Here is a 55,434-nt window from a genome sequence, read left to right as displayed (position 1 = left end):
CGTCGGGGAAGTCCCACGTCATGGCCAACCGGCGCGGTTCGTCCGCCTCGGTGACGACGCTTCGCGACAGGCAGCCCCCGCCATGGTCGACGACAATCATGCCGCCCGTTTTAGCGTCACATACAAGGGGCCGGCCCAGCCATTGGGAGAGCAGCGCCGGGTCGCGGAACCCCGCCCACACCGTTTGGGCGGGGACAGCGAGCAACCAGGAAATCGTGAGGGAATCGTCTTCGGTCGCGAGGGATGACAGCGGCATGGCCCCGATTCTGGCACGTTCCGCCATTCGCGAGTACCCGGGCACGTAGTCGGTACTCGTGAATGAATGTTCCGCCGGGAACAGCTCTATTGGATGCCTCGGTGCATCGGTGAGGCTGCGGGGCTGGCCGGCTGGTCGGCGGAGCCCTTCTCATCTTGGCCTTGGCGGGCTGCGCACCCGCCGGCAACTCACCGACGTCCGGGGACCGAAGGTCCACGGAAGCCGCGTCAGGTGACGCCGCCGACCGGGAAGTATCGGCGGATCCGGCTGACCCCCGGTGGTTGCCGTCCCCCGGTGCCAGCTGGCAGTGGCAGCTCAGCGGTGCCTTGGACCTCACCGTTGAGGCGGGCATTTTCGATGTGGACTATGAAACACTTCTGCGCTGAGTCCAATCAACAGGGGCTGTCCTCACTGCTAAAACCCCTGGACCTCGGGGCCGTCAGGGAGGCCTGTTGAATAGCCGGTTGACCGGCGGGGTGAGTCCTGGGCGCCCGGTGCGCACCCGACTGCGACCTGCGCGGCTGTTTCATCCGGGTGACTGCCGGCCGTAATGACGGTTTCGGTCGCGAGGGATCGCATACCTGCATCGTCCAGCCATTCAGCAAGGAAATCGTGACCGGAGCTGATCCATTCGGTCCCCTTCGAAGCCAGCGACCGTTGCCTCAGTTCAACCAGCGCAGCTTCTCGGTCCTCTGACGGCAGCAGCAGAACCACCTTCGGAACGCTTTGCAGGGCGGCGTGCACCACGGCAAAACAGCCGGGGTCAGTGTAGGAGGTGTGTCCGGCGCCCAAAGCGGCGGGCCAGAAACGGCGGTCCTGGCGGCAGCACCGGGGCCAGCAGGAACTAGGCGCCGTCGTCTACCCATTGCCCCTGCTGCGGATTATCATTCGGGGCATGCGGCGGCGGAAGTGTCGTTCACTGCAGACCTGCCGGCAGTCCCCCCGGAACCAAAGGAGTAACCATGACAGGTAATCTCTCGCCTTCTGCCCCGCCTGTGCTGCAGGAGTATTACCGGGTCCTGACCGCCGGTCCGGAGGCGTTCGGCGACGGCAGGGACCTCCGCGGACTTTTGTCAGGCCGACTCGATTTCACCGGGTCCCTGGCAGGCCACCTCCCTGACGCCACGGAGCATTTCCTGCAGGGAGTCACCGGCTTCATAGGGACTGTGCGGGGCATCGATTTTATAAGCGATGTCCATGACAATGCGGGATCCGCGGTGCTGTACGACGCCGATATGCCCGGCGGGACGGTTCGCTTTGCGGAGTTCTTCACTTTCGGTGACGGTGTTATCAGCACGCTGAACCTGCACTACGACGGGCCGGACTACATTGCCAAGGGCGGCCGTTAGCTGGCCGTGACAAAGACCGTCCGGCAGAAAGAGCAATTCTCCTTCCGGGGCAGCCGAGCTCCCGGACAGCCCGATTAACGGGCCAACACATGGAAAAGGGCTCTGCTGGAGGTCATCCAACAGAGCCCTTCCGGGGAAAACCCCCTGGTTTGCAGCGGTTAGCGCTGGACGGCACCAAACCGTTCCGCGGCCAGCGCGACGGCGGCGGCCCGGGACTCTGAGGCCTCATCGGCCGTCAGGGTCCGGTCCGGAGCCCGGAAACGCAGGGCGAAGGCCAAGGACTTGTGGCCGTCTTCGATGCCCTTGCCGGAGTACACATCAAACAGCGAAATGTCTTCCAGCAGTTCCCCGGCGCCTTCGCGCAGGGTCTCCAGGACCGTTTCCGCGGGAATGCCCGCCTCCACTACCAGGGCAACGTCCTGCGTGGTGGCCGGGAACGAGGAAATCTCCCGGGCCACGATAACTTCGGGCGCGGCGTCGAACAGTGCGTCGACGTCGAGTTCCAGAGCCACGCTGCGGGCCGGCATGTCCCGGGCTGCGAGCAGCTTGGGGTGCAGTTCGCCGGCGTAGCCCACGGTTTCGCCGCTGCGCAGCGAGAGCTTGGCGGTGCGTCCGGGATGGAAGGCCTGGTGCTCGCCCTGGCTGACCACCAGTTCCACGCCGAGCACGTCGCCCATCAGGCGGGCGGTGTCGACGGCGTCGGCCCAGTCCCAGGCGCGCGGCGCATGGCCGGCGCCCGGCTGCGACTCGTGGCCGGTGAACAGCACGCCTACATGCAGCGGCTGGTCCGGAACTCCCTCGTACAGGGCATCGAGGACTTCCTCGGAGGGACGGACGCCCAGCGGCGGAATCGTTGCGGTGCCCAGCTGCTCACCGGGCAGGAAGACCGATCCGGCTTCGAACAGCGCCAGGTCGCGGAAGCCGCGCGAGAGGTTCCGCTTGGCCACCTCAAACAGGCCCGGCAGCACCGAGGTGCGCAGGTAGCCGAACTCGGCGCTGAGCGGGTTAGCCAGCTTGACCGCAGCAGGCGAGGTGCCGGCGTCGGGCGTTCCGAAGGTGTTGTTGTCGTCCTGGGTGACGAACGGATAGGACAGCACCTCGGTCAGGCCGGCGGCGGCGAGCGCCTGCTGCAGGCGGCGGCGCTGCTGCTGGATCCGGGTCAGGCCGCGGCCGGGAGGAGCCGTGGGCAGGGTGGACGGAATGTGCTCGTAGCCGACCAGGCGGATGATTTCCTCGGTGAGGTCCTCACGCGTCTCCAGGTCCGGGCGCCAGCTCGGCGGCGTCACAGAGTAGCCGGCAGCCGTCCTGGCCACTTCGGCACCCAGATCGGTGAGGGTGCCGGTGATCTGGGTCTCGCTGAAGTCGTAGCCGATCAGCTTGGACGCGAAGTCCGCGGGCAGCTCGATGGCCTTGGCTTCGGGCTTGGTGCCGACGTCGGTCACCGAGGGATCGGCGGTGCCGCCGGCCAGCTCGGTCAGCAGATCGACGGCGCGCTGGGCGGCGACGTCGGCGACGTTCCAGTCCACGCCGCGCTCGAAGCGCTTGGACGCTTCGGAGGGCAGGCGGTGCCGGCGGCGGGAGCGGCCGATGCTGACTTCCTCGAAGTGCGCGGCCTCGATCAGGATGTTGCTGGTCGTGTCCGAGACCTCGGTTGTGGCACCGCCCATGACGCCGGCAATGCCGATCACGCCGGAGTCGTCGGTGATGAGCAGGTCCTCGGGATCGAGGGTGCGGACCTTCTCGTCCAGGGTCTTCAGGGTTTCCCCTTCAGCCGCACGGCGCACCACAATGTCGCCGGACAGCTTGTCCAGGTCGTAGAAGTGCAGCGGCTGGCCCAGTTCGAGCATCACGTAGTTGGAGATGTCCACGATCAGGGAGATCGAGCGCATTCCGGCCAGGCGCAGCCGGGAGGCCATCCACGGCGGAGTCGGGCGGGTGGGGTCCACGCCGCGGACGGTGCGGGCCACAAAGCGGTCGCAGCCGGCCTTGCCGTAGATCGGCGCGCCGTCTTCTAGGCGCACGCCGTAACCGTTGCCGTCAGCAGCGGGGACGACGACGGCGGCGGCCGGGTCGGTGAACTTTGTTCCGGTGGCGTGGGCGTACTCGCGGGCAGCGCCGCGGATGGAGAACACGTAGCCGCGGTCCGGCGTGACGTTGATTTCCGCTGCTTCGTCGTACAGGCCGAGCAGGTCCAGGGCGTCGGTGCCGATCTCCGGATCCAGGCCCAGGCGGGAGAGGACCAGGATGCCGTCGTGGTCTTCTCCGATGCCCAGTTCGCGGACCGAGGCAATCATGCCGGCGGAGACGTGGCCGTAGGTCTTGCGCGGGCTGATCCGGAAGTCTCCGGGCAGCACGGCGCCGGGCAGGGTGACAACCACCTTGTCCCCGACCGTGAAGTTATGCGCACCGCAGACGATGCCCTGCACGCCGGAGGGATCGATGCCGTCGCCGGTGAGTGTCTGCTCGGCGCCCTCGGGCACCACGCGGACGGTGCACCAGTTGATGGTCTTGCCGTTCTTCTGCGGCTCGGGCTCCATGGAGAGCACCTGGCCGACAACAACGGGGCCCGAGAGCTCGTCGGTGGGACGGTGGACGTCCTCCTCCTCCAGCCCTACCCGGACCAGTTCCGCCATGACGTCTTCGGCGGTTGCTTCCGCCGGAACCTGGGCATACTCGCGCAGCCAGGAAAGTGGGATTCTCACTTAGATCTCCATCCCGAAGTGTTCGCTGAAACGTACATCGCCCTCGATCATGTCGCGCATGTCCCCCACTTCGTTGCGGAACATCAGTGCGCGCTCAATACCCATGCCGAAGGCAAAACCTGAATAGACCTCGGGGTCAATGCCGGCCGCGCGGAGCACGTTCGGATTGACCATGCCGCAGCCGCCCCACTCGATCCAGCGCGGGCCGCCCTTGGCGCCCGGATGCCAGATGTCCAGCTCGGCGCTGGGCTCGGTGAACGGGAAGTAGTTCGGGCGCAGCCGAACCTTGGCCTCGTCGCCGAACAGCACGCGGGTGAAGTGTTCCAGGGTGCCGACCAGGTCGGCCATGGTCAGACCCTTGTCGATGGCCAGGCCCTCGAACTGGTGGAACACCGGGGTGTGCGTGGCGTCCAGCTCATCGGTGCGGAAGACCTTGCCCGGGCAGAGCACGTAGATCGGCAGGTCCCGTTCAAGCATGGAGCGCACCTGGACCGGCGAGGTGTGCGTGCGCATCACCAGGTGGGCCTCGGGCGGCTCGACAAAGAACGTGTCCTGCATTTCACGGGCCGGGTGGTCCGGCTTGAAGTTCAGCGCGTCGAAGTTGAACCACTCGGATTCAACCTCGGGGCCTTCGGCGATCTCCCAGCCCATCCCCACGAAGATGTCGCTGACCCGGTCCTGCAGGGTGGAGAGCGGATGGCGTCCGCCCATGCGGCGGCGGCGCGGAGCGGCGGTGACGTCAACGGCCTCTTCGACCAGGATCCGTGCGTCGCGCTCGGCTTCCAGCTCGACGGTGCGGGCGGCGAGCGCGGCATTGATGCGTCCGCGTGCCGGCCCGACAAGCTTGCCGGCGGCAGACTTCTGGTCCTTGGGAAGGGAGCCGATGGTGCGGTTGGCCAGGCTCAGCGGCGACTTGTCGCCGGCGACGGCGATGCGGACGTCCTTGAGGGCGTCCAGATCCACTGCGGCGGCGATGGCGGCGAGCGCGGAGTCGACGGCGGCAGAGACTGCCGCTTCATCCAGCGGGTTGGGCGGCTCGGGGGCGGTGTCTGGGGAGTGCGTCCCCGGTATGGAGTTCGACATGTACAGTTCTTTACCTATTTCCGGCCCTGTTGATGGACGTTTTGATGGGCGTTGGTCGTGAAAAAACGAGGGAAAATGCCCGTAGCTTCCAGTCTAACCAACCCGGCATGCGACCCGGACATGGCAGCACCGGGATGACGGAGGCGGTGTCCGCCGGTGACGGGCTCCGGCTGGGCTCCTACACTGGCAGCGTGAACATCCGCCAACCATCCGTTTTTTCCGGTGCACGGTCGGCTGCACGGGCAACCGCATGGTCAGCTGCATGGTCAGCTGCACGGTCAGTTACACCGTCAACCGCTCGGATATCAGCCCCACCGTTGCCCGCACCGTCGGCGTTCGTTCGGCTGCGCCGGCTGCTGAACGTCGTCAACCTGACCACGCCGGCCGGGCTTGCCCTAGCCCGGGCCGGACGCTGCCGAATCTGTCGCGGCCCCGACGGGCTGGTGCTGGCCGAAGGCTGGTCCTGGACGCTGCCGAAGGCCGCTGCCTTCACCGTGGGCAACGTAGTTTTGTACCGCTCCCGGGCGGCCCCGTTGTTTCGGCCCGGCACCGGCGGCCCGGGTTCCAGTCCCCTGCTGCGGCACGAGGCCCGGCACAGCAGCCAGTACGCGGGACTGGGGCTGGCGTTTCTTCCGCTGTACTTCCTGGCAGCGGGGGTCTCCAAACTGCGGCACGGCGATCCGGCGTCGGGCAATATATTTGAGCGGCTGGCGGGACTGGACGACGGCGGCTACCGCCGCACCGTCCCTCCCGCTCCCTCCCGCACACCCAACCCCCTGCGACGCCCCCGCCCCCGCCGAAATGGCAGAAAGTGTAGGTTTTGAGGGCTGGGAAGAGCACTTTGTGCCATCTCGCGGATGGGGGAAAGGGCGACCCCGCCTACCGCCCGGATTAGAACATGTGTTCTAATGGTCGGCATGAGATGGCAAGCGCAGGAACCCAAGGCCGCCGGCGCCGAAGATGCCCTCCTGGCCCTGCAGGGCGTGGTGCGCAGCGTGAAGACACCCGAGTTTGCCGGTATCACCTTCCATGAGGTGCTCTGCAAATCCGCCCTGAACAAGGTGGGCAAGACCTCCGGCATGCCGTTCGATTGGACCATCAATCCGTACCGCGGCTGCAGCCATGCCTGCGTCTATTGTTTTGCGCGGAAGACGCACACGTATCTGGAGATGGACAGCGGCCTGGACTTCGACAGCCAGCTGGTGGTCAAAACCAACGTGGCGGAGGTGCTGCGGCGGGAGCTGGCCCGCCCGTCCTGGCGCCGCGAACACGTGGCGATGGGCACCAACACGGACCCCTACCAGCGGGCCGAAGGCCGGTACCGGCTGATGCCGGACATCATCAGGGCGCTGGCAGATTCCGGAACCCCGTTTTCCATCCTGACCAAGGGCACGCTGCTGGCCCGGGACATTCCGCTGCTCAAGAGAGCCGGGCAGGACACCGAAATCGGCATGGGCATCTCGCTGGCACTGCTGGATCCGGAGCTGGCGCAACGGGTGGAACCCGGAACGCCCGCCCCCAGGGCGCGGCTGGAGCTGATCAGCCGGCTGCGGGAGGCCGGACTGCCGTGCTCGGTGATGGCCATGCCCATCCTGCCGTGGCTCACCGACGGAGACGAGTCGCTGGACGCGCTCTTTGCCGCACTTGCCGCCGCCGGCGCCACCGGCGTGACGGCCGGAGCGCTCCATCTGCGGCCCGGTGCCCGGGAGTGGTATCTGGGCTTCATCAGCCGCGATTACCCCCATCTGGCCGGAAAGTATGCGCGGCTGTACGGCGGCGGCACGTATGCCTCCAAGGAATACCGGCAATGGCTGGCGGGACGGGTGAACTTCTTCAAAAGGAAGCACGGTTTCACCGCCAACGGGCAGTTCATGCCGCTGCGCAGACCCGCGGCCGGGACGGGCGCCGATCCGCTGGAAACCGTTCAGGACAGTACGGTGCCGGCGACTCAGGGCGGGCAGGCGGCAACCCTCTTCTAAGGGGAATCCGGAATGGACGGCGCGTGCCCGGCTGCCTGCGCCGAAGCCGGCACCGGCGTCGGGAGGTCAACGAGGTTGGCATTGATTCGCGCAAGGAACCGCGAGCCCCAACCCGGTCAAAGATATCTCTGCGGCAGGGGTTGCGCGCGCTTACCGCCGGCGGGCTGCGTCGAGCATGGCGGTGACGATGGGCAGGTCGGCGGGGATCCAGGCCAGGGCGCCGAGCTCCCGCGGATCAAGCGCAACCCAGCGAAGCTCGTCATGGTCTTCGAGCGGGGACGGAGCCCCTTCGGTGATCTCGGCGAGCCAAACCCGCATGGCGGCCTTCTCATTGAGCGGCCACCCCTGGGCACCCGGGCCGTTGATTTCCGCACCGAGCCGAACGCCGACACCGAGCTCCTCCCGGAGCTCCCGGTGCAGGCCTTCTTCGCAGCTTTCCCCGGCTTCCACTTTTCCACCGGGAAACTCCCACATCCCGGCAAACTGCTCCGGTGCCGTGCGCCGGGCCGCGAGCATCTTGGTGGGCGCGGCGAGGCTGTCCACGAGGGCGGCGCCGACTACTTGCTTCAGTTCTCCGTTAGACACGGATCGAGTCTACGGGCAGCGCTGAACTAAACTGGATTCACAGCGCTGTAGCGGGTCGACCGCAGCCCGGGCGGTTTCCCGCTTCGGACACTCCGCCGACTCTCCCGCACCAGCACCCCACCGGGATCCCATCAGGATCCGGCTGACCGCGGATTCGCCCGGCTGACCGCGGCGGCCGCCGCCAGGATCCGTTTTTTGTTCTGAGAGAGTTTTATGTCGTTAACACCCGCGCTTCAGGCCAGGCGGGCATCACTGGCCATTTTTGCCCTCGCTGCCGGCGGATTTGCCATCGGCACCACCGAGTTCGCCATCATGGGCCTGCTCCAGGAGATGGTGCTCGATCTGGGCATCTCCGTTCCGGCCGGCGGACACGTCATCTCCGCCTACGCGGTGGGCGTGGTGGTCGGCGCTCCGATCCTCGCCGCCCTGGGCGCGCGGATACCCCGCAAGACGCTCGCTCTGGGACTGATGGTGCTGTTCAGCGTCGGCAACCTGTCGTCGTTCTTTGCGCCGGACTACAACTGGCTGCTGGCCACCCGGTTCCTGTCCGGGCTGCCGCACGGCGCGTTCTTTGGGGTTGCCGCCGTGATCGCCGCATCGCTGGTCGCACCGACCCGCCGGGCACGGGCGATTTCCATGGTGATGCTGGGGCTGAGCATCGCCAATGTCGTCGGGGTTCCCTTTGCCACCTGGCTCGGACAGCAGGCCGGCTGGCGGTGGATGTTTGTCATGGTTTCCGCCATCGGGGTCCTCACGGTGGCGCTGGTGGCCCGGTACGTTCCGCATCAAGCGACGCACCCGGAGGCGAGCATCCGGCGCGAGCTAAGCGCCCTGCGCCGGATCCAGGTCTGGCTTGCCCTGCTGGTGGGCACCGTGGGGTTCGGCGGTTTCTTCGCCGTCTATGCCTACATCTCCCCCACAATGACCAATGTCGCAGGTTTCGATGCCTCGCTCCTGCCCCTCATTGTTGGCCTCTACGGCCTGGGCCAGGTGGCGGGAAACATCATCGGCGGCCGGCTGGCCGACCGCAGCGTCATGGGCAGCATCTACGGAATCCTGCTGGGGACAGCGGTCATCCTGGCGGCCTACGCCTGGCTTGTGCAGTACAAGACAGGCGCATTGGCACTGGTCTTCCTGGTCGGAGCGATCGGCTCGATGCTGGTCCCGCCGCTCCAGACCCGACTGCTCGACGCCGCCCCGGGAGCCCAGTCCCTGGCCTCATCCCTGAACCACTCGGCACTGAACATGGCCAACGCGCTGGGAGCATTGCTGGGCGGCCTGGTCATTGCCTGGGGGTGGGGCTACCGCTCGCCCGCCGTCGTCGGCGCCGTCCTGGCCCTGTTGGGACTGGGCATCGCACTGCTTAGCGGCTGGCTGGACCGGAAGAGTCCGCAGGCGCCTGCTCCGTCCGCGGCGCATACACATCCGGTTCCAAGTAAATAATCCGCATTGGGTTCGGCCGAGCGGATCCGCTTCTCGGCTTCGTTGATGGCTTGGCGATCTGCTCACCGGTCTCGCCTTCACCCACCGAGATCTTGGCCGCGACCAGCAGTTCCTCGGGGCCCAGGTGCAGGGTCTTGAGGTGAATGATGCGCGTGCCGTCGGAGCGGATGGCTTCTTCGATGGCGCGGACATCGGACGCCGTGGCCGATTCGCCCAGCAGCAGTGACCTGACGTGCTTAGCACTTTCAGGCGCGCCCGCCGGCGTCGGCCGGCTAGCGGTTCTGGGCGCGGGCTGACGCGTAGAGGCACACGGTGGCGGCAGTGCCCACGTTGAGACTTTCGGCGCGCCCGTACACCGGGACGGCCACGCGGTAGTCGGCGTCGGCCAGCTGCTCGGAGGTGAGGCCCTGGGCTTCGTTGCCGAAGAGCCAGGCGGTGGGATTTTCCAGCCGGGGCTGGGAGGACACGGCCGCGGCGGCTTCGGGGGCGCCGTCGTCGGCCGCTTCTCCGGTGGCCGGTGCGTCCGGAAGCGCCGGCGCCAGGCGGCGGACGGAGCTTTCGTCCTGGAGCTTGTCAAGGTCCACGTTCCCGTAGCCGTCGGCGGCCAGGACGGTGAGTCCGTGGGCGCGGCAGGCGGCCATCAGGAAGTCGAAACTGACGCCGGTGACGACCGGCAGATGAAACAGGGAGCCGGCGGTGGAACGCACGGCCTTGGGATTGTGGATGTCAACGCTGGACGCGGTCAGCACGACGGCGTCGGCACCGGCGGAATCTGCGGCGCGCAGAATGGTTCCGGCATTGCCGGGATCGCGGACTTCGCACAGCACCGCGATGAGCTTGGCTCCGGCGGCCAGCACATCATCCAGGGCGTAATCGGTGATCCGGCACACGGCCACGACGCCCTGGGGCGAAATGGTGGTGGCCATGGCGGCAATGACTTCGTCGGTGGCCAGGCGCAGCGGCACGTCGGCGGAAAGCTCCGCCAGCTCGGGCAGCCGGTCCAGGCAGGCCTCGGTGGCGAAAACTTCGAGGACGACGCCGGACCCGCCGGCGGAGGCGTCGGCGCGGTGGCTCAGCAGAGCCTCACGGACGGCCTGGGGCCCTTCGGCCACGAACCGTCCGGTTTTTAAACGCGCCGGGCGCCCGGCCAGCTTCGCTACATCCCTGACCCGATCTGCTCGGGGATTGGACATAAGCGGAGCCGGCGGGCGCCCAACAGTGTTCATGATCGGCTAATAACCGATTTCTAGCCCTGGAACTTCTGGCGGGATTCTCCGCCAGCAGGCTCCAGTCCGGCAGCCTTGGCGGCTTCGACGGAGTTGAACCAGTACTCGGCTACGGTCTGCTCGTACCAGGTGGAACCCGGAACGTGGTACTTGCCGGAGCCCAGGTTGCCCTTGATGACAAAGCCTTCGGGGGCGTCGCCCTCGGAAGCCTTGAAGCCACCCTGAGCGTCGGCAACAGCAGCGGCCGGCTTGGAGGCAACCGGAGCAGCCTTTGCAGCCGGAGCAGCGGCAACGGCCGGAGCGGAGGTGTCGGACGGCAGGGCGTTCTTGGCGATCTGCACCAGCGTGGCGAACGCGGCGGCGTCGTTGACGGCCAGTTCGGCCAGCATGCGGCGGTCAACCTGGATCTCGGCAGCCTTCAGGCCCTGGATCAGGCGGTTGTAGGTCAGGCCGTTGGCGCGGGATGCAGCGTTGATGCGCTGGATCCACAGGCGACGGAAGTCACCCTTGCGCTTGCGGCGGTCGCCGTAGCTGTACACAAACGAGTGCAGCAGCTGCTCTTTGGCCTTGCGGACCAGGCGTGAACGCTGTCCGCGGTAACCCTTGGCGCGCTCGAGAATAACCCGACGCTTCTTGTGGGCGTTTACCGCCCGCTTCACACGTGCCACGTGCGTACTCCTTTAGATAAATCTTCCGTGCACCTGCTGTGAGGCGCTCGGCCTGCAACTCAGGCCCGGAAAAGCTTGGTGGTGTGACGGTGGCCCGAACGGGCCGCCTGTCGAGGGGGAAAGACTAGATGCCCAGCATCTTCTTGATGACCTTGGCGTCTGCCGGGGCAACAAGCTTGTCACTGGCGAGGCGGCGCGTCAGCGTGGACGGCTTGTGCTCGAGGTAGTGGCGGCGGTTGGCCTGCTGGCGCTTGAGCTTGCCGGTTCCGGTCAGCTTGAAGCGCTTCTTGGCGCCACTGTGGGTCTTCATCTTCGGCATGACTACCGATCTCCTTTGGGTTTCCGCCGGCCGGGGCCTGCGGGGCTTTGGGCACTTTGCAGTGCCAGGGGTTTACTGGACGCCGGGACGTCCTGCGGGGAAAAGCTGAGTCTTACTCCGCAGTTCCGGGCTTGTTCTGGCTTGCTGCGCCCCGTGAAGGAGCAGCCTTGCCAGCAGGTTTGGAAGCAGCAGCAGGCTTCGGCCGGGCAGCGGGCTTCGGCGCCGGCTTCATGGCCGTGGGCTTGGGCACTGCAGCCGGCTTGGGGGCCGGAGCGGGCTTGGACTCAACGGGAGCCGCAGCGGCGGGAGCCTCTGCAACCGGCGCCGGAGCCGGAGCCTTGGCAGCCTCTTCCGCGCGTCGTGCGTCGGCTGCTGCCTTTTCGGCTGCAGCCTGCGCCCGCTTTTCGGCCATTTCCTTGTCAGCCTTTTCCTTCTCTGCACGGGCCTTGTCAGCCTCGGCAGCGGAGGAACCGAGCCGCAGGCCGTCCGGCAGAAGATCTGCCAGGCTCTGCGTCAGGGGCGCCTTGTTCTCAGCGGAGGTGTCCACCCGGGCGGGGGCCTCGCCGTTCTTGACGGCTTCGTTGGCTGCCTTGGCATCGGCACGCTGCGACGCGCGCCGTGCTTCGGCCTTGGCTTCCGCCTTGTTCTTCAGCGGTCCAATGACCATGACCATGTTGCGGCCGTCGATGCGGGGCGTGGATTCCACCATGCCCACCTCGGCGACGTCGGCTGCGAACTTGTTCAGCAGCTTCATGCCCATTTCCGGACGCTGCTGTTCGCGGCCGCGGAACTGGATCATGGCCTTGACCTTGTCACCGGCTGCAAGGAAGCGCATGGCATGGCCGCGCTTGGTTTCGTAGTCGTGAGTGTCAATCTTCAGACGGAACCGGATTTCCTTCAGGACGGTGTTCGTCTGGTTCTTGCGTGCCTCACGGGCCTTGACAGCGGCTTCGTACTTGTACTTGCCGAAGTCCATTAGTTTGCACACCGGAGGCTTCGCCTGCGGTGCCACCTCAACAAGATCCAGGTCGGATTCGGCTGCCAGACGCAGGGCGTCTTCGATACGGACAACCCCAACTTGCTCTCCAGCCGGTCCTACCAGCCGCACCTCAGGGACGCGGATTCGATCATTGATTCTTGGCTCGCTAATGTTGCAGCTCCTGTTGTATCCAAAACGGCTACCGCCTGCAACTGAAGAAGGCCCCCAATTGCACGCGCAATCGGAGGCCTCGAGGGGTCGGCGGGAGCTGCATCAGCAGCAACCTCCCGGATCGGCTGGACCAGGTAAACCTGGACCCGCCACCGGGGGCCGACCGTACCCGGCAACTCTGTCTTCTGCACAGGCGCCCTGGGGCACATGGACTGAAGATTCAGGCTGACGCGGGTGGGAGGATTCTCCGCTTGCATACTGGCTGATGTGAAACATTCAACGCTCCGTGAAGGGCACTGAAAGTAACGACAACCAGTTGGTCTGTGACAAGCTTACCAGTATGAGTACCCCACAGAGCAACCCGGCGGCCGAGCACACCCGCCATTCCTTCCCCGGCACCACGGAAGAGGTGCAGGCCCCTTCCGCTGAAGAGCAGGAAGTGGCTGCGCAGATGCGTGACATTGCCGAGGTCCCCGCCATTGAAGTCATCACCACTGCCGCCGTGCACCTGATGAGCGCCGCAGCCGTCAAGTGCGGCCTGGCCGACGGCGACGACGCCGAGGAGCTGAAGGACCTGGACGAGGCCCGCAAGCTGATCACCGCCCTGGCCGGATTCGTCACCGCAGCGGCTCCCGAGATCGGCAGCCAGCACGCCGGCCCGTTGCGCGACGGCCTGCGCTCACTGCAGCTTGCCTTCCGTGAGGCGTCCGACATCCAGGACGCGCCGGGCAAGGGCCCGGGCGAGAAGTTCACCGGCCCCGTCAACTAACGCAGCACGTCTTTTCCATTTTTAGTCAGCACCCCGGCCCGGGGAGCCTGCCGGTTGCGGCAGACTCCCCGGGCTTTTTTCTGCCCGCCCGGCTGCGTAACCTGTACGGGACGCTGAGCAAACGTTGAGCGGAAGGGACGAACTCGCATGGGCGGCAGCGGGGCCGAAGCGTACAAGAAGAGGCTGGAGAGGGCGGCCCGGCTCAAGGCGGCGGGGACACCGGAGGATGCCGGCTACAAGCTGCCCGAGGGCCTGGCCGGGGCTGAAGAAGCAGAGCTGGCGGAAAAGCGCCGGAAGATCAGCGCCGAAGCCAAGGCCGACTACCTCATCCGGGACGCGATGAACCGTGGCGACTTTGACAACCTCAGCTACGCCGGGAAGCCGATCCCCGACCTGGCCGACCCGGATCCGGACTGGTGGATCAAACGGCTGATCCGACGGGAGAACCTCTCGGGATTGGGTCCGCCCGCGCTGTTGCTCCGGGTGGAGGACAAGGAGTTCGAACCGCGGCTGGACCGGTTGCCGTCCGAGCGCCAAGTGCGCGACGCCGTCGACGACTTCAATGCCCGGGTGATTGAGGCCCGCCGCCAACTGCTGGGCGGCCCGCCGGTGGTCACCGGAATCCGGAACGTTGAGGACGAGGTGCGGGGCTGGCGGCAGCGCCGGGGCCTGCCCGCAACCGCCCCGGGGAACGCAGGCACGAAGCAACCCGGGGCCGGCACGAAGGACGCCGCAGCACAGCGGCCGGCGGTGCGCGGCGGAGCTAATCCGCCGGGCTGGCTGCACCGGCTGCGCCGCCGGCTGCCGCGCTTGCGGCCGGGATCCCCGGGATCCCCGGGGCATCCGCGCCACCGGGAGTAACCGACTGTCCGGCCGGCTGGCTGTTGGCGGCCGGCTGTCGGTTGGCTGTCGGCTGTCGGCTGTGAACCGGCCGCGGCAGGCTACTCCTGACGCAGCAGGCGCTGTCCGCGCCGGCTGAACTTCCGTACGCCGAACGTTCCCGCAACCAGCAGCGACGCGGCGCCCCCAGCAAAGATGAATCCGGCCCACGGACCGATGACGTCAATCGCCGCACCGGCCAGCGGGGCGCCGAGCGCAGTGCCTGAGGTCAGGGCGGAGCCGTACCAGCCCATCGCCTCGCCGCGGCGTTCCTCGGACACCAGGTCAGCCACCCGTTCCGAGGCGGAGGACAGCACCGGGGCGCACAGCAGGCCGGCGGGAATGGACAGCAGGGCCAGGCTGATGGTGTCCGTGGCCAGGGCCATGGGCAGGGTCAGCACTGCCATCGCCAGCAACAGCAGCATGGGCGAGGCGCGCCGGTGCATGGCTCCGTAGACCAGGCCACCCACCACCGAGGCGGCACACCAGGCGGCGAAAACGATCCCCACCTGCCCGGGTTCGCCGGTGGATTCCACCAGGGCCACCATGCCGACGTCCGAGCTGGACAGCAGCAGGCCCACCCCCACCGCGACCGCAAACACCACGGCCACGCTCAGCGTGAACCAGGAGAACCCCGCGCGCAGGCGGGCTCCGCGGCTCAGCGCCGCCAGCGGCTGCAGTTCCGCCGAGGCTTCGGACAGGTGCGCCGGTGCGGCCGCGACGACGGCGGCGTTGGCTGCCTCGCGCTCCTGGACGGCGGTCGCTGCGGTCCGCGGGTTTTCGGACCGGGTCGGCGGATTGAACCAGATCAGCAGCAGCCCGGCGAGCGACGTCGTGATGCCCACCAGGGTCAGCCCGACCACTGAGGAAACCGAGGTGGCCAGGACGGCGCCCAGCGCCGGTCCGCCCATGAAAACGACTTCGGTGGCAATGGAGTCCAGGGCGAAGGCTGTCCGCCGCTGGTCCCCCGTTGCCAGTACGCCCAGCGACTGCCGGACCACGCTAAAGACCGGAAGCGTGAACACCCCGCCGACCAGCGCCAGCACCAGCAGCCATTCATAGCTGGCGTGCGGGGCAATGGACCAGATGACGGCCTCGGAAATCACCGAGGGAATCAGGGCGCGGCGCAGGCCGACATTGTCCACCCGGCGGCCGCGCCAGGGGGCGCCAAAGGCGATGCCCACGGTGACGACGGCGGCAACGGCACCGGCCTTGGCGTAGCCCATGTCCATGGTCAGGACCACGTGCAGGGTCAGCAGCACGCCGGCGGCGGAATGCGGAAAACGGGCGATCATTCCGACCAGGAGCAGCCGGCGGATCGGGGCAACGCGGAGCAGCTCCCCGTAGGCGGAAAAATTCACGGCACTTCACTTCCGGCGGTCCACCGCCCAGCAAGGTCAGCGCGTGATTTTGAGTTCCAGGGAATCCACACGCTCAACGAATAACGGATCGGCAGCCAGCCGCTGCTGCAGCAATCCGGCGATGCCCTGCACCGCCTGCGCATCCAGTCCCGGTGCCAGGTGAAGAACCATTCTAAGCTCAGGACCGGCGCCGCCTCCGGCCACCACCGTCCCGCGTGCCGACCGTGTCACCGTTCCCGGTCCCGGCGCCAGCTGGACCCCCGTCACTGCGGGTTCGACGTCGACCGCGGCGGACACGGCCTGCGCGACTTCCTGGTCGGCGTACGACGGCGTCCAGGTCCGCTGCTGCGCCAGCGCCCACATGGCCGGGCGGCGCACCACGAAGGTGATGTCCGCACCGGGATCCACCACCAGCAGCTGCGCTTCCTCGGAGACGGCGGACAGGGCGGCGCGGGCGGCATACACCGCAACCGGCCGCGCCTGCGGATGCCACTGCGCCAGCGCCGGCACCGAGGTGAACACCGGCAGCGCCTTGCGTCCGTCCGGGGCGGTCAGCGTCACCAGGGCCATGTCGGCCTCTTTGTCAGCGGTCAGTCCATGTTCGGACTGCGCCTCGGCACCGAGGGTGGCGACGATGGGCACGAACACGCGGGCGGTGGCCAGGGCAGCCACCACCTGCGCTTCGGAGCCGGTGCCGGCTTCCAGTGCGGCCAGGGCGGCGAGGTATCCGGCGTCGGGGCTGCCGTCGTCGGCGTCGAAATTGTGCAGCGGGTTGCCCTCGCCGGAGAGGTCCCGGCCGGACCAGGACTGCCCCGCGGAATCGGCGGGTCCCCCGGCCCCTGCGAGGGCGGCCGCTATGTGGCCGGGAAGGGCGCGCTCAGCCATGGCTCTAGCGCTCCGGATGCCCGGCGATGTCGAACGCCTGCGGCAGCGTGAAGGCCCCGGCGTAGAGGGCCTTGCCCACGATCGTGCCTTCCAGACCCAGCGGCACGAGCTCCCGCAGGGCGGCCAGGTCATCCAGGGACGAGATCCCGCCGGAGGCGACAACGGGCCGTTCCGTGCGCGTGAGGACCTCGCGCAGCAGTTCCAGGTTGGGCCCGCGCAGCGTGCCGTCCTTGGTGACGTCGGTGACCACATACCGCGGGCAGCCGGCGTCCTCGAGGCGGGCCAGGACCTCCCAGAGGTCTCCGCCGTCCTTGGTCCAGCCGCGGGCGGCCAGCGTGGTGCCCCGCACGTCGAGTCCGACGGCGATGGCCTCGCCGTAGCGGGCGATCGCACTGGCGGTCCATTCCGGGTTTTCCAGGGCTGCGGTGCCCAGGTTGACGCGGCTGGCTCCCAGCTCCAAGGCCATGTCCAGGGAGGCGTCGTCGCGGATGCCGCCGGAGAGCTCCACCTTGATGTCCAGCTGTTCCACCACGCGCTTGAGCAGCGGGAGGTTGGAGCCGCGGCCGAAGGCTGCGTCCAGGTCCACGAGGTGAACCCAGGCCGCGCCGTCGTTCTGCCAGGCCATGGCGGCGTCCAGCGGGTCGCCGTAGCTGGTTTCGCTGCCGGCCTCACCCTGGACCAGGCGCACGGCCTGGCCGTCTGCGATGTCCACGGCGGGCAGCAGCTCAAGGACGGGAGTTTCAACAAGTGACATGGTTCTGCTTTCCGTGGGGAGGTTTGTCCGGATGATGCGGTGCCGGAGGGCGGATCAGGAACGGGCGGCTCAGGAGCCGCTGTCGATCAGGAGGTAGGCGCCGAGCAGGGACATGCCCGCAAGGATCCAGAAGAGAACGACGATGATTTTGGACATGCCCTGGCTGCGGAAGGAGATGGCGCCGCCGATCAGCAGCCCGGCCAGACCCATGAGAAGAAGACTCCACATCGCCCTAGCCCAGCGTCTTCAGCCAGTTTTCCAGCAATGCCGCACCGGCATCACCGGACTTTTCCGGATGGAACTGGGTGGCTGTCAGCGGACCGTTTTCCACCGCGGCGACAAAGCGGCTGCCATGTTCGGCCCAGGTGACCTGGGGTGCGCGCATGGCGGGCTGGGTGACATCGAAGTCCCATTTCTGCACACCGTAGCTGTGCACAAAGTAGAAGCGTTCATCCTCGATGCCGGCGAACAGCTGTGAGCCCTCCGGCGGCTGGACGGTGTTCCAGCCCATGTGCGGAACAACATCAGCCTTGAGGCGCTCGACGACGCCGGGCCACTCCCCCATTCCGGGGGTGCTGACACCGTGTTCCACGCCCTCGTCGAAGAGGACCTGCAGTCCGACGCAGATGCCCATGACGGGGCGTCCGCCGGCAACGCGGCGGCCGATCAGGCGCAGGGCGTCCACTTCCTTGAGCCCCTGCATGACGGCCGCGAAGGCGCCGACACCGGGGACCAGGAGCCCGTCGGCGTTGAGCACGTCATCGGATTTGGAGCTGAGGGTGACGTTGGCGCCGACGTGCTCGAGGGCCCGGACGGCGGAGCGGATGTTCCCGGACCCGTAGTCGAGGACCGTCACGTTGCGCGCCGTCACAGGGCACCCTTCGTGGAGGGGATGCCCTCAACGCGGGGATCGGGTTCGACGGCGGCGCGCAGCGCACGGGCAAAGGCCTTGAACTGGGCCTCCACGATGTGGTGCGGATCCCGGCCGCCGAGCACCGTCATGTGCAGGCAGATCTGGGCGTGGAGGGTGATGGCCTCGAAGACGTGGCGGGTCAGCGACCCGGTGAAGTGTCCGCCGATCAGGTGGTATTCCTGCCCCGCCGGTTCACCGGAATGCACCAGATAGGGCCGCCCGGAGATGTCGACGACGGCGTTGGCCAGGGCCTCGTCCAGGGGAATGGTGGCCTCGCCGAAGCGGCGGATTCCTGCCTTGTTGCCCAGGGCGATCTTGAGCGCCTCACCGATGCTGATGGCAATGTCCTCGACGGTGTGGTGCACATCGATGTGGGTGTCACCCGTGGCCTGGACCGTGAGGTCGATCAGGGAGTGCTTGGCCAGGGCCGTCAGCATGTGGTCGTAGAACGGCACCGAGGTGCTGATGTTGGACTGGCCGGTTCCGTCCAGGTCCAGCTCCACAACCACTGACGATTCACTGGTCACCCGTTCCAGGCGTGCGGTGCGTCCGGTGGTGGTCTCCACGGTCATGGTTTTCCTTTGAAAGAAGGTGGTCTCTGCTAACAGTTTAGTGTCTGTCGGTGTCTGCGGCTTGGTCTCCGCCGGCCGCGGACCGGCCGGCGCCGGTGCCGCCGCCGTGCCGCTGCCTGTGGCCTAGCGGATGCCGGCTGCCAGGAGCTCGCGCAGCCGGGCCAGGAAAACGCTGGTTTCCGCTTCGGTGCCGGCCGTGACGCGCAGATGGCCGGGGATGCCGACGTCGCGCACCAGCACGCCCGCCTCCAGCAGCCCCTCCCACAGTGCGTGCGGGTTTTCCACACCTCCGAAGAAGACAAAGTTGGCGTCGGACGGCGCAGGCTTCAGGCCCAGGCTGAGCAGCTCGGCGACAATGCGGTCCCGCTGGACCTTGATGGCTTCGACGTTGGCCAGCAGCGCTTCCGCGTGTTCCAGTGCGGCATTGGCAGTGGCCTGCGTGATGGCCGAGAGGTGGTAGGGCAGCCGCACGAGGCGCAGGGCGTCGGTGACTTCGGGTGCCGCGGCCATGTAGCCGACCCGGGCTCCGGCCAGCGCGAAGGCCTTGCTCATGGTGCGGGAGATGATCAGCCGTTCGCGGCCGGGCAGCAGCTGCAGGGCGCTGGGGGTGCCGGCGTGGAAGAACTCCCCGTAGGCCTCGTCCACAATCACTATGGCCTGTGACGCGGCGCCCGCCTCGTACACGGCTTCCACCACCTCGAGCGGCAGCGCAGTGCCGGTGGGGTTGTTCGGCGTGCAGAGGAAGACGATATTCGGGGCCTGCTCGCGGACCTGTTCCGCTGCGGCTTCCGGGGTCAGCGTGAAATCGCCGCTGCGGACGCCCGTGACATAGCGGGTGCCGGTGCCGCTGGCCAGCAGCGGATACATGGAATAGGTGGGCGGGAAGCTCATGGCGGTCCGGCCCGGGCCGCCGAAGGCCTGGAGGATCTGTTGCAGGACCTCGTTGGAGCCGTTGCCGGCCCAGATGTTCTCCGGGCTCAGTCCGTGGCCGAGATAGCCGGCAAGCCGCTCGCGAAGTTCAGTGAATTCCCGGTCCGGATAACGGTTCAGTCCGGCCACCGCCCGCTCAACGGAAGCTACGATCGCCTTCCGCACCTGGTCGGGCAGCCCGTGGGTGTTCTCGTTGACGTTGAGCAGGATGGGCACGTCCAGCTGCGGCGCACCGTAGGGTGTCAGTCCTCGGAGATCCTCGCGCAGGGGAAGTCGGTTCAGTCTTTCCAGCTGTTCAGTCACCTGTACAGCTTAAGACTCGAAGGCGGGGCGGGAAGAATCCCTCCGGCCGGGCAGGCGGGTTGTTACGCCCCGAGTTGCGCTGTTTGTAATGGCGCCGTGTGTGATTGCGCCGCTTGGGATAGCGCCGTGTGTCATTGCGCCGCGCCGCCGGCACATCAACTTGCGATTGCACCGTTTGTGTTTGTGCAGCGCCGTGGCGCCTCAGCGCTGGGTGGGAATGAACAGCTGCACGCCGACCGGAACCCGGTCATCGGAAAGGTTGTTCAGCTCCATGATCTCCGCGACCACATCGCGGGGATCGCGGTCGGGAGCAAATTCCTCGGCCAAGGCCCACAAAGAATCACCGGCACCGACGCTCACCTGCACGGTCTGCGTAACGTCGGGCGCCCCGCCCGAGGAGGCCATGGCGGGAGCCGTGAAGAATCCCAGGACCGTGAGTGCGGCAGCCGCGGTCAGCATCAGGGGAAGGCCGATAAATACCAGCCGGCCGCGGCGCGTCAGCCGCAGTTGCCGCCGCTCGGCGGGCACCGGCACAGCGGCCGGATTGGTGGACCCGGCAACGGGCCTCGGCGCTGAGGCCCGGGCGGCCGTCAGCTGAGGTCGGGCCGGGGCGGAGATGAAACGTGAGATGGGGTTTGACAGGTGTATCTGGGCGGGCATTTCAGCACCTTTCCGGTTCGATGGCCGCAGGAAATAACCGAAGCCATATTCGAACGATTGGAAGCTATCAGACATCTTTGGACTCCGGCGCGCTGCCATCATCGAAAGTATGTTCGATTCTTGTGAACTCATTTCTAGCACCTATCTACTAACAAAGTCGAGACTCGCTCGAACAAATGTTTGAAAACGTTGCTCCGCTCGCCTAGCGTTGAGCATGAGGAAGAGGTTCATCCGGTTCCGTCCGGACCGAAGCCGGAGCGCGGGCTCCGCAGCGGTTCGTACAGGACCACTGAATCAGCTGCCTCTGACATAACCGCCGGCACGGCTTGCACAGCGTTCCAACCCCGACATTCACCCGACCAGCTCCGGCACCGACCGGACCAGCTGACCCCGAAGGGAACCCCACGTGGCCCGCAGGACTGCTTCCGAAGACAGCACCAACCAGCCAGCGGCAACCGGCTCCCGTGCGCGTGCGAAAGGTCTGACTCCGCGGCAGAAGACCGTCCTGGAGATGATCCAGCGTTCCGTCAGCACCAACGGTTATCCGCCCACCATGCGGGAAATCGGAGACACCGTGGGGCTGGCAAGCCTTTCCAGCGTGACCCATCAGCTCATGCAGCTGGAGAAGCTCGGCTACATCCGCCGCGACCCCAAGCGCCCCCGCGCCATGGAAATCCTGATTCCGCTAATGCTGCGGGACGGGAAGGCCGTCGCTCCGGGCGAGGACTCAGCCGGTTCCCCGGCCGAGTCTGCGCCGGCAGCCGCCGGCTCCCGCACCGGCGAAGACGGCGCCGGCGACAAAGCAGGCTCGGCTGCCGGAATGGCCACGGTCACCGAGCTGTCGACCTCCGTTGACACGGCCATGGTGCCGCTGGTGGGCCGCATCGCCGCCGGCGGTCCGATCCTCGCTGAACAGGTTGTCGAGGACATCATGCCGCTGCCCCGCCAGCTGGTGGGTCACGGAGACCTGTTCATGCTCAGGGTCTCGGGCGACTCCATGGTCGACGCCGCGATTTGCGACGGTGACTGGGTGGTTGTCCGCCGGCAGCCCACGGCTGAGAACGGCGACATCGTTGCCGCCCTGCTGGATGACGAAGCCACGGTCAAGACCTTCCGGCAGCGCAACGGCCACACCTGGCTGCTGCCGCAGAACACGCGCTATGAGCCCATCGTGGGCGACCATGCAGTCATCATGGGCAAGGTTGTCTCGGTGATGCGCTCGCTCTAGCGGGCCCCGCACACAGCAGCGGTCCCCGGGGCGGGATTCCACGGGTGCTCTCCCGCGAGGGCTGGAGCGGATAACGGGTGGAGTAACGCGGAAAGGGCGGTCGGAGTTATCTCCGACCGCCCTTTCCGTTCAGTGGTGCCGGCGCTACTTCCGCGCAGGGGCCTTCTCCGCAGCCGCCGACTGCTCGGCGAGCCGTCCCAGGACCGAGAGCACCACAGAGCGGTCAGTCGTGGACCAGAACGGCGGCAGGGCTGCCTTCAGGAAGCTGCCGTAGCGGGCCGTGGCCAAGCGGGAGTCCAGGATGGCCACCACACCGCGGTCCCCCGCGGCACGGATCAGACGGCCGGCACCCTGCGCCAGCCGGACGGCCGCGTGGGTCGCGGCAACTGACATGAAGCCGTTGCCGCCGGCCTTGGCCACTGCGCGGGTGCGCGCGGTCATCAGCGGGTCATCCGGACGCGGGAACGGTATGCGGTCAATCAGCACCAGCCTGCAGGCGGCACCCGGCACGTCAACGCCCTGCCACAGCGACATGGTGCCAAACAGGCAGGTGTCGGGTTCCTCGGAGAACTGCTTGACGAGCGAGGACATCGAGGACTCCCCCTGGCACAGGATCGGGAAATCCACCCGGGTGCGCATCGCGTCGGCGGCCTCCTCGGCCGCCCGGCGCGAGGAGAACAGTCCCAGTGCTCCGCCGTTCGAGGCCTTCAGAAGCGCCTCGATTTCATCCAGCTGCGCCTCCGAGGTGCCGCGCTCGGGCTTGGGCAGGTCCTTCGCCACGTACAGCACGCCCTGCCGCGGATAGTCGAACGGACTGCCGACGTCGGTCCCCGTCCACGACGGCGCGCCCGGCCCCAGGAGCCCCAGAGCGCCGGCCACAGGGCCAAATTCGGATCCGATGGCAAGGGTCGCCGAGGTCAGGACCACGGTGTGGCCGTCGAACAGCCCTTCACGCAGCCGGCCGGCGACCGACAGCGGGGCCACGTTCAGGGTGGCGGGAGCGGTCTCATCCGGGGGCGAGTAGCCGCCCGACGGCGAGAAGGAGCTGGGCCGCGAAGCCCAGATCACCTCACCGGCCGAGGGAGCACCCAGCAGCCGCTCACAGAGCGACAGCACGGCCATCAGCCGCGACCGCGCGGTCTGGCGTCCGCCGTCGGCGGTTTCCCCGGGCTCGGGCTTGGAGTCGGAGAGCGCCACCCGGCAGGCTTCCCGGACCCGGCCCACTGCCTGCTCCTGCTCCTCGTTCAATCCGGCGGCGAGCAGGCCCGAGGGCACGTTCTCCATAGATTTCTCAAAGGCTCGGGACGCTTGGGCCAGTTCCTCCACGGAAGCGGAGGTGTGCTTGCGGGCGGCAGTCACCGCTGCGGAGATCACGGTTCCGGACAACTGTCCGGTGACCGCGCCGGTCACCCGGTCCTGCAGCTCGTGGGCTTCATCGATGACCACCACGTCATAGTCCGGCAGCACGGCCAGCCCTTCGAAGGCCGCGATGGCGAGCATGGCGTGGTTGGTGATGACGACGTCGGCCACAGCCGCCTGGGCGCGTGCGCGCTCGCTGAAGCATTCGGCGGCCACGGGGCATTTCTGCGCGCCCAGGCACTCCATCGAGGTCACCGAGACCTGGCGCCAGGATTTGTCGCTGACTCCCGGAATCAGGTCGTCGCGGTCGCCGGTGTCGGTTTCCTCGGCCCATTCGCGCAGCCGCACCACCTCGCGTCCCATCGCCGAGGTGGGTGCCGGTGCCGGATGTCCCACCGCGCGGTCCTCTCCCATGGTGAACAGGGCGCCGGCGGGGTCCTCCTCTTCCGGAAATCCCCCGCCGGTTTTGTGCAGGCAGACGTAGTTGCTGCGGCCCTTGAGCAGCGCGACGTCGACCTCGCGCGGCAGGTTGGGCTTGAGCGTCTTGAGCAGCCGCGGCAGGTCGCGGCCCACGATCTGGGACTGCAGCGCCAGTGTGGCAGTGGAGACCAGCGTGGGCTTGGTGCTTTCCAGCGCATGATGAATCAGCGGCACCAGGTAGGCCAGCGACTTGCCGGTGCCGGTGCCCGCCTGAACCAGCAGATGCTGTTTCTCGTCGATCGCGTGCGTGACCTGGCGGGCCATTTCATGCTGGCCCGGGCGGTTTTGTCCGCCCATGCCAGCGACGGCGGTGTCCAGCAGTTCCAGGACTTCGCCGGTGGTGTCTTTACTCATGGGTGACGAACGGCTCCAGTTCAGCGGCCAGGCCCTCGCGGACCATCACGTGCAGGCGGGTGCCTGCTTCGGAGTGCTCCACCGACAGGATTTCGGTGTCCGAGCTGTGCAGCCGGGAGACGATCTCGCCGCGCTCGTACGGAACCAGCAGCTGCAGATCCACCCCGGGGCGGGGAATGCCCTCGGAGATGGCCTGCATCAGCTCGTCGATGCCTTCGCCGGTCCGGGCGGACACCACCACGTGGCGCCGCTCCTTTTGCCGGAGCCGTTCCAGCACAAACGGATCCGCGGCATCGGCCTTGTTCAGCACGATGATCTCGGGCACCTTGCGGGCGTCCACATCCGTCAGCACCGTGCGCACTGCGGCGATCTGGCCCTCGGGATCCGGATGCGAGGCGTCCACCACATGGAGGATCAGGTCAGCATCCGCGACTTCCTCCAGGGTGGACCGGAAGGCTTCCACCAGCTGGGTCGGCAGGGACCGCACAAAGCCGACGGTGTCGGCGAGCGTGTACCCGATGCCGTCTTCGGTTTGTGCCTTGCGGATGGTCGGGTCCAGGGTGGCGAACAGGGCGTTCTCCACCAGGACTCCGGCATCGGTGAGCCGGTTGAGCAGCGAGGACTTGCCGGCGTTGGTGTAGCCGGCGATGGCCACCGAGGGAACCTGGTTGCGGTGCCGGTTGGCGCGCTTGGTTTCCCGGGCGGGCTTCATGGCCGCAATTTCGCGGCGCAGTTTGGCCATCCGGGTGCGGATCTTCCGGCGGTCCAGTTCGATCTTGGTTTCACCGGGACCGCGTGAGCCCATGCCGGCGCTGGCGCTGCCCACCTGGCCGCCGGCCTGGCGGGACATGGATTCGCCCCAGCCGCGCAGGCGCGGCAGCAGGTATTCGAGCTGTGCCAGCTCCACCTGGGCCTTGCCCTCGCGGGACTTGGCGTGCTGGGCGAAGATGTCCAGGATCAGCGCCGTGCGGTCGATGACCTTGACCTTGACGATGTCTTCAAGGCCGCGGCGCTGCGACGGTGCAAGTTCGCTGTCGACAATGACAGTGTCGGCGCCGGTGGCGGCGACGATGTCCTTGAGCTCCTGGGCCTTGCCCGAACCCAGGAACGTCCCCGGATCCGGCTTCAGCCGGCGCTGGATGATGCCGTCGAGCACCTCGGAGCCCGCCGTCTCGGCCAGTGCCGCCAGCTCCTGCAGCGAGTTTTCGGCGTCCTCCGCCGTTCCCTCGCTCCACAGGCCGGCCAGCACCACGCGCTCCAGGCGCAGCTGCCGGTATTCAACCTCGGTAACGTCCTCGAGTTCGGTCGACAGGCCGGCCACGCGCCGCAGTGCGTGGCGGTCGGCCAGGTCTTCCTGGTCGCCGTCGTGCGTGGAATGCCCGACGTCCCGGGACAGAGCCTGTGCCCTGCCGCGCCGGGCCTCGCCGGCGGGCGCTTTGGCCTCAGCGGCGCTCTCCTTGGCGAGGATCCTGTCAATGACCCCCTGGATGTCCTCCGGGCTCAGCTCCGTGTTGGGCTGGGCGGAATCGGACGTGCCAGGGCGGGAATTGTTGATCGTCATAATCTCCTTATAAGCCGTGTTCTCCATGGTAAGTCAGTGCACGGACATTTGGGCGCGTGATCTTTCGCCGGTGCATCCGGTTTTCGCTGCCTGCCGCAGACCCACTAATCTGGTTTGTTATGGGTTCAGACCATTACTTCAGTTCACAGCCCTCGGGCCCCGAGGTCCGCAGGCCGCTCCGTGTCACTCTCGGCGGCCTCGACCGTACGCTCGTGACCTCCGGCGGGATCTTCAGTCCCGATGCCATCGACAAGGGAACCGTGGTCCTCCTGGACGAGGTTCCCGATCCTTCCCCCGCCGGCAACTTGCTGGATATCGGCTGCGGCTGGGGTCCTATCGCGCTCACCATGGCGCTGAAGTCCCCCGCGGCGCGGGTGTTCGCCGTGGACGTCAACGAACGCTGCCTGGCCCTGACCCGCGACAATGCCGCCGCTCTGGGCCTGGCCAACGTCACTGCATCCCGTCCGGAAGAGGTCGATCCGGACCTGAGGTTTGACACCATCTGGTCCAATCCGCCCATCCGCATCGGCAAGGACGAGCTGCATGCCCTGCTGCTGCTATGGCTTCCGCGTCTGGCTCCCGAAGGAACCGCGTGGCTGGTGGTGCAGAAAAACCTGGGCGCCGATTCGCTGCAGAAGTGGATCGCCGACCAGTTGGGCGCCGGCTATTCCGTCTCCCGCCACAGCACTGCCAAGTCCTTCCGGATCCTCAAGGTTCAGCGCAAACCCTAAGACGGCCGGATGCCGGCCATCCGCCGGGAGTAACTCCCATGACCGCTACAACCGCGGCCCGGAACGCTTTATTCCGGGGCGCGGTTCCAGCTGCGCCCCGGAATAAAGCGGTGCCCGCTAGAGCAGCGTGCCGCGCGCCACGAGGACTGCCGGCCCGCTGAGTTCCACGTGTTCGCGGCCGTCCTCGGCGGTCAGGAAGCGGACGCCGACGACGCCGCCGGGCACCGTGACCGCCCATTCGTTCGGGGCGTCCCGGCCGGCCCAGAACCGGGTGGCGACGGCGGCGGCGCAGGCCCCGGTGCCGCAGGAGAGGGTCTCCCCCACGCCGCGTTCATGCACGCGCATGGTCAGCAGGCCCACGCCGTCCACGACCAGCGGATCGGCGGGCACCACGAATTCCACGTTGGTGCCGTGCTCCGGTTCCGGCTGCACCGACGGTGCGGCGGCGAGGCTGGTGGCCGCGAGTTCGGTCAGTTCGGCCAGCGCCACCACGGTGTGCGGATTGCCCATGCTGACGGACAGTCCGGGGCGGGGAACCTCCAGGCCGTCGGCGTTGACCACGGCATCCATGGCCTTGGCGGCGGCGGAATCGGGGTCAAGGAACTCCCACGGGCCCATGTCAACGGCGTAGCCGCTGTCCACCCGGGTGACGGTCTTGGTGCCGGCGCGGGTCCCGATGGTCAGGGTCTCCCCCTCGCCCAGCTCGACAAGGCCCTCGGCGAGCAGGAAATGCACAAACACCCGGACGCCGTTGCCGCACATCTCCGACACGCTGCCGTCCGAATTGCGGTAATCCATGAACCATTCAGCCGTGAGGTCGCTCTGCAGCACGGCCTGGCCCTCGGGCAGCTGGGCCGAGCGGATCGCCCGGATGAAGCCGTCGGCGCCGATGCCGCGGTGCCGGTCGCACAGCGCGGCCACTTCGGCGGCGGTAAGGTCGCGCTCCCCGCCGGGGTCGGCCACCAGGACAAAGTCATTGCCGGTGCCGTGGCCTTTGGCGAAGGGAAGGCCGGCCAGGGAGGCGGGCAGGCCGGAATCGGATAACCCGGAATCGGACAAGGGGGCTGAGAGCTCTGTGTTCACTGTTCAAGGATAGCGGCGGCGGCCCGGGCGGTCAGTTCGGGGTCGTCCCAGTCCAGCCAGGTGATCCGCGGATCGGCCCGGAACCAGGTCAGCTGGCGGCGGGCAAACTGCCGGGTGGCCACCACCGTCTGTTCCGCGGCCTGCTCCACGGTGGATTCGCCGTCGAGCACCTGCAGGAACTGCGAATAGCCCAGGGCCCGCCCGGCCGTCCTGCCTTCCCGCAGTCCGCGGGCCGCCAGGGCTTCCACTTCGGCGAGCAGGCCCTGCTCAACCATCCTGTCCACGCGGGCGGCCAGCCGCCGGTGCAGCAGGCTGCGTTCCACGCTCAAGCCCACCTGCACCGCGGGCTGGAAGTACTCTCGGGTGGGCATGAAGGAGCTGAACGGCCGTCCGGTGAGCCGATGGACTTCCAGGGCGCGGACCACGCGCCGGCCGTCGCCGAGCCGGTCGGCGGACACCGGATCCACCTCCCGCAGCCGCAGGCGCAGTGCTTCCAGGCCGTCGGCAGCGAGCTCCCGCTCGAGGTCGGCCCGGAGCAGCGGATCGGTGCCGGGAAATTCCAGGACATCCAGGGCGGCCCTGACGTACAGGCCGGACCCGCCCACCAGGATCGGATAGCGGCCGCGGGATCGAATGTCAGCAATCAGGGCGCGGGCCTGCGCCTGGAAGGCCGAGACGCTCGCTTCCTCGGTCACGTCCATGATGTCCAGCAAGTGGTGCGGGACGCCGCGGCGCTCGGCCACGCTGATTTTCGCGGTGCCGATGTCCATGCCCCGGTAGAACTGCATGGCGTCGGCGTTGATCACTTCACCGCCGAGTTCCAGGGCCAGGGCGACACCCAGATCGGACTTGCCGGAGCCGGTGGGCCCGACGACGGCGACCACCGGACGCGTGCGGGCGCCGTCGTCGGCTGCGTGCTCGCTGCGGGCGCCGTCGTCGGGCGCGGCGGGGCCGGAAGGCAGGGTGCTCATCCGGGGACTAGGAGCGCGGAGGCAGCGTCGGCATGCCCAGCGAGACGCCGGGTTTTCCGCCGGCGGTCCCGGGTGCGGGGACGCCGCAGGAATCGGCCTGCGACCGGTCCCAGGCATCTCCGGCGCGCGAGCGGCGCAGGGCGTAATCCGCGGCTGAAGCCGGATCCGAAACCAGATGGAAGGAGGCCGCTGAGGTGATCGGCACGGTGACCAGGTCACCCGGGCGCGGCACCGGGCTGCCCTCGGGGACGGAGAAATGCACCAGGCGCTGGTCCCGGGAACGTCCGGACAGGCGGCCGGTCTCGTCGGACTTGCGGCCCGATCCCGCAGTGACCATTACCTCCACGGTGGTGCCCACCTGTTTGGCGTTCTCTTCGGCCGCGATGCGGTCCTGCAGGGCGGTCAGGCGTTCGAAGCGTTCCTGGACCACTTCCTTGGGCAGCTGGTCCGGCAGCTCCGCGGCGGGTGTGCCGGGGCGCTTGGAATACTGGAAGGTGAAGGCGGTGGCGAAGCGGGACCGTTCCACGACGTCGAGCGTTGCGGCGAAGTCCTCCTCCGTTTCGCCCGGGAACCCCACGATGATGTCGGTGGAGATGGCGGCATGCGGCATGCGCTCGCGGACGCTGTCCAGGATGCCCAGGAACTTCTTGGACCGGTAGGAGCGGCGCATGTCCTTGAGGACCTTGTCGGAGCCGGACTGCAGCGGCATGTGCAGCTGCGGCATCACGTTCGGCGTTTCAGCCATCGCGTCGATCACGTCCTGGGTGAACGCAGCGGGATGCGGGCTGGTGAAGCGCACCCGTTCCAGGCCTTCGATGTCGCCGCAGGCGCGCAGCAGCTTGGCGAACGCCCCGCGGTCTCCGAACTCCACCCCGTAGGAATTCACGTTCTGTCCCAGCAGCGTGACTTCGATGGCGCCGTCGTCGACCAGTGCGGAGATCTCGGCGAGGATGTCGCCGGGCCGGCGGTCGCGTTCCTTGCCCCGGAGCGCCGGAACGATGCAGAACGTGCAGGTGTTGTTGCAGCCCACGGAGATGGAAACCCAGCCCGCGTAGACGGAGTCGCGCCGGGTGGGCAGCGTGGAGGGGAAAACGTCGAGGGATTCCAGGATTTCCAGCTGCGCCTCGTTGTTGTGGCGGGCCCGCTCCAGCAGGGCCGGCAGCGAGCCAATGTTGTGCGTGCCGAAGACGGCGTCAACCCAGGGTGCCTTCCGCTGGATGGTGTCGCGGTCCTTCTGCGCCAGGCATCCGCCCACCGCAATCTGCATGCCGGGGCGTGTTTCCTTCACATGGGCGAGCATGCCCAGGTTCCCGTAGAGCTTGTTGTCAGCGTTCTCGCGCACCGCGCAGGTATTGAAGACGACGACGTCGGCCTCGTCACCGGGGGCGGGCACGTAACCGGCGTTTTCCAGCAGGCCGGAAATGCGCTCCGAATCGTGGACGTTCATTTGGCAGCCGAAGGTCCGGACCTGGTAGGTGCGCGGGTGCTGCAGATGCTCAGCGGGGGACGGGGAAGATACAGTCAAGCTCACATTCCTAGGGTACCTGCCGCGGGGCGGGGCGGCTGGCCGCGGCTCCAATCCACGAAAGTACCGAAACGCGCCGGACGGAATTCTCCTTCCGGCGCTTCCGGCGGCCGCTAGGAGGATGCCGGCGTGACCGCATCCTCGCGGCTGGTTTTCCAGGCTTTCCGGAAACCGTCGGCGATGTCCCACAGGCCGATAATCAGCACCCCGGCCGCAGTGACACCGGCGATCCAGGTGCCCGCATTCGCACCCCAGTCCACGGCGGACAGGAATGACCAGTCAAAGACCTGGCCGGTCGCCAGCAGCCACAGCGCCGGAACCATGAACAGCAGCGCCAGCCCGGTGTTGGCTGCGGCAAAGGCATATGTCCAGCGTCCGGCCACGTAGAGCACGACGGCGAAGACGGCCTCAAGGACCAGCACGGCGATGACGCAGGGCAGCCAGAAGTTCCAGAGGTGTTGCTGCAGCACAAGTACGGGCTCGCCCGCCAGGAACAGCAGCGATCCGACGCGCTGCCAGAGCAGGAGCCCGATGAAGAAGGCCGAGAGGACTACTGCGGCAATCGTGTCGCCCAGCGAGATCCGGTTGTGCCGCTGCATCGGCGGCAGCTTTTCCGGTGTCCACGGCTGCAGGCCCAGATCCTTGCGCCGGGTTCCGGTGCGCTCGATGATGGCAAACACGAGGGTGACAAAGAAGGCCAGTTGCATCAGTGCGTTGAGCGAGGCACTCAATGCGGCACCGAAGGCTGCCGCCGGATCACTCGGGTCGGTGGCCATCCGGACGACGACGGTAGCCACGAACGCCAGGGGCGCCACAATGAGGAGCAGCATTTTCAGCAGACGCCACCAGTCCAGGAAGAGGTCCGGGCCGATCAGGTACAGCGGGCGGTCGGCGTAGCGCGCGGCCAGCCGCCGCGGGTCTCCGAACTCGGACAATACGGTGTTCTCCGCGTCAGCGGGTGCCTGGCCGGCGCCGATCCGGGCGTCGACGGCGTCGGTGATCGAGGCACGCAACTCCCGGTCGATATCACCGCGCTGCTCATCGGGAATGGATTTGAGGGCTGCGAAGACATAGCGGTCAGTGAGGGTGCTCATCATCGTGTTCCTTCATTGAGCTGGCGGATGGAGGCATGAAGGTCGTCCCAGTCCTGCAGCAGCAGGTCCAGCATTTCCCTGCCCTGTGCGCTGGTCGTGTAGAACTTCCGCGGCCGAGCTTCCTCTGTGTTCCAGGAACTGGTCAGCAGGCCCTGCTTCTCCAGGCGGCGCAGCAACGGATAGAGCGTATTGGCCTCGACGGCAAACCCGGCCCGGTTCAGGGCCTCAAGGAGTCCGTAGCCGTAACCGGGGTGTTTGAGGATGGACAGGCAGGCCAGCACCACGGTTCCGCGGCGCAGTTCCTGGAGGTGTCCGCCCAGCAGTTCTTCGTCCATGACAAACACTATGGTGTGTGAAGCACACTATTGCAATAGGCCAGCCCCACAGAGTTTCACTTCATGCCCTCAGTCCTCCGCAGCCGACCCCGGACTCCCCCACATCAACCAGCAGGGGACCCCCGCCCCGACGCCAACCCCGCACTGACTCACCGATGGCTGAACCACGGATCCGGCCCCCCAGCCCGCACACTGGTTCCCACCGTCTGTTGCCGTCTGTGGCCTGGGTGGTCACAGGAGCCACACCCGTCACGCAGGGTGGGAACCAGTGCGAATATCAGGATTGAGTGCTTAGTACCAGTTGTTCGCGTAGTGGAAATTCAGTGCCGAGCAGGGGCTTCCGTAACGGGACTCGATGTAGTCCAGGCCCCAGTTGATCTGCGTCTTGTAGTTGGTGAGGTAGTCCGCGCCCGAGGAGGCCATCTTCTCGGCCGGAAGCGACTGGACGATGCCGTACGCGCCGCTGCTGGCGTTGGTGGCGCTGGTCTCCCAGTTGGATTCCTTCTCCCAGAGCGTGTTCAGGCAGGTCATTTCCGAGGCGGCCCATCCGTGGCCCGCAAGGGCAGACTGAGCATAGGCCTTGGCCCCGGCGGGATCATTCACGGGCACGGCGGCAGCGGCGGCCTCAGCAGCTGCCGTTTCTTCCGCGGCGCGTGATGCTGCGGCATCGGCTGCTGCCCTTGCCGCGGCTTCCTGCTCAGCGGCCGCACGGGCCTGCTCTTCGGCAGCCCTTGTTTCGGCAGCCCTTGTCTCGGCAGCCGAAGCCTCTTCAGCCGCCCGGGCGGCCGCCGCGGCGGCTTCCTCGGCAGCCTTTGTTTCGGCAGCTGAAGCCTCTTCAGCCGCCTTGGCCTCAGCGGCGGCAGCTTCCGAGTCCGCCTTTTCGCGGGCTTCGCGGTCCTCGTCGGCAGCTTCGGCAGCTTCGGGAGCTCCGGGAGCGTCGGCAGCCTCGAGAGCTTCCGACGGAGCCGGCGTCTCAGCCGGGGATTCGTCAGAGGTGGCGCCGTGAGTGGGCGATGTAAGGCTCACGAGGCTGGCGCGCAGCTGGTCATTCTGGACGGATGCACCGGCGACGCCGAAAAAGGCCAGCGAACCGGCGACGGCGACGGCACCGACGCGCAGGTTGCGGTTGCGGGAACGCCGGCGTTCCTGAGTGATTTCACGGCGTCCGGGAGCGTTCTTGTGGGGGGAAGTCATAGGACCGAGACCGTACAGACGGATTCTGGGAACCGTTTCGGCTTCGTAACAATCCGATTGACAGGTGAGTCGGAACCGGTTTTAATACCAGTTTTTGTCCTCGGAATGCTGCCAGGCGGCACAGGGACTGCCGTACCGGTCGCTGATGTAGCCCAGTCCCCACTCGATCTGCGTCCGGTAGTTGGTGCGCCAGTCGGCTCCGACCGCAGCCATTTTGTTCCCGGGCATGGACTGCGGGATGCCGTAGGCGCCACTGGAGGGATTGTGGGCGCTGGTCCGCCAGCCGGATTCCCGCTGCCACAGGTTGACCAAGCACCGCTGCTGGTCCTGCCCCCAGCCGAATGCACTCAGCCGGCCGGCGGCGTAGGCCTGGGCACCGACGGGATCATCAACAGGACCAGGACCAGGTGCAGGCGCCGGCGCCGGCTTCGGGGCCGGTGGGACAGGCAGTGTAGGAGGGGCGGGAGCGACAGGACTGGGTTGTGGGACCTCCGGCGAAGGTGTGGGAATGATCACCCGGCCTGGGCTCTCCTCCACCGGCGGCGGGGTCAGGCCGCCGCGGCCGCTGTCCTGGTCCTGGTCCCGCTTCCGATCAGCCTCCCGGGCAGCGGCTTCCGCTTCCCGCGCCTCCTGCTGCTCCCGGAAGGCCTCTTCGGCCTGCAAACCCCGCAGCCGTTCTTCTTCGAGCTGCACGCTGGTGTCACGGAGGTCGGCAAGCTGGGCCAGCAGCACAGCGCTGCGTTCCTCCTGCTCGCGCACGGCCGCCTCCGCCGTGGCTGCCGCCGCCTCCGCATCGGCGAGCAGCTGCAGGGACTTTGCCGCTGATTCCTCCCGTGCCTGCACTGCTGCGGCCTCCCGCTCTTCGAGACTGTGCAGCACGTTGGCGGCCGCGGAAGCCTCGGCGTGGAGACTGCCGGTGCGGTCAGTAATGCCCTGAAGCGTGGTGAGCCGATCCATCGCACCGACGGCGGCATCGGCGTCCAGGAGCATCAGCAGACTGGAATCCATTCCGCCGGTCTTGTAGGTCTGTGCCGCCAGGGCGCCCATCTGTTCAGAGAGCTCCCGGGCCGATCCGGCGGCTTCAATCCGCTGCGCGGCAAGAACATCGAGGGCTCGTTTGTTGGTTTCCGCTTCCTCGGCGGCCCGCTGGTGATCCGCTGAAGCCTGCACCGCGGCGTTCCCCAGACTGCCGGCATCGGCGGACAGCTCCCCGAGCAGCACTTCAATTTCGGCGGCCTGCCCCTCTGTCGCCTGGAGGCTGTGCTTCGCCTGCTCCACCTCTTCCCACGAGGGGAAATCCGCCGCGGCGGCGGGCACAGCAGTGAGGACCGTGGCAGCAAGCACGCCGGTCAGCAACACGGAACCGAAGGAAACGAGAGTGAACTTCTTCCCCGGCAGCAACATAGTCAACATCGAGGCTCAGCATACGGCACCGGTGCCGTATTGGCCCGTGATTCCCAGGGCAGTTTCTTACCAGGCGTCTTCCGGCTGCTGGTCCAGCACATCCCCGATGATTTCGTTGGCCACCCGGTAACCGACCGACGGGGAGTAACCCTTGCGGGCCAGCATGGAGACCAGCCGCCGGGCCTGCTTGTCCCGCGCCGCCCGATCGGTCAGATCCGCAGAGGCCTGGAGCCGGCGCCGGGCAAGCGCGCGGGCCGACTCCAGCTCGTCCTCATCGCTGACCTGCTCGAGTGCGTCCTCGGCCAGGTCCCCGGTGATGCCCTTCTCGGCAAGTTCACGCTTCAGCGCACCCCGCGCGAGGGACTTGGACCGGGAGCGGCTGGCCACCCACATCCGGGCAAACTCAGCATCGTCCACAAGCTGGACTTCCTCAAAGCGGTCCAGCACCGCCGCCGCGACCTCGTCCGGGATTTCCTTCTCGGCCAGCTTCACCGCCAACTGGCGGCGGCTTTTCGGCGCACTGGTCAGCTGCCTCAGGACGATGGTTCGCGCCGCGCCGTAAGGGTCGCGTTCCCGCTCCCCTGACGGCGCGGCAGCGGGTTCCCCGAATGAGTCGTCCGGTTCGGGAAACCCGCCGTTCTCCTGCTGCATGGCGGCTAGGCGTCCTTCGGAACGGCCTTGAGCTTCGGCTCAGCCGGCTTTTCTTCGGCGGGGCCGTCAATGCCGAGCTTTTCACGCAGCCGGCGTTCGAGCTCATCCGTCAGGCCGGGGTTGTCCCGCAGGAACTTGCGGGCGTTTTCCTTGCCCTGGCCCAGCTGGTCTCCGTCGTAGGTGAACCAGGCGCCGGACTTCTTGACGAAGCCGTGCTCCACGCCCATGTCAATCAGTCCGCCTTCGCGGGAAATGCCGGTGCCGTAGATGATGTCGAACTCGGCCTGCTTGAAGGGCGGGGCCATCTTGTTCTTGACGATCTTGGCGCGGGTCCGGTTACCCACCGGGACCGTGCCTTCCTTGAGCGTTTCAATGCGGCGGACGTCGATGCGGACGGAGGCGTAGAACTTCAGGGCCTTGCCGCCCGTGGTGGTCTCCGGACTTCCGAACATGACGCCGATCTTCTCGCGAAGCTGGTTGATGAAGATGGCGGTGGTGTTCGTGTGGCTCAGGCGTCCGGCAATCTTTCGGAGCGCCTGGCTCATGAGACGGGCCTGCAGACCCACGTGGCTGTCGCCCATGTCGCCTTCAATTTCGGCACGGGGAACCAGCGCGGCCACGGAGTCAATGACCACCACGTCAACGGAGCCGGAGCCGATCAGCATGTCCATGATCTCCAGCGCCTGCTCGCCGGTGTCCGGCTGCGAAACAAGGAGGGAATCGGTGTCAACGCCCAGACGGGCGGCGTAGATGGGATCCAGGGCGTGCTCGGCGTCAATGAACGCGGCGATGCCGCCGTTCTTCTGCGCATTGGCGACGACGTGCAGCGCCAGGGTGGTCTTACCCGAGGATTCCGGACCGTAGATCTCGACGACGCGGCCGCGGGGAAGTCCGCCGATGCCGAGCGCGAGGTCCAGGGCGATTGAGCTGGTGGAGATGGTCTCTGCCGGAGCGCGGACCTCGTCTCCGAGCCGCATGATCGAGCCCTTGCCGTACTGCTTATCGATCTGGGCCAGCGCTGCTTCAAGAGCCTTTGCGCGGTCGACTGCTGCTGCCATTCTTCACCTCGGTTGTTAGAGTTTTACGTGGCCCGAAGGCCGGGTGTCCTGCTCAACTACGACCATATGCGGCGGCACTGACAAAACAGCGGAGCAGGCTGCCGTGGGGATACCAGGGCCGGTTTTGCGGTCGTTTCACCCTTGTGTAGGAGCATATCCGCGTCCGAACAGATATTCGAATAGCAGCTGCGGCGTGTCCCTGCCCAAATGCTTCGTTCCGCTATTTCTTGGGTGCGATGTCCCGGCCCAGACGGCGTTCGGGCGGAACGTCCTGAACGTCACAGACCGCCAGCCAGACGGCCTTGGGCTCGATTCCACCGCTAAGTGCTTCAGTCGCTGTCCTGCCGCCCAGGGATCCCAGCACCAAGTCCGAAGCCAGCACCCGGGAGTAGGCCGGACCGAATTCGTCGTCCATAAGCCGCCAAAAATCACTGAGTCGCATCGCTTAATCTTCTCACGCCCGCTGCCCTCTCCAACGGCAGCCGCAGTTGCCGGCCGGAGGAGTTCGACCACACCTGCTGTTCTGCTGCCCGTGTTCCCGCCGCGTCCCCGGTTCCTTCCGTCCCGGAGACCTAGAATGGAGTCCATGACCGAGCAGGCATCCTCCCCAGACCCCCGGCAGCACGAAGCGGCCATCGAAACCTTGGAACATGCCCTGTCGGTGCTGTGGCGCCGCGCCCGGTCCAATTCGCACAAGGTGGCCCGCGAGGTGCACCCCGACATGGAGCCGGCGGCCTACGGGCTGCTGGTGCTGCTGCAGCGGCAGAAGGCCATGCGCCTGACCGACATTGCCGCCAGCATCGGCATCGGCAAGCCCTCAGTCAGCCGGCAGATCGTCATGCTCGAAAGCCTCGGCCTTGTGCAGAAGCACGCCGACCCCGAGGACGGCCGGGCGCAGACGATATCCCTGACACGGGAAGGCTCCCGGGCGCTGGCCAGAACCCAGGCGGCCCGCAAGGACCTGTTCCGCACCCTGCTGGAAGATTGGGATGAAGGGGACCTGGTGCAGCTCGGATCGCTGCTGACCAAGCTCAACGACTCGTACGCACGGGAACGCTGACGCCCGGGTACTCAGGCCTTCGGAAAATCCGAACCCTCAGACACCCCGAATCCAGACAAGAAAAGACCCCGCCGTTCCCGGCGGGGTCTTTTATCGTGCGGGAGGCAAGCTGTCCTTGGAGCCACAGCATTGCCGATGTAGGTCTACGGTGTGCGGGCCAAATCCCGGGCCATGTCATCCGGAAATTCGCGGGCAAACTCGCGCGAGAACTCGGATGGGACGGTGTCGGGTATGGCGATGCCCTCTGCACTCGCCACACGGTCGCTGACCTCACGAAGCATCAGAGACAGGGGCACGTCCAGCGCGGTGCAGATCGAGGAGAGAAGTTCCGACGAGGCTTCTTTCTGGCCCCGTTCCACCTCGCTGAGGTAACCAAGTGAAACGCGTGCGCTGTGCGATACCTCGCGCAGGGTGCGACCCTGACGCTGACGGACATCGCGCAGTACGTCGCCAATTTCATGACGAAGAACAACCATTTTGCGCTCCTTAGGTTCCCGGTGTGCATCTTCCGCCAACCCTACATCCCGCCAGCGAATAACGCCGTTCACGGATACGGGTTGCTTAACCATCTGTATCGTCCTGCTCCCTATGTGGTCCGACTGCGGCTGCACCGCAGATATCTAAAGATCTTAGTCCGGAAACCTTGGCGGTTCCTGATACTAACAACTGAGCGTCACCGGGTTTTGTTCCCGGCCCCGCCGGCACGTTCCTGACGCCCGGTTACGGACGGGCCGCAAGGACCCGGGCGAGCAGTATAAGTGCTTCGTTGCAGGCCTGCCGGCGGATGGCCACCCGGTCCCCCGAAAAGGAAAACTCCCGGACCAGAGTCTGTTCCGGACCGGCCACGGCGATAAACACGCAGCCCACGGGCTTGCCGTCATGCGGTTCCGGTCCGGCGACGCCGGTGGTGGAAATACCGATGTCCGCCGCCAGGACCCGGCGGGCGCCGGCCGCCATCTGCCGGGCTACCTCGGCATCGACGGATCCCGCGGCGGCCAGCAGGCCGCCGTCGACACCGAGGACTTCTTTCTTCACAGAGTTGGCGTAGGCCACCACTCCGCCCAGCAGCACCGCGGAGGCACCGGGAACCGAGCCGAGCTCGGCGGCGACCATGCCGGCGGTCAGTGACTCCGCCGTGGCCAGGGTCAGGCCCGCCGCGGAGGCGGCGGAGACTGCTGCGGCAGCGTCGGGAGCGGCTGCGCTCACCGGCTGCCCGGATTCTGCAGTGCCCGGCGGCGAAGCTTCACGGCCTGGATGACATAGTCCACGCCGGTGACGACAGTGACAACGAGGGCGGCGGCCATGACGACCGCGCCGATCCACCATGCCCATGCGCCCAGCCAGGTAGTCAGCGGCAGCAGCAGCAGGAAGATCGCCAAGGTCTGGATGACCGTCTTGAGCTTGCCGCCGCGGGACGCGGCCATGACGCCGTATCGAATCACGACGAACCGGAGCAGCGTGATGCCGATTTCCCGGATCAGGATCACGATGGTCACCCACCACCACAGCTCGCCCAGCGCTGACAGCATGACCAGGGCCGAGCCGATCAGGAGCTTGTCGGCGATCGGATCAGCGATCTTGCCGAAGTCGGTGATCAGCCCGCGGCTGCGGGCGAGGTCGCCGTCGAGCTTGTCGGTGTAGATGGCGACGGCGAATGTTGCCACCGCCAGCCAGCGGTACAGTTCGCCGCGGCCCTCATCGGCCAGCAGCAGCCAGATGAACAGCGGAACCATCAGGATGCGGATGACCGTCAGCACGTTGGCGATGTTCAGGACGGGGACGTTCCCGGAAGTAGAGTTGCTCACTGTTCCAGCCTAGCGGGAATCAGTGGCCGGTAAGTTTCCAGGCGTCCTCGGATCCGTCCCCGTCGTCGTCCTCACCGCCGTCGTAATACTCGGCGGACTGCTTCCGGCTCTCCAGGTCCTGGGCGACCAGGTCCACCGGGCCCTCGGGTTCGAAGCCGTGGTTGGCGTTGGCATTCGCTGCCAGCGCCGCAGTTTCGGCCGCGCCGGGACCGTTGGCGCCGTTGGCGCCGTCGCCGCCGCTGATCGCCGCCAGCGTGGCAGCGAGATCGTCGGGCTTGACCATGACGTCGCGTGCCTTGGAGCCTTCGGAGGGCCCGACGACGCCGCGCGACTCCAGCAGGTCCATCAGGCGCCCGGCCTTGGCGAAGCCGACGCGCAGCTTGCGCTGGAGCATCGAGGTGGAGCCGAACTGCGTGGTGACCACCAGTTCGGTGGCCTGCAGCAGCAGGTCCATGTCGTCGCCGATGTCGTCTTCGATCTGCTTCTTGGGCGCGGTGACCGTGACGTCCTCGCGGTAGACGGCTCCCAGCTGGCCCTTGACATGCTCAACGACGCGGTGGATTTCCGATTCGGTGACCCAGGCGCCCTGGACGCGGATCGGCTTGTTGGCACCCATCGGCAGGAACAGGGCGTCACCCTGGCCCAGCAGCTTTTCGGCACCCGGCTGGTCCAGGACCACGCGGGAGTCGGTGACCGACGACGTCGCGAACGCCATGCGCGAGGGCACGTTGGCCTTGATCAGGCCGGTGACGACGTCCACCGAGGGTCGCTGGGTGGCCAGCACCAGGTGGATGCCGGCGGCACGCGCGAGCTGGGTGATGCGGACGATCGAGTCTTCGACGTCGCGCGGGGCGACCATCATCAGGTCGGCGAGCTCGTCAACGATGACCAGCAGGTACGGATAGGCCCGGACCACGCGCTTGGAGCCGGCCGGCGGGATGACCTTGCCCAGCTTCACTGCCTTGTTGAAGTCGTCGATGTGCTTGAAGCCGAAGTTCGCGAGGTCGTCGTAGCGGGTGTCCATCTCGCGGACCACCCACTGCAGTGCCTCGGCGGCCTTCTTGGGATTGGTGATGATCGGAGTGATCAGGTGCGGAACGCCCTCATAGGCGGTCAGCTCCACGCGCTTCGGGTCCACCATCACCATGCGCACCTCATCCGGCGTCGAACGCATCAGGATGGACGTGATCATGGAGTTCACGAAGGAGGATTTGCCGGCGCCGGTGGCTCCGGCCACCAGCAGGTGCGGCATCTTGGCCAGGTTGGCCACCACGAAGCCGCCCTCCACGTCCTTGCCCACGCCCATGACCATGGGATGTTCGGTCTTGCGGGCGGCGTTGGAACGCAGCACGTCCCCCAGCGCCACGACTTCCTTGTCGGCGTTCGGGATTTCGATGCCGATGGCGCTCTTGCCCGGAATCGGCGACAGGATGCGCACGTCGGAGGACGCCACCGCGTAGGAAATGTTCTTCGACAGGGCGGTGACGCGCTCCACCTTGGTGCCCGGGGACAGCTCGATCTCGTAGCGGGTGACCGTGGGGCCGCGGCTGAAGCCGGTGACGTGGGCTTCGACCTTGAACTGGTCCAGGGTGTTGGTCAGGGCGTCGACGACGGCGTCATTGGCTTCCGAGCGCTCCTTCGCCGGCGGCCCGGCGGGCAGGAACTCGGACGGCGGCAGCGTGTAGGTCACGTCGCCGGAGAGCTGCAGCTGTTCGGTGCGCTGCGGGATGGGGGTGGCCGGGGTGAGGTTCCGGACCGTCCGGGCGGGGACCGGCGGCAGGGCTGCTACGGCCGGCAGGCCGTCGGTCACGGGGAAGGCCGAGGCGGCCTCCGGAACCATGCTGATGGCTTCGGTGGGCGGCTCGGCGCCGTCGAAACCGCCGGCCGGCAGGCCCTGGGCGCGGCGGATCTTCTGGGTGGCCAGTTCGGACCGGGTGGGGCGGCGCACGCCCGGCGGCACGGCTGGTTCGGCCGCCGCGGCGGTTAGCGCCTCTTCGTCTTCGTCGGCAAGCACGGCGCGTTCAAAGGCCTCGTCTCCGGCGAAGCCCTCGGCTGAGGATTCAGCCTCCTCATCGGAGCTGCGGTTGAACATCCGAGACTTCTTTTTCGGAGTCTTCGGAGCCTTGGCCGGACGCTGATCGCGTTCATACAGGTAGCTCTGGTCGTGGGCCTCGGGATCGTCCGGGGCAAGGTCCTGGCCCATGAGGTGCTCGTACAGGCCGCGCAGGCGCAGCGGGATGTGCCGGAAGGGGGTGGCGGTGATGATCAGCAGGCCCACAAAAATCAGGAACCCCAGCAGGATGGCCACCGGCCACTCGGTCAGCGCCGCGGACAGCGGGCCGGCCACCAGGAACCCGACAATGCCGCCGGAGGCCCACAGCCGGTCGAAGCCGTCAGAGAGCGCGGGCGAGCCGCCCACGATGTGAGTGATGCCGGAGCCGGCAAATAGAACCAGGACCAGGCCGATGCTGATCCGGCTGTTGGCGTGGTGCCGTTCGGGGTAGCGGAACAGCCGCACGGCCCCGGTCAGGAGCAGGAACGGCAAGACGACGGCCATCCAGCCGAAGGTGCCGGCGGCACCGGCATGGATGACGTCGGCCACCGGACCGCGCAGGGCCCACCACTCAACGGTGGCCACGGCCAGCGCCGTGAGGATCAGGAAGAAGCCGGTTCCGTCGCGGCGGACGTCCCGGTCGGGAACGACGTCGGCACCGAGTTTGCGGATGCCCGCACCGGCCAGCCGGGCCATGCCCATCCATGCACCCTGAATGGCGCGCAGCGGCAGCGGCACCTGTTCGGCGTCGGCCTGCGCCTTGGCGGCGGCCCCCGAACGGCTGGTCGCCTTGCCCCGCGGCTGGGCTTTTCCGGAGGTTTTTGCTGAGGTGCCCCCGGTGTTCCGGCTGGTGGTCCGGCCGGAAGCACCGCCGCGTGCGGCAGGGGAAGTACGAGTGGCCATACGCTCCACGGTACCCGATGGGGCCGGACAAACCGCGGATTTACGCGTCTGTCCGGCCCCCGGGGCACCCGGTCCCGGCGGGGTGCCCGGGAGTTGGACGGCTTAGGCCTCCAGGACCACCGGGACGATCATGGGCCGGCGGCGCAGCCGGCGGTTGACCCAGGTACCCACCACCCGGCGGACCACCTGCTGCAGCTGGTGAGTGGTGTGGTCCTTGTTGGAGGTGACGGCCTCCTGCAGCGCGGCGCTGATCTTGGGCTTGATTTCGTCGAACACGGCGTCGTCTTCGGCGAAGCCGCGGGCATGGATTTCCGGGCCCGAGACGATGGTGCCGGTACTGCGGTTGACCACGGTGATGACCGAGATGAAGCCTTCCTCGCCGAGGATGACGCGGTCCTTGAGGTCGGTGTCGGTGATCTCGCCGACGCTGGAGCCGTCCACGTAGACGAAGCCGCACTCCACCGCGCCGACCACCCGGGCCTTGCCGTCGCGCAGGTCCACCACTGTGCCATCGTCGGCCAGGATGACGTTCTGCGCGGGCACCCCGGTGGCTTCGGCCAGCTTGCCGTTGGCGATCAGGTGCCGGGTTTCGCCGTGCACCGGCATCGCGTTCTTGGGCTGCAGGATGTTGTAGGTGTACAGCAGCTCGCCGGCCGAGGCGTGGCCGGAGACGTGGATCTTGGCGTTGCCCTTGTGCACCACGTCGGCGCCCAGCTTCATCAGGCCGTTGATGACCCGGAAGACGGCGTTTTCGTTGCCCGGGATCAGGGAAGAGGCCAGGATGACAGTGTCGCCCCGGCCGACCCGGATCCGGTGGTCGCCGTTGGCCATGCGGGACAGGGCGGCCATCGGCTCGCCCTGTGATCCGGTGGACATCAGCACCAGCTGGTCATCGGGCATGTCGTCAACGTTTTTCAGGTCCACCAGGATGCCGGCGGGCACGTTGAGGTAGCCCAGCTTTTCGGCGATGGCCATGTTGCGGACCATGGACCGGCCGACGAAGCAGACCTTGCGGCCATGCACGGCCGCGGCGTCCAACACCTGCTGCACGCGGTGGATGTGGGAGGAGAAGGACGCCACGATGATGCGCTTCTTCACCTTGCCGAACAGCGCCTCCAGCACCGGACCGATCTCCCGCTCCGCGGTGGTGAAGCCGGGCACGTCGGCGTTCGTGGAATCGGCCATGTACAGGTCCACGCCCTCCTGGCCCAGCCGGGCGAAGGCGCGCAGGTCAGTGATCCGTCCGTCCAGCGGCAGCTGGTCCATCTTGAAGTCGCCGGTGTGCAGGACGGTGCCGCCCTCGGTGCGGATGAACACGGCAAGGGCGTCCGGAATGGAGTGGTTCACGGCCACGAATTCGCATTCGAACGGGCCGAACTGCTCCACCTGTCCCTCGGTGACGGTGAGGGTGAAGGGCTTGATCCGGTGTTCCTGCAGCTTGGCTTCGATCAGCGCCAGCGTCAGCTGGGAACCGATGAGCGGAATGTCCTGCTTCAGGCGCAGCAGGTACGGCACCGCACCGATGTGGTCTTCGTGGCCGTGGGTGAGGACCAGGCCGACGACGTCGTCGAGCCGGTCTTCGATGTAGGAGAAGTCCGGCAGGATCAGGTCAACACCGGGCTGGGTTTCCTCCGGAAAGAGGACGCCGCAGTCCACGATCAGCAGCTTGCCGTTGATTTCGAAGACGGCCATGTTGCGGCCGATCTCGCCGAGGCCGCCGAGGGGAACGATCCTCAGGGTGCCCTCTTCCAGGGCGGGCGGGGTGCTCAGCGCGGAGACTGCGGTTTCAGTCATGGTGCTTATGCCTTGTCGTAGGAGCTGGTCGAGGAGAAGTCCCAGCCGGCCTCGGCCAGATCCGTCAGGACGGTTTCCATTTCGATGGCGTCCGGTGCGACCAGCGGCAGCCGGACCGCCGCGCTGGGAATGACTCCCTGCATGGCCAGGATCTGCTTGGCGGAGACGGCTCCGGGAATGTGGGTCATGACGGCGCGCACCAGGGGGTCCAGTTCGAAGTGGATCCGCCGGGCGGTGGCGAAGTCTCCGGCGGCGGCGGCGTCGACCAGCGCACGGAACTGCGCGGTGGCCACGTGGGCGGTGACGCTGACGACGCCCACGGCTCCGGCGGCCATCCACGGCAGGGTCAGGCCGTCGTCGCCGGCGTAGACGTCAAGGTTGGTGTTGGCGAGCACCTGCGTGATGGCGGCGAAATCCGCCTTCGCGTCCTTCAGGGCCATGACGGCGGGAATGTTGGCGAGCCGGATCATGGTGTCGGTGGAGATCGCGATGCCGGCGCGGCCGGGGATGTCGTAAACCATGATCGGCAGGTCTGTGGCAGCGGCCACGGCTTCAAAGTGCCCGACGACGCCGGCCTGCGTGGGCTTGTTGTAATACGGCGTCACGACCAGCTGGGCGTCGGCGCCGGCCCGCAGCGCGCGGCGGGCCATCTCCACCGAGTGGGACGTGTGGTTGGTGCCGGTGCCGGCGATGACCTTGGCGCGGCCTCCCACGGTTTCGGCGACGACGCGGAACAGGTCTTCCTTTTCGCTGTCCTCCAGAGTGGAGGTTTCACCCGTGGTTCCGGAAACCACAAGGCCGTCACACCCGTCTTCGACCAGCTTGTTGGCGAGTTTCGCCGTGGCGTCAAAGTCCACGGCTCCGTCCTCGGTGAACGGTGTCACCATTGCCGTGACGAGGGTTCCAAACGGGAGTACACGAGTATCAGAGTCAACCATGGGTAAAACGTTACCCGGTCCCTGCGCCGTTGGAACAACGCCGGAGCCCGATCGGGGCCTGAAGTGCACTGCACGCCGCCCGCCTCCGCTGTGAGACGATCAGATCATGATCGGACGGCGGCTTACGGGCATCGATGCGGCCCGGGGCGCAGCGCTTCTGGGCATGATGGCGACCCACATCTTTCCCCTCTACGACGAGCAGACCGGTGAGCCGTCCTGGGTGGGCCTGGTGTTCTCCGGACGCTCCTCGGCACTGTTCGCGGTGGTGGCCGGCATAGGCCTCGCGCTGCTCACCGGCGGCAGCCAGCCGCGGTCCGGACGGGCGCTGTCAGCGGATCGGCGGGGCATCGCGATGCGGGCGCTGATCATCGCGCTCGTGGGCCTGGCGCTCGGCGGTCTGGAGACCTCCATCGCCGTCATCCTCTTCCACTACGGCATCCTGTTCCTGCTGGCACTGCCGTTCGTGGGTATGCGCCTGCCCAAGCTCGCGCTCTGGGCCGTCGTCTGGCTGCTGCTCTCCCCCGTGCTGGCCTATCTGGTCCGGCCGTGGATCTACGCCGCCATCGACCCGTCGACCCTGGACACGAACATCACGTGGGAGTCCTTCCTGCAGCCGGCGACCCTGCTGGTTGACGTGCTCTTTACCGGCTTTTATCCGGCGCTGCAGTGGCTGAGCTACCTGCTGATCGGGATGGTGATCGGACGGCTCCGGCTCGGCGAGATCACGGCCCAGGTTGGGCTGGTTGCCGCCGGAATTGTTGCCGCCGCCGGAGCAAAGTTCCTCAGCTATTACCTGCTGTTCGACCGGGGCGGATTGGCCGCCCTGGAGGAGACCGCATCCGGCCGCCTCTGGCCGCTGGCCAGGATGATGGACGTGAACCTGGCCGGTGTGGAGCAGACCGGTTCCTGGTGGTGGCTGGCCGTGAGCGGGCCGCACTCGGGCGGCCCGCTGGACCTGCTGCACAGCGCAGGCATCGCGGCCGCCGTCGTCGGCGTGTGCCTGCTCCTGACCCGCGCGCGGCCGAACCTGCTGCTGCCGCTCTCGGCCGCCGGCGCCATGACGCTGACCCTGTACAGCCTGCACGTCTGGGTCATGTCCGTTACCGATGCGCTGCCGGAACCGCCGGAGCCGGTGTGGCTGTTCTGGATTTCGGCCGTCCTGGCGGCGGGCATCGGCATCGCCTTCGTCCGGCTCGGGTCGCGGGGTCCGCTGGAGATGGTGACGCACGGAGCCTCGCAGCTGGCGCGGCACGGGTCGCGGACCGGCAAGTAGCCCGCCGGGTCCCTCTGAGGAGCGGGCTACGGCGTGTAGAGCTTGCCGGCCTGGCGCATGGCGTTGCGGGCGCGCTTGCGGTCCCCCGCGGCGTCGTATGCGCAGGAAAGCCGGAACCAGGCGCGCCAGGACTCCGGCTCGGCCTCAACCTCGGCCTGGTACTTGGGGAACTCGGCGTCGGCTGCTTCCCGGATGATCCGGCCGGCGGGGGTGCGCGGCAGGTTGTCCACCGGCAGTCCGCCCTCGTCGGCGAGGATGTGCGCCATCTTCTCGGTGCGCCCGCCGAACTGCAGCTCGCGGATCAGTGCCCACGCGCCCACGATCGGCAGCACCAGGTACGCCACGCCGAGTGCCTTCGCGCTGAGTTCATCGGCGTTCAGCAGGGTCCAGCCGCGCTGGAAGACAATCGCCAGGTAGAAAGCCAGCAGGACGGTGATCAGCAGGACGCCGATCTTGGCTTTGTTACGGAAAAGCCCGGTAAAAAAAGACAACGTGTTCCTTAGTCGTTCAGGTTGAGGTAGCCGTCAAGACCGACGGTCAGGCCGGGATGGGCTGCGGCTTTCCGCAGTCCCAGCAGGACGCCGGGCATGAAGGATGCCCGGTCAAACGAATCGTGGCGGATGGTCAGCTGCTCCCCCGCACCGCCGAGCAGCACCTCCTGGTGCGCCACCAGACCGCGCAGCCGGACGGCGTGGACGCGCACGCCGTCGATGTCGGCGCCGCGGGCACCGGGAACTTCCTTGGTGGTGGCATCCGGTGACGGTTCCACTCCGGCGTCGGCGCGGGCCTCGGCAATCAGCTGCGCGGTGCGCACCGCGGTGCCGGAGGGGGCGTCGATCTTGTCCGGGTGGTGCAGTTCAATGACTTCCACCGACTCGAAGTAGCGGGCGGCCTTGGCGGCAAACGCCGTGGCGAGCACCGAGCCGAGCGCGAAGTTCGGGGCAATCAGCACTGCGGTGCCGGGATGGGCCTCCAGCAGCGCGGAGAGCCGGTCCAGTCGTGCCGCGTCCCAGCCGGTGGTGCCGACGACGGCGTGCATCCCGTGCTCGACAGCGAAGCGGACGTTGGCTTCGGTGCTGTCCGGAACCGTGAGGTCCACGATGTACTGCGCGCCGGCGGAGACGAGCGTCTCGAGGGAATCCCCGCGGCCCAGGGCGGCCACCAGTTTCAGGTCGGGCGCCGCTTCGACGGCTCGGACGGCTTCGGATCCCATGCGGCCGCCGGCCCCGAGGACCGCTACGGCGAGTTGCTCAGTCATATCCCCAGATTACCGGTCACTGCGGAGCGTCGCTGACACCCACCCACTCGGAGGTCCCGTCGCTGAAGCCCTGTTCCTTCCAGATCGGAACGCGTTCCTTGACCGTGTCCACCAGCTCCGAGCAGGCGGCGAAGGCAACCCCGCGGTGTGCTGCGGCCACGGCAGCCACCAGCGCTGCCTCGCCGATCTGCAGCGGACCGGTGCGGTGCCCGACCCAGATCCGCACGCCGTCGTACCTGCCGGCAATATCCGCCGCAACGTCGGCGATGACCTGCTCCGCCGAGGGATGCGCACTGTAGGCCAGGCTCGCGACGCCGCGTCCGCCGTCGTGGTTGCGGACAATGCCGCTGAAGCCCACCACGGCACCGCACTCGGGCGACCAGGCGGCACCGGAGGCGTGGTCGGCGTTCAGCGGCAGGTCCGAGACGGTCGCGTTGACCACTTCCGAGGCGCCGGCTGCGGCGCCCCCGCGTGCGCTGCGGTCAGTGCTCATTGCGTCCCTCCATCTGCCCGCAGATGTGCCCGATGATCGGTTCCAGCACCGCAAGCCCGTCCGCCACGGCTCCCGGTGAACCGGGGAGGTTCACGATGAACGTGGAGCCGGCCGTGCCGGCGTAGCCGCGGCTGATGGCGGCCATGGGGGTCTTGGTGCGGCCGTCGGCGCGCAGCGCCTCCATAATGCCCGGAACCTGCCGGTCCAGCAGCGGCAGCGTCTGCTCCGGGGTGGAGTCAGTGGGCGACAGCCCGGTTCCGCCACTGGTCAGGATCACCGCCGGTCCGAGGGCGAGCATTTTCCGCAGCGACTCCCCCACGGCGGGGCCGTCGGGCACCACCTCGGCCAGCACGACGTCGAAGCCCAGGGCGTAGAGCCAGTCGGCGGCCAGCGGCCCGCACTCGTCTTCATAGACGCCGCGGGCTGCGCGCGTGGAGGCGATCAGGACGCCGGCCGTGCGGCGGGGCGGCTGCTGCGGCGCTGCGGGCCGGGGGCTCATAGCGCCCAGTCTCCGCTCTTGCCGCCGGATTTGGCGAGCACCTGGATGTCGGTGATGGAGGCGTGCTTGTCCACTGCCTTGATCATGTCGTACAGGGTCAGCGCCGCCACCGAAACGGCGGTCAGGGCTTCCATCTCCACACCGGTCAGCGCCTTGGTTTTGACCGTGGCAACAATGACGACGTCGGTGTCCCCGGGCTCAAAGTCCACGGTCACCTTGGTCAGCGGCAGCGGATGGCACAGCGGTATCAGCGTGGAGGTCTGCTTGGCACCCATGATCCCGGCGATCCGGGACACGGCCAGCGCGTCGCCCTTGGGCAGGCCGCCGTCGGACACCAGCTTCACGACCTCGGCGGTGGTCCGCAGCCGCGCGGAGGCCGTGGCGACCCGGGTGGTCTCGGTCTTGGCGGAGACATCCACCATGTGGGCGGAGCCGTCCTCACGGACGTGGGTAAGCCCGGGCTGCTGCCCGTCGGTGCCGGTCATGAAAATACTCCTTGTTGCGGATGCGGTTAGTCCAACAGCCATACTGCCACTTCCGCGCCGGCCGGAACCGTTTCCACCCCGGCCGGAAGGTGCACCAGGGCATTCGAGGAGGCCAGGGCATGGACCAGGTGCGAGCCGGCCCCGCCGATCAGCTCCACCCGGCCACGGGCACCGGGTTCGGCGGGCGGGAAGTAGCGGCCGCGCCGCACCTGGTGCTTGGCGGGCGGGCTGACGGCGTCCTCCGCCAGCAGGGCAGGGACCTGCGGGCGGGGCGCGGGCCGGCCGGTCAGCGTCCCGAGCGCCGGCCGCAGGAACATCTCGAACGACACCAGCGAGCTCACCGGGTTGCCGGGGAATCCGAGGAACGGCACTCCGTCCACGGTCCCGATCCCCTGGGGTCCGCCGGGCTGCATGGCCACGGACAGGAACTGCACGCCGTCGGTGTCCAGGGCGAGCCGCACCACCTCGTAGGCGCCCTTGCTGATTCCTCCGGACGTCAGGACCAGGTCCACGGCGTGCCGGGCCAGATCGTCGCGAAGCCGGGACAGGAACACCTCCGGCGAGTCGGCAACGATCCGGGAACGGACCACCTCGGCGCCCGCTTCCTGCAGGCTCACGGCCAGCAGCGTGGTGTTGGCGTCGTGGATCTGCCCCGGCGCCAGCGGCCGGCCGGGTTCCACCACTTCGTCCCCGGTGCTGAGGAGCAGTACGCGGAACGGTGCACGAACCTCAACAGCCGGAATGCCCAGTGCCGCCAGCAGGCCCAGCTGGGCTGCGCCCAGCCGCGTTCCCGCCGTCAGCGCCACCGCACCGGCACGGATGTCGCTGCCCGCTGCCCTGACGTATTCACCGGCGGCCACTTCCGCGGGAAGGCGAACGGTGGCTCCGGGCAGTTCCCGTTCGGAAAAGAAGGCCGCGGGCACGGCACGTTCGATGGGCACGACGGCGTCCGCACCGGCGGGCAGCATGGCCCCGGTCATGATCGGGGCGGCGGCGCGCGGCGGCAGCGCCGGGGCCGCTATCCCCGCGGGAATCGGCGTCGTGACCGGCAGCGCGGCTGTTGCGCCGCCGGAGCAGACCGGAGCCGCGGCGCCGGAGGCGGCCAGATCCGCGGCGCGGACCGCATAACCGTCCATCTGCGAGTTATCGAAGGGCGGAAGGCTCCGCGGCGCACGAACATCCGCTGCCAAGACCCGCCCTGCGGCACGCACCAGCTCCCGGGTTTCGGTGCGCACGGGTGCTTGCGGGCGTTCCAGCAGCCGAAGGACGGCTTGTTGGTGTTCCTCAACCGTTCGGGTCACGGCCGTGCCCGCAGCCGCCGGCCCAGCAGTTCCAGTTCGGCAGTCGACAGTCCGCCGGCCAGCAGATATTCCGCGGCGCCGCCGTGTTGTGCGGAGACCCACTCCAGCGCGGCGGTAATGGCATCCCGGGGCGCACGGGTGACCAGGGTGACGACGTCGTCAGTCATCGGCACGCCCATGCCGGCTATCATGCCGAGCATCCGGTCCGTCCATTCCCCTGCGAGGTTTGCTTCACTGCGCTCATAGTCCGCTGCCACGGCCTCCGGTTCGACGCCGACGGCGCTGAGGATCAATGCAACGGCCACCCCGGTGCGGTCCTTGCCCGCGGTGCAGTGCACCAGCGTGCCCGAGCCGTTCGGAGACGCTGCCACCCGGCGGGCGGTCTCGGCGAACACAGCGCCCCCGTCCCGCAGCATCCCGGCGTAGATCCCGGCCAGGGTGGGCAGCTTGGCCACTGCGGCTTTGACGGCCTGCGCTGCCGCGGCGGAATCGCCCGCGAGGTTGGCGCGCTGCAATTCATCCTGGGCGAACCCGCTGAAGGCTCCCTCGAACAGGGGCAAACCAACAGTGGTGAAGGCCCGTGCCGGCGGCAGCCGGTCCGGTGCCATCTGTTGTTCCGCCGGGGTGCGGTAATCAGCGATCACCTCGATGCCCGAACGGGCCAGGGACTCCAGCCCGCGCGGGGTGAGGGCGCTGAGCGCGTCGGAACGGTAGAGAACGCCCGGGGCGGTTGTGCCGCCACCGGTCAGCGGCAGGCCGCCGACGTCGCGGAAGTTTACGGTGCCTTCCAGAGTGGAGATCGTCACAGACCGACCTTAGCGCATGGGGTTTCGGGCCGGCACGGGTTGCGCTCCGGAGCGGAACTCAGCGGACGGCGAGGCGGATCGTGTGCAGCCCGGTGGCGCCGTCGGGAACCACCGGACGGACGATTTCGTCCTGTTCCCGCCCGTTGGCATCGATGGCCCGGACGGTCAGTGTGTGGTCCCCCTTCGCCAGGTCCAGGACCGCCGACCACTGCAGCCAGGTGTCCGCCGAAATGCCGCTGGCCAGGCGCGCGTCCGACCAGCCGCCGTCGTCGACCCTTACCTGCACCCCGCGGATCCCGGTGTGCTGCGCCCAGGCCATGCCGGCGACGGTCACGGCTCCGGCGTCCGGCGACGCGCCGTTGGCGGGGGTGTCGATCCGGGAGGACAGTTTGATGGGACCGCGCTCGGTCCAGCCCCGATCGGTCCAGTACGCCGCGTCGTCGCTGAACCGGGTCACCTTCAGCTCGGTGACCCATTTGGTTGCCGAAACATAGCCGTACAGGCCCGGCACCACCAGCCGCACCGGAAAGCCGTGTTCCAGGGGCAGCGGTTCCCCGTTCATGCCCACGACCAGCAGGGCGTCGCGGGAATCCGTCAGGGCCTCCAGCGGGGTGGAGGCCGTCCAGCCGTCGCGGCTGGTGGAGAGCACCATGTCCGCGCCGTCCCGGACACCGGCCGCGGCCAGCAGATTCCGCACCGGCCATCCCAGCCACTTGGCGTTGCCGATCAGGCTGCCGCCCACCTCGTTGGAAACGCAGGCCAGGGTGACATGGCTTTCCTGCAGGGGCTTGGCCAGCAGCTCGGCGAAGCTGATCTCCACTTCGCGGTCCACCAGTCCGGTGACTTTCAGGCTCCACTGCTGCGGGTCGACCAGCGGCACGCTCAGCGCCGTGTCAATCCGGTAGAAATCGGCCGCGGGAGTCAGCACCGGGTCCAGCCCGCTGATACCGAGTTCCGCTCCTGCCGGGATCGGTGCCGCCGGCAGGGCCGCAGCCGGCAGGACGACGCCGGCCCGGCTGGCCACGGTATTGATCTGGCCCGCTCGTGACGCGCCGGCCAGTGCTCCCGCCGCCACGCCGACGGCGGCACCGCCGCCGACCGTCAACAGGACGTCGCGCCGCCGGGCACCCGCCTCGCCCGGCGATGCGTCCCGCCAGCTGAGAATGCGGGCGCGGAAGGCCCGCAGCACCAGGATGCCCACTCCGGCGGCCAGCAGCGGCGGCACCAGCGACAGCACGCTCATCTGCGCCCGGGTCAGCACGGCTGCCAGCCCGGCGGCCCCGAACAAGGAGACAATGACGACGCCGGCGGGCGGGCGGCGCAGCTCCAGGATTCCGGCGGCCGCGGCGATGACCGCGATCACCGCTGCCATGCTGACCAGGAACGCAGCCTTGTCAGCGGTGCCGAACAGCCCGATCGCCCAGTCCTTGACCGGTGCGGGCATGGCGTCGATGACCACCGACCCCACCGCGCTGACCGGCGACAGCGACGGGCTCAGCAAGGCGGCGGAAAGCTCTCCGGCGGCCACGGCCAGGCCGATCGCAACGACTCCCGCCGCAGCCGCCCAGAGGGTAACGTTCCGGGCTGTGCCGTTCATGCCGCTCGTTTCTGTTGGTGCGGGTGGGAGGAACCGGGTGGTCGGGTGGGAGGAACCGCGTGGTGCCGCAGCTCAGCGCGGCAACAGGAGCCCCATGCCAAACCGGGCGATTGCCAGCAGCACGAGGTACAACGAGATCAGGATCAGGCAGATTCCCAGCGCAATTTCGGGCTGGTTGGAATTCAGGCTCAGCTCAATCTGCAGCGGAAGGGTGCGGGTGCGTCCCTCAATGCTCCCCGCGAAGGTGATGGTGGCGCCGTACTCTCCGAGGGACCGCGCGAAGGCCAGCAGCGCTCCCACCACGATTCCCGGCAGGGCCAGCGGCACGGTGATGTAGCGCAGGATGGCCGTCGGCCCGGCGCCAGAGGTGGCGGCGGCCATTTCCAGGTCATGGTCCACAGCCCGCAGGCTGCTCAGGGAGGCCACGACGAAGAACGGCAGTGAAACGAACACCTGGACAATGAGCACCGCCGCCGGCGAATAGCCCACCCCCAGTCCCGCGGATTCCAGCACCCGTCCGGCCAGACCCTGACGGCCCCAGAAGTACAGCAGGGCGATGCCGGAAACCACCGGCGACAGCACCAGCGGAATCAGCAGGATGCCTCGCAGCACCTGCATCCACGGGCCGGCAAGCTTGCTGAACAGCACGGCCAGGGGCAGTCCCAGCACGACGCAGATCAGTGTGGACCCCACGGAGGTCGCCACCGAGAGACCCAGGGCGGTGCGGGCTTCGGAGGCCGAGAGCAGGGATCCGAGCGAAGTCCAGGGCACATTCAGCAGCAGGGCCGCCACCGGGCCGGCGCACAACAGCAGCGCCAACGACGCGGGAACCCACAGCCAGGCCGGGGTGGTGGCCCGGGCGCCGCGGGTCATGCCGACGGCCCTTCCGGCCACCGATGGACGGGCGTTCCCGGAGCCCCGCCGGCCCTTCCGCGCCGGCTCAGCTTCCGGGAGTCCGGAACCCTGCGTCGCGGAGGATTCCGGCGGCTTCCTCGCCTGCAAGCCACTCGTAGAATCGGACAGCTGCCTCATGCTCTGCTCCCTCCGCGGTCAGCGCCGCGGGGTACTGGTTGGGTTCTGGATCTCTCACTTCAAGATACGTCACCCCTTGCTTCGCAGCCGAGAGCGCATCGGTTTGGTACACCAGCCCGGCATCCGCCTGACCGGTAACCACTTTGGTCAGGACCGACCGCGCACTGTCCTCGCGGCTCTCCCCGGACAGGGCCACCCCGGCGGCGTCGAGGACACGCGCCGCAGCCCGGCCGCAGGGCACCGAGGGCGCACACACGGCTGTCTGCACCCGGTTCTCGGAGAGATCAGCCAGCGCCGCCACCTGGCCGGGATTGCCCGGCGCCAGCGCCAGCACCGTCGTATTGCCGGCCACCACCCGCTCCCGCGCTATCAGGCCTTCGTCCCGGACCGTGTCCAGCGCTTCCAGATCGGCGGCGATCACGACGTCGGCCGGGGCACCGGAAAGCAGCTGGCTGGACAGCTGGGCGCTGGAGCCGAGGTTGGTGCGCAGTCGGCCGCCGCCGTCGTAGGCTTCATTCATGGCCGCGATCACATCCGTCAGCGACGCAGCTGCGAATACCGTGATGGAGGGTGCTTCCGGAGTTGCTGACGCATCCCCGGGCACCGGCGCCGAGCATCCGGCCGCCACGGCAAGCAGGACAACGGATGGAGCCAGGATTTGCCGGCACCGACTGATAAAACGCATTGATAGAGCCTAACCGCGAAAGGGCGTAACCTCGACCCATGGGAATCCAGCTGGGAATGCCGTCCATCGGCTCGCCGCTGACCGGGACTGCCGCCGTTGCGCCGTCTGCCGGCAGGCCACCAGCCGCGCCCGAAGTAAATGCGCCCGGAGTAAATGCTCCCGCCGTCGAGGGACCCGCGGACGAGGGTTCGGCAGTTCCCGGGTCCGCCGCAGCTGCCGGTGTCCAGGCCTCCGACGGCCTGCTGGACAGGTACGGCCGGCGCGCCAGCGACATGCGGCTGTCGCTGACGGACAAGTGCAACCTGCGCTGCACCTACTGCATGCCCGCCGAGGGGCTGGACTGGCTGGCGAAGGACAAGGTGCTGACCGGTGCTGAAATCATCCGGCTGGTGGGCATCGGCGTCAGCGTGTTGGGGGTCCGCGAGCTGCGGCTGACCGGCGGTGAGCCGCTGGTGCGGGCTGACCTGGTGGACATCGTGGCGGGAATCCGGGCCAACCATCCGGAGCTGCCGATTTCGCTGACCACCAACGGGCTGGGCCTGGACAAGAAGGCACAGGCCCTTAAGGACGCCGGGCTGACCCGGATCAACGTTTCCCTGGACACCCTGCATCCCGACACGTTCGCGCAGCTGACCCGGCGTCCGTTCCTGTCCCGCGTGCTGGCCGGGGTCGAGGAGGCGGCGCGCGTGGGCCTGGGCCTGATCAAGATCAACGCCGTCCTGATGCGCGGGATCAACGACGTCGAATCCCCCGACCTGCTCGAGTGGGCCGTCAGCCAGGGTTTCGAGCTGCGCTTCATCGAACAGATGCCGCTGGATGCCGACCACGGCTGGACCCGGGACGGCATGATCACGGCGGCCGAAATCCGCTCCCGGCTCGAGCGCGACTTTGTCCTCACCCCCGATCCGCGCCGGCGCGACGGCGCCCCGGCCGAGCGCTGGGAGGTTCGGCGCCGCGCCGCTCCGGAGATCGTGGCCGGAACCGTGGGCATCATCGCATCCGTCACCGAACCGTTCTGCGCCGACTGCCGGCGCACCCGGATTACGGCGGAGGGCAAGGTCCGCAGCTGCCTGTTCTCCCACGAGGAAACCGACCTGCTGGGCCTGCTCCGCACACCGGAGCTGGGCGACGCCGAGGTGGCGGCCCGCTGGCAGGATGCGATGTGGGGCAAACCCAAGGCGCACGGAATGGACCATACCGGTCTGGGCGACGCTGACTATGTGCAGCCGGACCGGACCATGAGCGCGATAGGCGGCTAAGTGCTGATCCGATATTTTGGTGCCGCGAAGGCGGCCTCCGGCCGGGAGGAAGAGATCCTGTCCGCAGGCCCCGGTCCCGACGGCGCTTCCGAAAGTGCGTACGGCGGCGAATCCCTGCACGACCTGCTGGAGTTCCTGGGTTCCCGTCCCTCCACGGCACCGGCCGGCGCTCCCCCGCTGAAGAGCGTGATCTCGCGCAGCACCTTCCTGGTCAACGGTTTCGCTGCCCGGGACCGGTCGATGGTCCTGGCCCCCGGCGACACCGTGGACATCCTGCCGCCCTTTGCCGGCGGTTAACCCCCGCGAGATGGCAGAAAGTGCGCTTCCCAGAGCTGGGGGGCGCCACTTGTGGCATATCGGGGGGGGGGCAAAAGGGGGG

At 67.7% G+C, this 55,434-nt stretch carries 56 protein-coding genes (1 of these 56 only partly in view); 12 read left to right on the top strand and 44 right to left on the bottom strand.

Annotated features, from left to right (window positions below):
- Window positions 1-256: the 5' portion of an SRPBCC domain-containing protein gene (locus QNN99_RS15390; protein WP_229967695.1), read on the bottom strand. Its footprint begins 248 nt before the window's first position; only the first 256 of its 504 coding nucleotides appear in the window; it begins with the start codon at window positions 254-256; its stop codon lies beyond the left edge, outside the window.
- A 962-nt stretch (window positions 257-1,218) separates the two neighbouring features.
- Between QNN99_RS15390 and QNN99_RS15385 the strand changes: the two genes are divergently transcribed.
- A complete protein-coding gene (locus QNN99_RS15385) occupies window positions 1,219-1,605 on the top strand; it encodes a hypothetical protein (protein ID WP_229967693.1) in 387 nt (128 codons plus the stop codon).
- Window positions 1,606-1,763: 158 nt separating this feature from the next.
- Here QNN99_RS15385 and pheT read toward each other — a convergent pair whose 3' ends face one another.
- On the bottom strand, window positions 1,764-4,307 hold the full coding sequence (gene pheT / locus QNN99_RS15380) for a phenylalanine--tRNA ligase subunit beta (RefSeq protein ID WP_229967691.1): 2,544 nt from the start codon (window positions 4,305-4,307) through the stop codon (window positions 1,764-1,766).
- The gene (pheS, locus tag QNN99_RS15375) at window positions 4,308-5,390 is read right to left on the bottom strand and encodes a phenylalanine--tRNA ligase subunit alpha (protein WP_229967689.1); all 1,083 of its coding nucleotides are present in this window, start codon (window positions 5,388-5,390) and stop codon (window positions 4,308-4,310) included. It lies immediately after the preceding gene.
- A gap of 317 nt (window positions 5,391-5,707) precedes the next feature.
- Here pheS and QNN99_RS15370 point away from each other — a divergent pair, with 317 nt between their 5' ends.
- Both QNN99_RS15370 and QNN99_RS15365 read left to right on the top strand, forming a co-directional pair.
- Window positions 5,708-6,214 carry a hypothetical protein gene (locus QNN99_RS15370; protein ID WP_229967687.1) on the top strand — a complete coding sequence of 169 codons (507 nt, stop codon included), beginning with the start codon at window positions 5,708-5,710 and terminating at the stop codon, window positions 6,212-6,214.
- A gap of 93 nt (window positions 6,215-6,307) precedes the next feature.
- A complete protein-coding gene (locus tag QNN99_RS15365) occupies window positions 6,308-7,369 on the top strand; it encodes an Rv2578c family radical SAM protein (protein WP_229967685.1) in 1,062 nt (353 codons plus the stop codon).
- Between the two features lie 150 nt (window positions 7,370-7,519).
- On the opposite strand, the gene QNN99_RS15360 is transcribed toward QNN99_RS15365, so the two are convergent.
- Window positions 7,520-7,885, bottom strand: coding sequence for a (deoxy)nucleoside triphosphate pyrophosphohydrolase (locus QNN99_RS15360; protein ID WP_229967739.1), 366 nt, complete (start codon window positions 7,883-7,885; stop codon window positions 7,520-7,522).
- 282 nt (window positions 7,886-8,167) lie between these two features.
- On the opposite strand from QNN99_RS15360, the gene QNN99_RS15355 reads away from it, so the two are divergent.
- The gene (locus QNN99_RS15355) at window positions 8,168-9,397 is read left to right on the top strand and encodes an MFS transporter (protein WP_229967683.1); all 1,230 of its coding nucleotides are present in this window, start codon (window positions 8,168-8,170) and stop codon (window positions 9,395-9,397) included.
- Between the two features lie 272 nt (window positions 9,398-9,669).
- Here QNN99_RS15355 and QNN99_RS15350 read toward each other — a convergent pair whose 3' ends face one another.
- The 4 genes from QNN99_RS15350 to infC all read right to left on the bottom strand — a co-directional run bounded on the left by QNN99_RS15350 (window position 9,670) and on the right by infC (window position 12,718).
- Window positions 9,670-10,623, bottom strand: coding sequence for a TrmH family RNA methyltransferase (locus QNN99_RS15350; protein ID WP_442860542.1), 954 nt, complete (start codon window positions 10,621-10,623; stop codon window positions 9,670-9,672).
- A gap of 20 nt (window positions 10,624-10,643) precedes the next feature.
- Window positions 10,644-11,291 (bottom strand): 50S ribosomal protein L20, sunset domain variant, encoded by a 648-nt coding sequence (gene rplT / locus QNN99_RS15345; RefSeq protein ID WP_229967679.1) that lies wholly within the window; start codon window positions 11,289-11,291, stop codon window positions 10,644-10,646.
- A 124-nt stretch (window positions 11,292-11,415) separates the two neighbouring features.
- Entirely contained in the window at window positions 11,416-11,610 is a 195-nt protein-coding gene (gene rpmI / locus QNN99_RS15340; RefSeq protein WP_104055427.1) for a 50S ribosomal protein L35, read from the bottom strand.
- A gap of 112 nt (window positions 11,611-11,722) precedes the next feature.
- On the bottom strand, window positions 11,723-12,718 hold the full coding sequence (gene infC / locus QNN99_RS15335) for a translation initiation factor IF-3 (RefSeq protein WP_229967678.1): 996 nt from the start codon (window positions 12,716-12,718) through the stop codon (window positions 11,723-11,725).
- Window positions 12,719-13,100: 382 nt separating this feature from the next.
- On the opposite strand from infC, the gene QNN99_RS15330 reads away from it, so the two are divergent.
- Together QNN99_RS15330 and QNN99_RS15325 are read left to right on the top strand one after the other, a co-directional pair.
- Window positions 13,101-13,529 carry a DUF1844 domain-containing protein gene (locus tag QNN99_RS15330; RefSeq protein ID WP_229967676.1) on the top strand — a complete coding sequence of 143 codons (429 nt, stop codon included), beginning with the start codon at window positions 13,101-13,103 and terminating at the stop codon, window positions 13,527-13,529.
- 147 nt (window positions 13,530-13,676) lie between these two features.
- On the top strand, window positions 13,677-14,390 hold the full coding sequence (locus QNN99_RS15325; protein WP_229967674.1) for a DnaJ family domain-containing protein: 714 nt from the start codon (window positions 13,677-13,679) through the stop codon (window positions 14,388-14,390).
- 80 nt (window positions 14,391-14,470) lie between these two features.
- Here the strand turns inward: QNN99_RS15325 and QNN99_RS15320 are convergent, their stop codons facing one another.
- The 8 genes from QNN99_RS15320 to QNN99_RS15285 form a co-directional block, all read right to left on the bottom strand.
- Entirely contained in the window at window positions 14,471-15,769 is a 1,299-nt protein-coding gene (locus tag QNN99_RS15320) for an MFS transporter (RefSeq protein WP_229967671.1), read from the bottom strand.
- A 36-nt stretch (window positions 15,770-15,805) separates the two neighbouring features.
- Window positions 15,806-16,654, bottom strand: coding sequence for an SseB family protein (locus QNN99_RS15315; protein WP_229967669.1), 849 nt, complete (start codon window positions 16,652-16,654; stop codon window positions 15,806-15,808).
- 4 nt (window positions 16,655-16,658) lie between these two features.
- Window positions 16,659-17,408, bottom strand: coding sequence for a bifunctional 1-(5-phosphoribosyl)-5-((5-phosphoribosylamino)methylideneamino)imidazole-4-carboxamide isomerase/phosphoribosylanthranilate isomerase PriA (priA, locus tag QNN99_RS15310; protein ID WP_229967667.1), 750 nt, complete (start codon window positions 17,406-17,408; stop codon window positions 16,659-16,661).
- A gap of 69 nt (window positions 17,409-17,477) precedes the next feature.
- Window positions 17,478-17,636: a CG2302 family histidine operon protein gene (locus tag QNN99_RS15305; RefSeq protein WP_229967665.1), complete on the bottom strand. Its 159-nt coding sequence runs from the start codon at window positions 17,634-17,636 to the stop codon at window positions 17,478-17,480.
- Between the two features lie 4 nt (window positions 17,637-17,640).
- Entirely contained in the window at window positions 17,641-18,279 is a 639-nt protein-coding gene (gene hisH, locus QNN99_RS15300; protein ID WP_229967663.1) for an imidazole glycerol phosphate synthase subunit HisH, read from the bottom strand.
- Window positions 18,276-18,893 carry an imidazoleglycerol-phosphate dehydratase HisB gene (gene hisB / locus QNN99_RS15295; RefSeq protein WP_229967661.1) on the bottom strand — a complete coding sequence of 206 codons (618 nt, stop codon included), beginning with the start codon at window positions 18,891-18,893 and terminating at the stop codon, window positions 18,276-18,278. The genes hisH and hisB overlap by 4 nt, the downstream gene beginning before the upstream one ends.
- Before the next feature lie 123 nt (window positions 18,894-19,016).
- Window positions 19,017-20,126: a histidinol-phosphate transaminase gene (locus tag QNN99_RS15290; RefSeq protein ID WP_229967659.1), complete on the bottom strand. Its 1,110-nt coding sequence runs from the start codon at window positions 20,124-20,126 to the stop codon at window positions 19,017-19,019.
- Window positions 20,127-20,327: 201 nt separating this feature from the next.
- Window positions 20,328-20,786, bottom strand: a complete 459-nt coding sequence (locus QNN99_RS15285; RefSeq protein ID WP_229967657.1) for a LysM peptidoglycan-binding domain-containing protein — start codon at window positions 20,784-20,786, stop codon at window positions 20,328-20,330.
- A 406-nt stretch (window positions 20,787-21,192) separates the two neighbouring features.
- Here QNN99_RS15285 and lexA point away from each other — a divergent pair, with 406 nt between their 5' ends.
- Window positions 21,193-22,014: a transcriptional repressor LexA gene (gene lexA / locus QNN99_RS15280; RefSeq protein WP_442860541.1), complete on the top strand. Its 822-nt coding sequence runs from the start codon at window positions 21,193-21,195 to the stop codon at window positions 22,012-22,014.
- A 144-nt stretch (window positions 22,015-22,158) separates the two neighbouring features.
- On the opposite strand, the gene QNN99_RS15275 is transcribed toward lexA, so the two are convergent.
- Together QNN99_RS15275 and hflX are read right to left on the bottom strand one after the other, a co-directional pair.
- Entirely contained in the window at window positions 22,159-24,207 is a 2,049-nt protein-coding gene (locus tag QNN99_RS15275; RefSeq protein ID WP_229967655.1) for an ATP-dependent DNA helicase, read from the bottom strand.
- Window positions 24,200-25,768: a GTPase HflX gene (gene hflX / locus QNN99_RS15270; RefSeq protein WP_229967653.1), complete on the bottom strand. Its 1,569-nt coding sequence runs from the start codon at window positions 25,766-25,768 to the stop codon at window positions 24,200-24,202. The genes QNN99_RS15275 and hflX overlap by 8 nt, the downstream gene beginning before the upstream one ends.
- Window positions 25,769-25,887: 119 nt before the next feature.
- On the opposite strand from hflX, the gene QNN99_RS15265 reads away from it, so the two are divergent.
- The gene (locus QNN99_RS15265; protein WP_229967650.1) at window positions 25,888-26,499 is read left to right on the top strand and encodes a class I SAM-dependent methyltransferase; all 612 of its coding nucleotides are present in this window, start codon (window positions 25,888-25,890) and stop codon (window positions 26,497-26,499) included.
- A gap of 117 nt (window positions 26,500-26,616) precedes the next feature.
- On the opposite strand, the gene dapF is transcribed toward QNN99_RS15265, so the two are convergent.
- From dapF to QNN99_RS15215, 10 genes are all read right to left on the bottom strand, one after another.
- On the bottom strand, window positions 26,617-27,558 hold the full coding sequence (gene dapF, locus QNN99_RS15260) for a diaminopimelate epimerase (RefSeq protein ID WP_229967735.1): 942 nt from the start codon (window positions 27,556-27,558) through the stop codon (window positions 26,617-26,619).
- A 20-nt stretch (window positions 27,559-27,578) separates the two neighbouring features.
- A complete protein-coding gene (gene miaA, locus QNN99_RS15255) occupies window positions 27,579-28,553 on the bottom strand; it encodes a tRNA (adenosine(37)-N6)-dimethylallyltransferase MiaA (RefSeq protein ID WP_229967648.1) in 975 nt (324 codons plus the stop codon).
- Window positions 28,554-28,560: 7 nt separating this feature from the next.
- Entirely contained in the window at window positions 28,561-30,084 is a 1,524-nt protein-coding gene (gene miaB / locus QNN99_RS15250) for a tRNA (N6-isopentenyl adenosine(37)-C2)-methylthiotransferase MiaB (RefSeq protein WP_284016071.1), read from the bottom strand.
- A 107-nt stretch (window positions 30,085-30,191) separates the two neighbouring features.
- Window positions 30,192-31,172 (bottom strand): permease prefix domain 1-containing protein, encoded by a 981-nt coding sequence (locus QNN99_RS15245; protein WP_229967647.1) that lies wholly within the window; start codon window positions 31,170-31,172, stop codon window positions 30,192-30,194.
- Window positions 31,172-31,507: a PadR family transcriptional regulator gene (locus tag QNN99_RS15240; RefSeq protein WP_229967645.1), complete on the bottom strand. Its 336-nt coding sequence runs from the start codon at window positions 31,505-31,507 to the stop codon at window positions 31,172-31,174. The genes QNN99_RS15245 and QNN99_RS15240 overlap by 1 nt, the downstream gene beginning before the upstream one ends.
- 291 nt (window positions 31,508-31,798) lie before the next feature.
- The gene (locus tag QNN99_RS15235; protein WP_229967643.1) at window positions 31,799-32,701 is read right to left on the bottom strand and encodes an aggregation-promoting factor C-terminal-like domain-containing protein; all 903 of its coding nucleotides are present in this window, start codon (window positions 32,699-32,701) and stop codon (window positions 31,799-31,801) included.
- An 81-nt stretch (window positions 32,702-32,782) separates the two neighbouring features.
- Window positions 32,783-34,114 (bottom strand): coiled-coil domain-containing protein, encoded by a 1,332-nt coding sequence (locus QNN99_RS15230; RefSeq protein ID WP_269439242.1) that lies wholly within the window; start codon window positions 34,112-34,114, stop codon window positions 32,783-32,785.
- A 57-nt stretch (window positions 34,115-34,171) separates the two neighbouring features.
- Complete coding sequence (locus QNN99_RS15225; RefSeq protein WP_229967641.1) at window positions 34,172-34,756, bottom strand: regulatory protein RecX; 585 nt, start codon at window positions 34,754-34,756, stop codon at window positions 34,172-34,174.
- A 5-nt stretch (window positions 34,757-34,761) separates the two neighbouring features.
- The gene (gene recA, locus QNN99_RS15220) at window positions 34,762-35,814 is read right to left on the bottom strand and encodes a recombinase RecA (RefSeq protein ID WP_229967638.1); all 1,053 of its coding nucleotides are present in this window, start codon (window positions 35,812-35,814) and stop codon (window positions 34,762-34,764) included.
- Window positions 35,815-36,034: 220 nt separating this feature from the next.
- The gene (locus QNN99_RS15215; protein WP_229967636.1) at window positions 36,035-36,256 is read right to left on the bottom strand and encodes a DUF3046 domain-containing protein; all 222 of its coding nucleotides are present in this window, start codon (window positions 36,254-36,256) and stop codon (window positions 36,035-36,037) included.
- Window positions 36,257-36,400: 144 nt separating this feature from the next.
- Between QNN99_RS15215 and QNN99_RS15210 the strand changes: the two genes are divergently transcribed.
- A complete protein-coding gene (locus tag QNN99_RS15210) occupies window positions 36,401-36,874 on the top strand; it encodes a MarR family winged helix-turn-helix transcriptional regulator (RefSeq protein ID WP_229967634.1) in 474 nt (157 codons plus the stop codon).
- A 143-nt stretch (window positions 36,875-37,017) separates the two neighbouring features.
- On the opposite strand, the gene QNN99_RS15205 is transcribed toward QNN99_RS15210, so the two are convergent.
- The 6 genes from QNN99_RS15205 to dapA all read right to left on the bottom strand — a co-directional run bounded on the left by QNN99_RS15205 (window position 37,018) and on the right by dapA (window position 44,367).
- Window positions 37,018-37,443, bottom strand: coding sequence for a helix-turn-helix domain-containing protein (locus tag QNN99_RS15205; protein WP_269439241.1), 426 nt, complete (start codon window positions 37,441-37,443; stop codon window positions 37,018-37,020).
- Between the two features lie 151 nt (window positions 37,444-37,594).
- A complete protein-coding gene (locus QNN99_RS15200) occupies window positions 37,595-38,080 on the bottom strand; it encodes a CinA family protein (protein ID WP_229967630.1) in 486 nt (161 codons plus the stop codon).
- Entirely contained in the window at window positions 38,077-38,679 is a 603-nt protein-coding gene (gene pgsA, locus QNN99_RS15195) for a CDP-diacylglycerol--glycerol-3-phosphate 3-phosphatidyltransferase (protein WP_229967627.1), read from the bottom strand. Before pgsA ends, QNN99_RS15200 begins: the two co-directional genes overlap by 4 nt.
- A gap of 19 nt (window positions 38,680-38,698) precedes the next feature.
- Complete coding sequence (locus QNN99_RS15190; RefSeq protein WP_229967625.1) at window positions 38,699-41,635, bottom strand: FtsK/SpoIIIE family DNA translocase; 2,937 nt, start codon at window positions 41,633-41,635, stop codon at window positions 38,699-38,701.
- Between the two features lie 102 nt (window positions 41,636-41,737).
- On the bottom strand, window positions 41,738-43,429 hold the full coding sequence (locus QNN99_RS15185; protein ID WP_229967623.1) for a ribonuclease J: 1,692 nt from the start codon (window positions 43,427-43,429) through the stop codon (window positions 41,738-41,740).
- A 5-nt stretch (window positions 43,430-43,434) separates the two neighbouring features.
- Complete coding sequence (dapA, locus tag QNN99_RS15180; protein ID WP_229967622.1) at window positions 43,435-44,367, bottom strand: 4-hydroxy-tetrahydrodipicolinate synthase; 933 nt, start codon at window positions 44,365-44,367, stop codon at window positions 43,435-43,437.
- A gap of 106 nt (window positions 44,368-44,473) precedes the next feature.
- On the opposite strand from dapA, the gene QNN99_RS15175 reads away from it, so the two are divergent.
- Window positions 44,474-45,640, top strand: coding sequence for a heparan-alpha-glucosaminide N-acetyltransferase domain-containing protein (locus QNN99_RS15175; RefSeq protein ID WP_229967621.1), 1,167 nt, complete (start codon window positions 44,474-44,476; stop codon window positions 45,638-45,640).
- Window positions 45,641-45,666: 26 nt separating this feature from the next.
- Here the strand turns inward: QNN99_RS15175 and QNN99_RS15170 are convergent, their stop codons facing one another.
- From QNN99_RS15170 to modA, 10 genes are all read right to left on the bottom strand, one after another.
- On the bottom strand, window positions 45,667-46,131 hold the full coding sequence (locus QNN99_RS15170; RefSeq protein ID WP_229967619.1) for a hypothetical protein: 465 nt from the start codon (window positions 46,129-46,131) through the stop codon (window positions 45,667-45,669).
- A gap of 8 nt (window positions 46,132-46,139) precedes the next feature.
- Window positions 46,140-46,898 carry a 4-hydroxy-tetrahydrodipicolinate reductase gene (dapB, locus tag QNN99_RS15165; RefSeq protein ID WP_229967617.1) on the bottom strand — a complete coding sequence of 253 codons (759 nt, stop codon included), beginning with the start codon at window positions 46,896-46,898 and terminating at the stop codon, window positions 46,140-46,142.
- A gap of 16 nt (window positions 46,899-46,914) precedes the next feature.
- Entirely contained in the window at window positions 46,915-47,391 is a 477-nt protein-coding gene (locus QNN99_RS15160) for a molybdenum cofactor biosynthesis protein MoaE (RefSeq protein ID WP_229967615.1), read from the bottom strand.
- A complete protein-coding gene (locus tag QNN99_RS15155) occupies window positions 47,381-47,890 on the bottom strand; it encodes a MogA/MoaB family molybdenum cofactor biosynthesis protein (protein ID WP_229967613.1) in 510 nt (169 codons plus the stop codon). Before QNN99_RS15155 ends, QNN99_RS15160 begins: the two co-directional genes overlap by 11 nt.
- Window positions 47,887-48,375: a cyclic pyranopterin monophosphate synthase MoaC gene (gene moaC, locus QNN99_RS15150; RefSeq protein ID WP_229967611.1), complete on the bottom strand. Its 489-nt coding sequence runs from the start codon at window positions 48,373-48,375 to the stop codon at window positions 47,887-47,889. Before moaC ends, QNN99_RS15155 begins: the two co-directional genes overlap by 4 nt.
- Window positions 48,376-48,401: 26 nt before the next feature.
- Complete coding sequence (locus tag QNN99_RS15145) at window positions 48,402-49,676, bottom strand: molybdopterin molybdotransferase MoeA (protein ID WP_229967609.1); 1,275 nt, start codon at window positions 49,674-49,676, stop codon at window positions 48,402-48,404.
- A complete protein-coding gene (locus QNN99_RS15140) occupies window positions 49,673-50,482 on the bottom strand; it encodes a tyrosine-protein phosphatase (RefSeq protein WP_229967607.1) in 810 nt (269 codons plus the stop codon). The genes QNN99_RS15145 and QNN99_RS15140 overlap by 4 nt, the downstream gene beginning before the upstream one ends.
- Before the next feature lie 58 nt (window positions 50,483-50,540).
- Window positions 50,541-52,079, bottom strand: coding sequence for a molybdopterin-dependent oxidoreductase (locus tag QNN99_RS15135; RefSeq protein ID WP_229967605.1), 1,539 nt, complete (start codon window positions 52,077-52,079; stop codon window positions 50,541-50,543).
- 72 nt (window positions 52,080-52,151) lie between these two features.
- Window positions 52,152-52,952 (bottom strand): molybdate ABC transporter permease subunit, encoded by an 801-nt coding sequence (locus QNN99_RS15130; protein WP_229967603.1) that lies wholly within the window; start codon window positions 52,950-52,952, stop codon window positions 52,152-52,154.
- Window positions 52,953-53,019: 67 nt separating this feature from the next.
- The gene (modA, locus tag QNN99_RS15125; RefSeq protein ID WP_229967601.1) at window positions 53,020-53,796 is read right to left on the bottom strand and encodes a molybdate ABC transporter substrate-binding protein; all 777 of its coding nucleotides are present in this window, start codon (window positions 53,794-53,796) and stop codon (window positions 53,020-53,022) included.
- A 38-nt stretch (window positions 53,797-53,834) separates the two neighbouring features.
- On the opposite strand from modA, the gene moaA reads away from it, so the two are divergent.
- On the top strand, window positions 53,835-55,055 hold the full coding sequence (gene moaA / locus QNN99_RS15120; protein WP_229967600.1) for a GTP 3',8-cyclase MoaA: 1,221 nt from the start codon (window positions 53,835-53,837) through the stop codon (window positions 55,053-55,055).
- Window positions 55,056-55,352, top strand: coding sequence for a MoaD/ThiS family protein (locus QNN99_RS15115; protein WP_229967598.1), 297 nt, complete (start codon window positions 55,056-55,058; stop codon window positions 55,350-55,352).
- The last annotated feature ends 82 nt before the right edge of the window (window positions 55,353-55,434 follow it).

It is taken from the genome of Arthrobacter sp. zg.Y820 (assembly GCF_030125555.1).
Classification (GTDB): Bacteria; Actinomycetota; Actinomycetes; order Actinomycetales; family Micrococcaceae; genus Arthrobacter_B.
The sequence above is the reverse complement of the archived record's forward strand: the minus strand, read 5'-3'. Positions and strand labels throughout refer to the sequence as shown.

What these genes read in the sequence shown, in the direction of transcription:
- QNN99_RS15315 (WP_229967669.1), bottom strand. Translation starts at nt 16,654, where the DNA reads ATGGCTGAGCGCGCCCTTCCCGGCCACATAGCGGCCGCCCTCGCAGGG.
- pheS (WP_229967689.1), bottom strand. Translation starts at nt 5,390, where the DNA reads ATGTCGAACTCCATACCGGGGACGCACTCCCCAGACACCGCCCCCGAG.
- QNN99_RS15155 (WP_229967613.1), bottom strand. Translation starts at nt 47,890, where the DNA reads ATGAGCCCCCGGCCCGCAGCGCCGCAGCAGCCGCCCCGCCGCACGGCC.
- QNN99_RS15230 (WP_269439242.1), bottom strand. Translation starts at nt 34,114, where the DNA reads ATGTTGACTATGTTGCTGCCGGGGAAGAAGTTCACTCTCGTTTCCTTC.
- dapB (WP_229967617.1), bottom strand. Translation starts at nt 46,898, where the DNA reads ATGACTGAGCAACTCGCCGTAGCGGTCCTCGGGGCCGGCGGCCGCATG.
- priA (WP_229967667.1), bottom strand. Translation starts at nt 17,408, where the DNA reads ATGTCACTTGTTGAAACTCCCGTCCTTGAGCTGCTGCCCGCCGTGGAC.
- QNN99_RS15265 (WP_229967650.1), top strand. Translation starts at nt 25,888, where the DNA reads ATGGGTTCAGACCATTACTTCAGTTCACAGCCCTCGGGCCCCGAGGTC.
- QNN99_RS15160 (WP_229967615.1), bottom strand. Translation starts at nt 47,391, where the DNA reads ATGAGCACTGACCGCAGCGCACGCGGGGGCGCCGCAGCCGGCGCCTCG.
- QNN99_RS15185 (WP_229967623.1), bottom strand. Translation starts at nt 43,429, where the DNA reads ATGACTGAAACCGCAGTCTCCGCGCTGAGCACCCCGCCCGCCCTGGAA.
- QNN99_RS15275 (WP_229967655.1), bottom strand. Translation starts at nt 24,207, where the DNA reads ATGAGTAAAGACACCACCGGCGAAGTCCTGGAACTGCTGGACACCGCC.
- QNN99_RS15215 (WP_229967636.1), bottom strand. Translation starts at nt 36,256, where the DNA reads ATGCGACTCAGTGATTTTTGGCGGCTTATGGACGACGAATTCGGTCCG.
- QNN99_RS15330 (WP_229967676.1), top strand. Translation starts at nt 13,101, where the DNA reads ATGAGTACCCCACAGAGCAACCCGGCGGCCGAGCACACCCGCCATTCC.
- QNN99_RS15225 (WP_229967641.1), bottom strand. Translation starts at nt 34,756, where the DNA reads ATGCAGCAGGAGAACGGCGGGTTTCCCGAACCGGACGACTCATTCGGG.
- dapA (WP_229967622.1), bottom strand. Translation starts at nt 44,367, where the DNA reads ATGGTTGACTCTGATACTCGTGTACTCCCGTTTGGAACCCTCGTCACG.
- QNN99_RS15175 (WP_229967621.1), top strand. Translation starts at nt 44,474, where the DNA reads ATGATCGGACGGCGGCTTACGGGCATCGATGCGGCCCGGGGCGCAGCG.
- QNN99_RS15210 (WP_229967634.1), top strand. Translation starts at nt 36,401, where the DNA reads ATGACCGAGCAGGCATCCTCCCCAGACCCCCGGCAGCACGAAGCGGCC.
- QNN99_RS15385 (WP_229967693.1), top strand. Translation starts at nt 1,219, where the DNA reads ATGACAGGTAATCTCTCGCCTTCTGCCCCGCCTGTGCTGCAGGAGTAT.
- QNN99_RS15305 (WP_229967665.1), bottom strand. Translation starts at nt 17,636, where the DNA reads ATGTGGAGTCTTCTTCTCATGGGTCTGGCCGGGCTGCTGATCGGCGGC.
- hisB (WP_229967661.1), bottom strand. Translation starts at nt 18,893, where the DNA reads ATGACCGTGGAGACCACCACCGGACGCACCGCACGCCTGGAACGGGTG.
- QNN99_RS15205 (WP_269439241.1), bottom strand. Translation starts at nt 37,443, where the DNA reads ATGGTTAAGCAACCCGTATCCGTGAACGGCGTTATTCGCTGGCGGGAT.
- QNN99_RS15325 (WP_229967674.1), top strand. Translation starts at nt 13,677, where the DNA reads ATGGGCGGCAGCGGGGCCGAAGCGTACAAGAAGAGGCTGGAGAGGGCG.
- modA (WP_229967601.1), bottom strand. Translation starts at nt 53,796, where the DNA reads ATGCGTTTTATCAGTCGGTGCCGGCAAATCCTGGCTCCATCCGTTGTC.
- miaA (WP_229967648.1), bottom strand. Translation starts at nt 28,553, where the DNA reads ATGAGCACCCTGCCTTCCGGCCCCGCCGCGCCCGACGACGGCGCCCGC.
- moaC (WP_229967611.1), bottom strand. Translation starts at nt 48,375, where the DNA reads ATGACCGGCACCGACGGGCAGCAGCCCGGGCTTACCCACGTCCGTGAG.
- QNN99_RS15235 (WP_229967643.1), bottom strand. Translation starts at nt 32,701, where the DNA reads ATGACTTCCCCCCACAAGAACGCTCCCGGACGCCGTGAAATCACTCAG.
- hflX (WP_229967653.1), bottom strand. Translation starts at nt 25,768, where the DNA reads ATGACGATCAACAATTCCCGCCCTGGCACGTCCGATTCCGCCCAGCCC.
- rpmI (WP_104055427.1), bottom strand. Translation starts at nt 11,610, where the DNA reads ATGCCGAAGATGAAGACCCACAGTGGCGCCAAGAAGCGCTTCAAGCTG.
- recA (WP_229967638.1), bottom strand. Translation starts at nt 35,814, where the DNA reads ATGGCAGCAGCAGTCGACCGCGCAAAGGCTCTTGAAGCAGCGCTGGCC.
- QNN99_RS15360 (WP_229967739.1), bottom strand. Translation starts at nt 7,885, where the DNA reads ATGCTCGCGGCCCGGCGCACGGCACCGGAGCAGTTTGCCGGGATGTGG.
- QNN99_RS15285 (WP_229967657.1), bottom strand. Translation starts at nt 20,786, where the DNA reads ATGCCCGCCCAGATACACCTGTCAAACCCCATCTCACGTTTCATCTCC.
- QNN99_RS15130 (WP_229967603.1), bottom strand. Translation starts at nt 52,952, where the DNA reads ATGACCCGCGGCGCCCGGGCCACCACCCCGGCCTGGCTGTGGGTTCCC.
- moaA (WP_229967600.1), top strand. Translation starts at nt 53,835, where the DNA reads ATGGGAATCCAGCTGGGAATGCCGTCCATCGGCTCGCCGCTGACCGGG.
- QNN99_RS15350 (WP_442860542.1), bottom strand. Translation starts at nt 10,623, where the DNA reads ATGAACACTGTTGGGCGCCCGCCGGCTCCGCTTATGTCCAATCCCCGA.
- QNN99_RS15135 (WP_229967605.1), bottom strand. Translation starts at nt 52,079, where the DNA reads ATGAACGGCACAGCCCGGAACGTTACCCTCTGGGCGGCTGCGGCGGGA.
- QNN99_RS15355 (WP_229967683.1), top strand. Translation starts at nt 8,168, where the DNA reads ATGTCGTTAACACCCGCGCTTCAGGCCAGGCGGGCATCACTGGCCATT.
- QNN99_RS15245 (WP_229967647.1), bottom strand. Translation starts at nt 31,172, where the DNA reads ATGAGCACCCTCACTGACCGCTATGTCTTCGCAGCCCTCAAATCCATT.
- QNN99_RS15365 (WP_229967685.1), top strand. Translation starts at nt 6,308, where the DNA reads ATGAGATGGCAAGCGCAGGAACCCAAGGCCGCCGGCGCCGAAGATGCC.
- QNN99_RS15190 (WP_229967625.1), bottom strand. Translation starts at nt 41,635, where the DNA reads ATGGCCACTCGTACTTCCCCTGCCGCACGCGGCGGTGCTTCCGGCCGG.
- QNN99_RS15240 (WP_229967645.1), bottom strand. Translation starts at nt 31,507, where the DNA reads ATGGACGAAGAACTGCTGGGCGGACACCTCCAGGAACTGCGCCGCGGA.